Here is a 55,090-nt window from a genome sequence, read left to right on the forward strand (position 1 = left end):
CCGACGACTGCATTCGGCATTGGGCTATACGAGTCCGATGGAATATGAAGAACGCTGGCATGCGAGCCAATATAAGGTCGCTGCCTGAACCCGAGGCTAAGGACTACGAGAAACGGGGGCAATATCACAAATCGATCAGCTACAAGATTCGTCTGTCCCGAGAGTCGCTGCAGGTGCGTAATGACCTCGTAGGGGCCATCGGCTATTGGACGCGTGCAGATTCCGCACTGGCTAGCGGTTTCAATGCGTGATCGCGAAGAAATCCCTACGCCATATCCAGCTGCGACCCAGAGCAACAACATCTCAAAAGAACTGACATGCTGGACATTTGGCCTTTCCGTTGATGACATGGAGGACAGGTACTGGTCCAGCGAAGGAGAATATTCGGCCTTCCATCGAAACACGGAGTGCTCCTTAAGTTCATCTATTCTGATTGACTGCTGCCGGAGCAGTGGGTATCGCAGCGGCGTGGCAAGAGCTGTCGCCTCAAACCAAAGAGAAAGACTCTTCAGCGAAGAATCGCTCACCTGCTTCAGAGAAAGGCCGACGTCGAAGCGCCGTTTGTAGAGGCCTGTAATGAGATCGCTCGTCGTAACCTCATTAAATTCCATAGAAACATCGGGCTCCTCCGCGCGCTGCAGGGCAAGCAATGCAGCTAGGTTCGAAGAGGCCACACCAGGCGCTATGGCGAGCCTGAGCTGTGGGCGTGGGCTGGTGGCGTCGTGCATGAGAGGCCCCAAGAAGCGATAAGACAAGGATGGAAAGTCTTCATGATAGCTAGTTTGAGTTAAACTTAACGTGGTTAAATTGTCGGGGCTGTTCGACGCTTCCAAGGATGGAGAAGCGAACTGTCCGACGAGGCCGTCCCCCAGGCACTACCACTTTCGACGCCGAGCCAGCGTTGGCATTCGGAGCGGCCGTTCGTGTCGCCCGCCTGACGCAAGGTATTGCTCAGGAAGAACTGGCTGCGAAAGCAGGGATCGAGCGATCGCACATGGGCAAAATAGAGCGTGGGGAGCACATGCCCACTCTCGCTCTGATCTTAAGAATCGCCGCCGGACTCAAGCTTAGTGCTGCGGAACTCGTCAGCGCAGCAGAACGCAATCTTCGTGCCGCGGCGCACGATTCAGATAGGCATTGACGCTTTAGTCATCCGGAGGTCCTCGCAGACGTTCGATGAAGCGATCCAGTGAAACCGATGAGTTGCTGCTTTCTGGCCGAAGCAGATAGGTTGTGATTACCGCCGTGTCCTGCGCCAGAGGGCGAATCACCACGTCCGGCCTCTGGCTGATGGGAATCTTGGTCGCTGTCATGAAACCAATCCCATAGCCTGCGCCGACCAGCGTTAGCATCATGTCCAGCGACGACACTTCTTCGACAACGTTGAGCCTGTGTTCCAGAACCTGTAGCAGCCGATTTAGTTCTCGGCAGTAGCCTTCGCAGGCCAGTTTGTCGCACAGAACCAGTGGGTGACCCTGAAGTTCGTTGAGCGGAACTTGCTTGTGCGCAAGAAGCGAGTGCCGCGCTGGCACGGCGATCACAATCGGGTCTCGCCAGATCGGTTCAGCCACGATGCCTTCGCCAACATCCGCCGCGTGTGCAAATCCGATCGTGAAGTCGCCAGACCGTAGGCCCCGTATCTGCTCGGTCAGCGGTACCTCGGAGAGACGTATCTCGACCTCGGGCTCTTCCGCGCGGCAACGAGCTAGGAACGCCGATAGTCGTGGGTCCATCGCACCATCGGAAATTGCAATGCGCAGGCTGCCCCTCAGGCCCGCGGCAATGGCTCTGGCATTCTCACGCGCTTGCTCCAGGACAGTGAAGAGTCGGCGGGTGTCCTGCAAGAATGCCGCCCCCGCCACGGTCAGCCGTGTGCCCCTGCGGTCGCGGTCAAACAGCGTGACCCCAAGCTCATCTTCCAATTCCTTGATCGCGCGAGACAAGGGGGGTTGCTCTATGTGCAGCCTCTCGGCCGCCCGCGTGAAATGCAACTCCTCTGCCAAGACGACAAAGCATCGTAGATGACGCAACTCCATAAATCGGGCTCCTCGCAAGTCCTCATTCGCGCCAGATGTCCCGTGGACGAATCACGGTGGACGGGGAGGCTGGATCCATTTCAGGGAAGTTGATGCGCTTGACATCGCAAAAACTGGCACCTTGAGCGCTCGTGGTTGCTCGTGACGCGTCCCAAGCGCGCGCGCCCAATCGGGGCGCGCGTCTCTGTCACACTGTGCAGAAGCTTTGAAAAGCACCGCACACCCGCGGCGTCATCCGCCGTGCTCTTTTTGTAGCAGCGACCCGAGGCGAGCGACTTCATTGCTGGTGATCGCGATGTTGCGCCCATCCTTCGTCGACACCGAAGCTCCGACATTGAGATAGACGGCGCGCCCGAAGCGGCTTTCCTGTGCCATCTTTCCGTCCTTGAAGATGTACAGCGTTCCCCCGTCAGCCAAGGGAACCATTTCCTTGGCTGCTTGGGCTGCTGCATGACCGGCGAAGGCTGGCACGGAGAGAGCGCTCAACAGGGCGGCAATGACAATTTGCGATTTCATGATCGACTCCTTTGTAAAAACGACGACAACTTGCGCCGCGTCGTTAAATGTAGAAGCAGGCGGTCTACAGAGCGCTTACCCGTGCATTACATTCAATTCATGTGCTGTCATCTGCCGCCCATGAAGGACTAGGTTCCAGTGGGAGACAAGATGCCAAGCCATGCAACGCTCGCCAGAACCAAAACGGCCAAGGTCGCCTCCGTGAACAGACTCTGTCTAAGCTTGATGACTGCCTGTGCGCGATTGCCTGCCTTCAAAGCAGCCTCCAGGCTCGGGCTCAACCGATACCGATTGGCAGCAGCCAACGCCAGCATGCCTGCGAAAAGCAAGAGCTTTACCATCAGCAGCCGGCCATACAGCGTCGAGATGAGCGGATCAAACGATGGTCCGGCGATCAACAGGTAATTGAGAATTCCACTCACGACGAGTGCAGCCACGATCGCTGTACCTATGCGAGCAAAGCCATTCGACGTCCGACTGAGGACCGCTACCGGGTCTTGCGCGACATCCTGCTTGTGGGATGCCAGCATCAAGAACGCCACCAATGCGCCCACCCAAGCGCCCGCTGCCCAGAGGTGCGTGATATCCGACGCAAGATGGATGTAGCCGCGAACGCCGTCGTCCATCGCGCCGTGGCCTGCCCACGCAAGGGTCGCCAGCGCCACGCCGGTGGAGAGCGCCATCACTGCAAATCGCAAGGTAGCGTTCAATTTCAACATTGCGACGAGCACACACACCAACAGCGCGAGGATGCGAATGCACCAGGCGATGCCCATGTGCGTGCCCGTAATGAGCATGTCGAAGACGTGCGTTGACAGCTCCGCGTAGCTCTGGGCACCGGACATGGCCTTGGCCATGACCGTCATGCCCCACATCGACAGGGCAATGCCGATGGCAGCGGATGCGCCAATGAGGACGCGATAGCGGCGCGAGATCGTCGAGGATCGCTCGTCGTTGCCCAAAGCATAGAGACCGAACATGGCGACGCCAAACGCCGCCGCCAGGTCCAGATACAGCGCCAGGCGCAGGACGATGGTCAACCAATCCCCGGCCATGGGCTTACTTCACCTTGAAGGTGACGTTACCCGTGATCGGATGCGTGTCCGAGGAGACGGCACGCCATTCGACGCGATAGTCACCGGGCTGGAGCGCCTGTGCCGGCGTGATGACCATGGTCTTGCCGTCGCCGGCAGCCGCGACGCTGGCGTTGATCTTCATCGGGCCATGGCTCGCCATTCCCGGCATGCCAGTCATGACAAGGCTCGCGGCGGAGAACTGCGGCACCAGCGTCTCGGAGAACTTCAGTTCGATGGTGGCTGGCGCAGAAACCTGCGACTTGTCGGCCGGCGTTGAAGACACCAGCGAAGGATGCGCGAATGCGGCGGTGGCGAACAGACCAGCAGCGATCGGCGCGACGAGCTTGGCGATGAAATGTGAACGGGTCATAGAAGTTTCTACCTGGATGTGTGAGGTGTGGTTTAAGAACGAAATGCCGAGATAAGGCTTGCACCTTTGCAACGGCGTGGAACGAAAGAAACGGTTTGCTGGGCGATAGCAGGCTCCTGTAGTTTCAGAAAGAAAATCCGGTCACAGTCGGCTCGCTCTCAGGCGCAAGGCGTTGCCAACGACCGACGCCGAACTCAGGCTCATCGCCAATGCTGCGATCAGCGGCGACAGCAGCCAGCCCGTGAGGGGATAGAGAACCCCGGCGGCGATGGGGATGCCCAGCGCGTTGTAGAGGAAGGCGAACATGAGGTTCTGCTTCATGTTGCGCACGGTACTCACCGAGAGCGTGCGAGCGACAGCGATGCCACGCAGGTCACCCTTGACCAGCGTGACCTGGGCGCTGTTCATCGCCACGTCGGTTCCCGTTCCCATGGCGATGCCCACGTCTGCCTTCGCCAAGGCCGGCGCGTCGTTGATGCCGTCTCCGGCCATGGCGACGATGCGTCCTTCTTTCTGCAGTCGCTCGATCAACATGAGCTTGTCCGCCGGCTTGACCTCACCATGCACCTCGTCGATGCCTAGGCGTGCACCGACGGCTTTGGCGGTGGTCTGCCCGTCCCCGGTGGCCATGATGACCCGCAGGCCCGCAGCCTTCAACGCGGCCAGGGCCTCGGGGGTGCTGCCCTTGACCGGATCGGACACGGCGAGCAAGCCCGCGAGCTGCCCGTCCACCGCCAGGTACATGACGCTGGCCCCTTCGCCGCGCAGAGCTTCGGCCTGGGGTACGAGCGGTTCCACCGATACGCCAGACTGTTCCATCAGCACTGTGTTGCCCAACGCCAGTTGCCGGTGCTCAACCTTTCCGCGCACGCCGATGCCGGTTCCCGATTCAAAGCTCTGAGGCTTCACGAGTTGGAGGCCCTGGGCACGCGCGGCCTGCACGATGGCGTCGGCCAGGGGGTGTTCACTGCCCTGGTCCAGGCTGGCCGCAAGACGCAGCACCTCATCGTTCGTAAAGCCGGGGGCTGCGACGACCTGATCGAAAGCAGGTCGGCCTTCGGTCAGGGTTCCTGTCTTGTCGATGACGAGGGTATCGACCTTGCGAAGATTCTCGATCGCCGCGGCATCGCGGAACAGCACGCCCTGCGTGGCGCCACGGCCCGTTGCGACCATGATCGACATCGGCGTGGCCAGACCCAGCGCGCACGGGCAGGCGATGATCAGGACGGCCACCGCATTGATCAGTCCATAGACCCAGGTGGGCTGTGGCCCGAAGAATCCCCATACAAGGAGCGTCGTTACCGCAATGGCGACGACGGCCATCACGAAGTAGCCGGCAACGACATCGGCCATGCGTTGCATCGGTGCCTTGGAACGCTGCGCCTGGGCGACCATCTGGACGATCTGCGATAGAACGGTGTCCGAGCCGATCCGCTCCGAACGCATGACCAGCGCGCCGCTGGTGTTGAGTGTGGCCCCGATGACCTTGTCGCCCACGCGCTTGCTGACGGGCAGCGGTTCGCCGGTCAGCATGGATTCGTCAATCGAGCTGCTGCCCTCGTGCACGATGCCATCCACCGGCACCTTCTCGCCGGGTCGGATGCGCAGCAGGTCGCCGACGTGCACATGGCTGAGTGGCACGTCTTCCTCGCTGCCGTCCGCATTGATGCGCCGCGCCGTCTTGGGTGCCAGCCCCAGCAGCGACTTGATGGCTGCCGAAGTCTGGGAGCGGGCCTTGAGTTCCAGCACCTGGCCGAGCAGTGTCAGCGAGATGATGACGGCGGCGGCCTCGAAATACACGCCGACCCGTCCCATGGACATGAAGGAAGCTGGAAACACTTCCGGCGCAACGGTTGCCACAACGCTGTAGATGAATGCCGCACCCGTTCCCAGGCCGATCAGTGTCCACATGTTCGGGCTGCGGTTGACCACGGACAGCCAGCCGCGGGAGAAGAAGGGCCAGCCGGCCCACAGCACGATCGGCAACGACAGCACCAACTCGACCCAGCTCTGTGTAGCCATGTCCATCAGGTGCAGCCGCTCGCCCAGCATCGCCAGCGCCAAGACCACGAGCGTCAGCGGCAAGGTCCACCAGAAGCGACGCGAGAAGTCACGCAACTCCGGGTTGTCGTCATCGAGGTCGGGCAGCAGAGGCTCCAGCGTCATCCCGCACTTGGGGCAGGTTCCCGGATGATCCTGGCGGATCTCCGGGTGCATCGGGCAGGTGTAGATGGTTCCGGGCGCGGTTGGCGATGCCGCCGGGGCCGGTGAAACTGCGGTGCTGGCATGGTGATGCGGTGCATGGCCGCTGCCTGTGCCTATGCCCGCGTCACCGCTGGCATATCGCGCCGGATCGGCGTCGAATTTGGCCTTGCATCCGGTGCTGCAAAACAAGTACGTGTTCCCCAAGTGCGTGGAACGGTGCTCCGACGCCGCCGTGACCGCCATGCCACACACCGGATCTCGCGTCGCGGCATCGGGCTGCGTGTGGCTTGAGGACCCGCCCGCGTCGTCACTTCCAGCATGGCTGGCGTGATGGTGGTGCGTATGCGGGCCGGACGTTGTGGCACCCGCCGCCATGCCTGCGTGCTCATGTCCTGAAGACTTGCTGGGTGAATTCATAGTGACAAGTGCCCTCCGCCGTTAACCTTTGGTGTCTGGTGATCGCAGCAGGCCGCAGGCGCGCAAGGAGACAAGCGCGGCGTCGCGTGCTCGCACGGTGCGAGTGCCTCGACTCATTGCTTCTGCTCCTTGGAGGCTGCGGCACCTTCCTTACCCTGACGCGCGGCATGATCGTGTCCGCCGTGGCCGTGACCACGGTGCATGAACAGGTGCATCAGCGGACAAGCCGCCAGCAGCAGGAAGGGGAGATAGCCGGCAACATGTGCCGTATGCTCCTTGAGCAGGAAATACGCGGCGACAGCGGCGATGATGAGGAACGCCACGCCGTAGCGCGATCGCCAGAACCGGGGGCGATCGCTGGGGGTCTGTGTGTGCTGATGCTGCATGGCATATCTCCACGGAGAAGGGTTGATGGATGGTCAGCGATGCGACTGATAGACCGTGCTGCTACCGTTTTTCCCAATCAGCAGCACGTCGTAGGCGTCCTTGCGTCCACCATAGGCCGGACCATCCATGCCGGGCGAACCGACCGGCATGCCGGGCGCCGCGAGGCCGATGGCCTGCGGGGCTTCGCGCAGCAAGCGTTGAATGTCCGAGGCAGGCACATGACCCTCGATGGCATAGCCGCCGATCTGCGCCGTGTGGCAAGAACCGTACTTCTGCGGGATGCCCAGCCGCGTGCGCGCTGCGGTGTTCCCGGTGTCGAGAACCTGCACATCGAAGCCTGCGCCTTGCAGGTGTGAGACCCAGTCCTTGCAGCATCCGCAGCTCGGGTCCTTCCAGACCTTGGCAATCGGTCGGCTCTGCGCCAGGCTCGGTCCTGCGAGTGCCATCACCAACAAGCCAGCGATCAATGCCTGGCGTCTCGGCACTTTGCCCTGGCTTCTGTCGTAGTGCATGTTCATGGATCGCCTCTCATCAGATGATCAAACCCGCTAGGTTCTAGAACCAGAATCGCACGCCAGCCACCCAGCGCGTCTGCTGCGCACGGCCGCCTTCGGCACGCACATAGTCCGCGGTGCGTCCGAAGCTGCCCGCCCGTTCCACGCCGATATAGGGGGCGAACTGGCGACTGAATTCATAGCGCAGGCGCAAGCCAGCAGACGCTTCGGCCAGGCCCTTGCCGATACCGCGTTCCGGGTCGTCCTTGCCATAAAACTGCAACTCGGCGCGAGGCTCCAGAATCAGTCGCTGGGTCAGCAGCAGCTCGTAGCTGCCTTCGACACGCAGCGCCGTACGTCCACCACTTCCCACGTAGCCCGTCGCCTCCAGCTCGAACCAGTAGGGGGCGAGGCCCTGGATGCCGAAAGCCAACCATTGACGGCTCGGGCCTTCCCCGTTATCCACCCGAACGCCGAGCTGGGTGTCCCAGTACGGTGCGACGGCGTGCCCCCAGAGAAGCTCGGTACGCGATTCTTCGAGCTTTCCTTTGGCGATATCGCCTTCGGCCTTCACGACGGCCTTGTTGTAGGTCGTCCCATACCACGCCTGGAGGTCGTAGGCCGTGGAGTCGTCTCCTTTGCGCGTGAAGCGGCGTTCCAGAGTTTCGCCGCGCAACGAAAAGAACCTGTGTTCGTCGGCCAGCATCAGCCGCGGCACACCGGGTACGGCGTAGTCGCCCGATCCCAATGTCAGGCCATTGGAGTAGCCATGCGGATCGCGGGCGTCAGGAGGCGCCGACCCGCCCTGCATCTGCATGTTGCCGTGATCCATGGCCGGGGCCGCGGTCGAGCCGCTCGCCGACGTCGCGTGACCCGCGTGCGGGTCGGCGGCAGGAGCCACGGTCTGAGTGGATGGCGCGGCCGTTTGAGCGTCGGCCTGGCCGTGCGCTGCATGGTCGTTCTGTGCTTGTGCCTGGGCGGCGACGCTTACCAGGGCCAGAAGCGTCGTGGCCAGTGCGCGAGTGGGGAGTGCTTTGGACATTCTTGGTCTTCCTTGTGCGCTGGGTTCAAGACACCACGACTTCGCGGAACATGCCGGCATCCATGTGGAACATCAGGTGGCAGTGCCACGCCCAGCGGCCGAGCGCGTCGGCTGTCACCAGGAAGCTGATGCGTTGTGCCGGCTGCACCGGCAGGGTGTGGCGGCGCGCAAGGAAGCGACCGTCGGGGCTTTCCAGCTCGCTCCACATGCCGTGCAGGTGCATGGGATGGGTCATCATGGTGTCGTTGTGCAGAATGACCCGCAGCCGCTCGCCGTGTTTGAAGTGCACCGGCGTGGACTTTCCGAACTCCAGCCCGTCCAGGGACCATGCGTAGCGTTCCATGTTGCCCGTGAGGTGCAGTTCGACCTCCCGGCCGGGGCCTCTCTTGTCCAGCGGCCCCGACGGGGTATGCAGATCCGCGAGGGTCAACACGCGCCGACCGTTGTTGCGCAGTCCGATGCCGGGGTCATCGAGGTTGGTGCGCGCCATGTCAACGCGCATGTCCGTGCTGGCACCATACTCGGTGCGAGCGTGGCGAGCAGTAGTGCTGGGCACGGCCAGTCCCCCCGCCGCCGCGGCGTGTTGGCTGTGATCCATCGCCATGCCACCGTGGTTCATGGCGCCGTGATTCATGCCTGCCATCGCCCCATGATCCATCCCGGACATCGAACCCGAGCCCATCCCGGTCATCCCGGTCATGCCCGTCATGCCCGTCATCCCGGTCATCTCCATGGCCTGGCCGGACCCGCCATGGTCCATGCCCCCCATCATGCCGCCCATCATGTCGTTCATGGTCAGCCATTCGACCGGATCGAGGGCAGGCACGGGAGCTTGAAGACCTTCACGCACGGCCAGCGTGGCACGCGCGTAGCCTGTCCGGTCCATCGCCTGGGCGAAGATCGTGTAAGCGTCATCCCGTGGCTGGACGATCACGTCGACGGTTTCGCCAGGACCGAATCGGAACTCATCGACGGTCACCGGCTCCACGTCAACACCATCGACGTGCACCACCGTGAGTTTCAGTCCTGGAATGCGTACGTCGTAGAAGGTGTTGCCCGCACCGTTGACCATGCGCAGCCGCACGCGCTCACCCGGTCGGAACAGCGCCGTCCAATTGCCGGCGGGGGTGACGCCGTTGGCCAGATAGGTCAGCGTGGCGGCAGACAGATCTGCGAGATCCGTCGGATTCATCCGCATCTCGTTCCACATCTTGCGCTTGTCGATCGCAGCGGCCGTGCCTTCGCGCGAGGCGTCCCGGAAGAAGTCGAAGACGGTAGGTTGGTTGTAGTTGTAATAGTCGCTTTGGGACTTGAGCTTGGTGAACACCCGCATCGGGTCTTCGTCGGTCCAATCCGAGAACAGCAGCACGTGGTCACGGTCGGCGTGGATGGTCTCGGCGCCAGCGGGGTCGATGATGATCGCCCCGTACATGCCCGTGAGTTCCTGGAAGCCGGAGTGCGAGTGGTACCAGTAGGAGCCGCTCTGCTGAACCTTGAAGCGGTACGTGAAGGTCTCGCCGGGAGCGATGCCATTGAAGCTGATGCCCGGCACGCCATCCATCTGATACGGCAGGATGATCCCGTGCCAGTGAATGGATGTGGCTTCACGCAGCTTGTTGGTTACACGGATTGTGACGGTGTCACCCTCGCGCCAACGCAATGTCGGTGCCGGCAGCGAGCCGTTGATGGTCGTAGCCACGCCTGGCTTGCCCGTGAAGTTCACGGGCGATTCGGCGATCACCAAGTCGAACTCGGTGCCCTTCAGCACAGGGGCGGCACCGCGCGTCGCGGAGCCTTGCTGGGCAAATGCCTTGAACGCCGGCGTGGACAGCCCAGCGAGAACGCCGCCGGCGGCTAACCCTTGGACGAAACGCCGACGAGAAAGGCCCTGTGTGGGCACGATAAAAAAGGGTGAACGAGGCGGCATGGCCTGAAATCCTCCATAGATGACTCGGAAGTCGTTCTAAACGCCACCCCATCCTGAGCGGCACAGTTCGACGCAATGCAGGTCATGCTATGGGTTGGGCACTTTCCATCGAATGACCCCTGAATTACATTCATGTAATGTTCGTGTCATGTTCGTGGAAGCTGGCAACCAGTAAATTGCTGATTGAAAGTGGATGAATGCGTACATCGTGAGCGGCTATTTTTCCGCGCCGTAGCGATTTCATGGGACATGCGATGAAACTGCTGGTCGTTGAAGACGAGAACAAGACGGCGGATTACGTCCGCCAAGGTCTCATGGAGGCGGGATTCGTCGTGGATCTGGCGCGCAACGGATTGGACGGACACCACCTGGCCATGGGCGAGACATACGATCTGGTGGTCTTGGATGTCATGCTGCCGGATGTCGATGGCTGGCGCATCGTGCGTGCCCTTCGAGATGCCGGTAAACAGGTCCCTGTGCTCTTTCTGACGGCGCGTGGCGGTGTAGACGACCGTGTCAAGGGATTGGAACTGGGAGCGGACGACTACCTCGTCAAGCCATTCGCGTTCTCTGAGTTGCTGGCGCGGGTGCGGACGCTGCTGCGACGCGGAAGCGCTCCGAGCCAGCCTGATCGCATCCAGGTTGCCGATTTGGTGCTGGACTTGGCGCGCCGGCGCGCAACGCGCGCTGGCCAACGCATCAATCTCACCAGCAAGGAGTTCGCGTTGCTTGAGCTCCTGGCCCGTCGCCAGGGGGAGGTCCTTCCACGGTCTCTGATCGCGTCGCAGGTATGGGACATGAATTTCGACAGCGACAGCAACGTCATCGATGTAGCCATCCGCCGTCTACGCGCGAAGATAGACGATGCGTTCAATCCGAAGCTCATCCACACCGTGCGTGGAATGGGATACACGCTCGATGCGCCCGATGATGCCCCTGCGCCATAAGCCGCGGCAAAGCCGTCCAGCGTCGCTTGCATTGAGGGTCACGGCCCTCGTTGGTATCGCCACGACCTTGGTGTTTCTTGTGTTCAATTGGGTCATTCTCCGGTCGTTGGAGCACCACTTTGCTCAACAGGATGCCCACGAACTGGAGGCAGTGACAACCGCTTTGGCTCAGCCCTTGCACCAGCTTGCAAGTGACATCGCAAGCGACGAACTGAAGCAACACTTGGCCAACGCAGTCGCAGGACATCATGGGATGACGTACGGCGTCTACGATGGGGCTGGCAATAGCATCTATGCCACGCCCGGTCCTGACCTGTCTAAACTTGCCAGTAGCAAAAAGTTGGTCAACCGCATCACCGCTGACGATTTGATCGTGTGGCAGGAGGATCAGAGGTCATATCGAGGTGTGGTGCTGCAACTGCCTGCTGACGATTCAGCGGCGCCCGGCTACCGCATCGTCGCTGCCATGGACATCGGCTTTCATCTCGACTTCCTGGCGGAGTTCAAGCGCATGCTCTGGTGGGCAACCGGCTTGGTCATGTGCCTGGCGCTCGGTGTGGCTTGGCTGGCGGTGCAGTGGGGCCACCTGCCGATTCGCAAGGTCAATGAAGAGATTCGGGCGATTCGCTCTTCAAAGCTGGATGTGAGGCTGGATCCTCGGGATGTGCCGATCGAACTGGCGGAACTGGTATTCGCCTTCAACGATATGTTGGCGAGAATCGAGGAAGGCTTCACCCGGCTATCACACTTTTCCGCAGACATCGCGCACGAGTTGCGCACGCCCGTCACCAACCTGGTCACGCAGACTCACGTGGCGCTTGGCCAGCCGCGCAGCAACGAGGAATACAGAGAAATCCTCTATTCAAATTTGGAAGAGTTTGATCGGATGGGACGCATGATTGGTGACATGCTGTTTCTTGCCCAAACGGAAAATGATCCCCGCAACTTGCGTCTGTCTACCATTGATCTGTCCGAATTGGTGCGGAGTCTGTTCGACTATTTCGAGGCGCTGGCAGAAGATAGCGGCATTACGCTTGGTGTTAAAGGGGCGATCGGCAGCATAGCGGCGGATCGGGAAATGCTCACCCGGGCGCTGAACAATCTTCTCTCGAATGCAATTCGACACACGCCTCGCGGCAAGAGCATCACGGTCTTGCTTTCGCAGGACGAGCAGTGGACAACGATCAGTGTGGTCAATCCCGGTGAGAGAATTCCTGAGCGCGATCTACCAAAGCTCTTCAACCGCTTCTACCGAGTTGATCCGGCACGGCAACGAAATACGGCGGGCGCCGGTCTTGGCCTTGCCATCGTGAAATCGATTGCGGAGGCACATGGTGGCTCCGTTGCCGTGACCTCCAGTGAGCTTGTCACCAGGTTTGACTTGGTATTGCCCCATCTGCGGCAGTAGTCCGAGGGCGCTGCGGTCCGTCCAGCCAACTGGCGTATCTCTTTGCCTGATTCTGGGATCTACCCGGCCGGCCACGTTGCTACGCGAGCGGGACATTTTTTCTCCGTGACTGCCACGTGCCCAGTCCTAGCGGCAGGCGCCGACATCATGCGCTTGTGTATCCCATCGCTACGTCCACACCGCGCGCGGGGGCCTTTGCTCGGTCGTGATCCGGTCACCGATCGTCGATAGCCTCAGCGGTCAGTGCCGAACGTCTGCCTGCTCGGCGCCTCGATCGCGCGCAGACCTGGCTGTGTGCGCTGAGCCCCTGAGGTGAGTTGGAAGTTGGTCTGCTGGTTCGTTGCGCGGGTATATGTACCCGTAGCTGGGTACAGAGAGTCTTATTGATCAAGATCAAGGTACTGCTATCAGGCGCCGGCTGCATATGAACGCAGCCAACCGCCAAAACTACCTATGCAGGTGTCCACTAAAACTTGACCACTGCACCCCGCCCGAAGGCTTCTCCGACTCGCCCGCTGACGCGGGCCAGGTCAACCCCACAACGACAGGCGAGAACGCCCCGCCATGCCTTGCAGCGCCGGTCTTGAGGCGTGGCGTGGAAGCTCCATAGCGATGCCGGGCGGGTTGTCCCTGAACCGCGTTGAGGACGGCACGCACCTGCACAACCTGCCGCAGCAAGCGCCAGCGTGTTCGCCAGCGTCCCGTCCATCGCGGCGGGGCGCTGGCCGGGCCGATCCGGCGCAGCCGGTTCGGCGGCATCGAGGGGCGCCAAGCATCGCGCGGCGGGGATAGCCCGCAGGGCTTTCCCCTGGAGGCAAGCGAAGCGCGCAGCGCCGCAGGCGCGAAGGCGTGAGCAACTGTCTTGAAAGTCAAGCCTCGCAAGCGCGCAGGCTCCATTCAATTGAAGCGTTTTGCCAATGATTCAATAAATGTTGTATTATCGAATCATGAACGAGACCCAAGCCATTTCCGCCCTCGGCGCCCTGGCCCATACCCAGCGGCTGCGCGTGTTCCGCGCCCTGGTGGTCGCCGGCCCCGAAGGGCTGACACCCAGCGTCCTCGCCGACCAGCTCGACGTGGCCCGCAACTCCCTGTCCTTCCACCTGAAAGAACTGGCCCATGCCGGCCTGGTCACCATCGAGCAGCAGGGCCGCAACCTGATCTACCGCGCCGACTTCACCCAGATGAATGGGCTGCTCGGCTATCTGACCGAGCACTGCTGCCAGGGCGGCGCGTGCGAGGTCACCGAATCCTCCTCTGCCTGTACTTCCTGCTGAAAGGATCACCCCCATGAAGCGCTTTCACGTCCACCTGCACGTCGATGACCTGAACCGCAGCATCGGCTTCTATTCCCAACTGTTCGCCGCGCAGCCCGCGCGCGTCGAAGGCGACTACGCCAAATGGATGCTCGAAGACCCGCCGGTCAACTTCGCCATCTCCACACGTGGCAACAAGCCGGGCATCGACCACCTGGGTATCCAGACCGACGATGCCGAGGAATTGGCGGTGCTGAAGGCCCGCGCCGAGGCGGCCGACATGACGCTGCTGGACGAGGGCACCACGACCTGCTGCTACGCGCGCAGCGAGAAGCACTGGATCACCGATCCGCAGGGCGTGGCCTGGGAGCACTTCCACACGCTGGGCAACATTCCGGTCTTTAACGAAGCGGCGCCTGCAGCGACTTCCGCCGCAGCGTGCTGTACCCCGGTGCGCGGCAAGCCGGTGGGCGTTGCGGTGAAGCCGGCTTCCTCCTGCTGCTGATGTGAGATACCCATGACCACCGACAAGACCTACAACGCCCTGTTCATCTGCACGGGTAACTCGGCCCGCTCCATCCTGGCCGAAGGCATCCTCAATGAATTGGGCCAGGGGCGCTTTCGCGCCTACTCGGCGGGCAGCCACCCCAAGGGCGAAGTCCACCCACTGGCGCTCGCCACGCTGGAGCGGCTGCACATGCCGACCGCCGGCTACCGCAGCAAGAACTGGGACGAGTTCGCGGCGCCCGGTGCGCCGGAGCTGGATTTCATCTTCACGGTCTGCGACAACGCCGCCGGCGAGGTCTGCCCCGTGTGGCCGGGGCGCCCGATGTCGGCGCATTGGGGTGTGCCTGATCCTGCAGCCGTTGAAGGCACCGACGAGCAGAAGCGCAAGGCGTTCACGGATGCGGCGCTGACGCTGCGCCGACGCATCGAATTGTTCCTGTCGCTGCCGATTCAGCGCCTGGATGCCATGTCGCTGCAGCACGAGCTGCGCAGCATTGGTACGAAGTGAGGTTGGCGCGATGAGTGTTGGAACCCAAACGGCCGGCCGCGTGCCGGCCGCCCCCACCATGAGCGTCTTCGAGCGCTACCTGAGCGTGTGGGTGCTGCTGTGCATCGTCGCCGGTATCGCGCTCGGCCAGTTCGCGCCGGGCGTGTTCCAGGCCATCGGCCGCACGGAAGTGGCTCAGGTCAACCTGCCCGTGGGCCTGCTGATCTGGGTGATGATCATTCCCATGCTGCTCAAGGTGGACTTCGGCGCTCTCGGCCAGGTCAAGCAGCACTGGCGCGGCATCGGCGTGACGCTGTTCATCAACTGGGCCGTCAAACCATTCTCGATGGCGTTGCTGGCGTGGATCTTCATCCGCCAGGTCTTCGCGCAGTGGCTCCCCGCCGACCAGCTCGACAGCTATGTCGCGGGCCTGATCTTGCTGGCCGCCGCACCTTGCACAGCCATGGTGTTCGTCTGGAGCCGGCTGACCGGGGGCGATCCTGTGTTCACGCTGTCGCAGGTCGCGCTGAACGACACCATCATGGTGTTCGCCTTCGCGCCCATCGTCGGCCTGCTGCTGGGCCTATCGTCCATCACGGTGCCGTGGGCCACGCTGCTGGTATCGGTCGGCCTGTACATCGTGATTCCCGTCATCCTGGCCCAGTTCTGGCGCCGCGCCCTGCTGAGCAAGGGCCAAGCCGCCTTCGACCGGGCGCTGGAGCGCATCGGGCCGCTGTCCATCGCGGCGCTGCTGCTCACGCTGGTGCTGCTGTTCGCCTTCCAGGGCGAGGCCATCATCCGCCAGCCACTGGTCATCGCCATGCTGGCCGTTCCGATCCTGATCCAGGTGTTCTTCAACTCCGGCCTGGCCTACTGGCTCAACCGCAAGGCGGGCGAGCAGCACAGCATCGCTTGTCCTTCGGCGCTGATCGGCGCCAGCAACTTCTTCGAGCTTGCCGTAGCCGCCGCCATCAGCCTGTTCGGCTTCCAGTCCGGCGCCGCGCTGGCCACCGTGGTCGGCGTGCTGATCGAGGTGCCAGTCATGCTACTGGTCGTTCGGATCGTCAACCAAAGCAAGGGCTGGTATGAGTGCGGCCCGAACCCTGCCCGCGGATAACCAAGACACGACTCATGAGCAACATCACCATTTACCACAACCCCACCTGCGGCACGTCGCGCAACGTGCTGGCTCTGATCCGCAACAGCGGCGAAGAGCCGAACGTTATCGAATACCTGAAGACACCGCCTGACCGCGAAACGCTGCAACGCCTGATCACGGACATGGGCGCGCCAATGCGCGCCGTGCTGCGTGAGAAGGGTACGCCCTATGCGGAATTGGGCCTCGATGACCCGAAGTGGGGTGACGAGCAGTTGATTGGCTTCATGCTCCAGCACCCCATCCTCATCAACCGGCCCATCGTGGTGACCCCGCTGGGCACGCGCCTGTGCCGGCCCTCAGAGGCCGTGCTGGACATCCTGCCGCAGCCGCAGCGCGGCGCGTTCCGCAAGGAAGACGGCGAAGCCGTGGTGGATGCGGAGGGTCGCAGGGTCTGAGACCTCCCGCACAAGCGGCAGGCAATCTGAAGTGAGGCTGGTATTATCGAATTTCGTTATCGATATTCGATATGAAAGAGAAACCTACTCCACGTGCCATGGAGCACCACGACCTGCTGTCGGGGCTGATCCGCCTGCATGTGCTGCACCACGCAGCCGAGCAGGAGATCTACGGGCAATGGATGATCGACGAGCTGGCCCACCACGGCTACCGCCTCTCCCCCGGAACGCTGTACCCGATGCTGCACAAGATGGAGCGCGACGGCTACCTCGTCTCCCGCCAGGAGCGTGAAGGGCGCACCGTGCGCAAGCTCTACACGATCACGCCCAAGGGCAAGGAAGGCTTGGCGCTGGCCAAGGACCGCATCCGGGAGTTCACCGGGGAGGCGATGCACAAATGACAGATTCCACCAACACCTTGCAGCATGAGGCCGCTGCCGCGCGCGGCTCACCCGTCGAAGTCTTCGGCGCCTTCCTCAAGCTGGGGCTGACCTCCTTCGGCGGGCCGATCGCGCATCTGGGCTATTTCCGCTCGGAGTTCGTCGAGCGTCGCCGCTGGCTGGATGACCGCAGCTACTCCGATCTGGTCGCCCTGTGCCAGTTCCTGCCGGGGCCGGCCAGCAGCCAGGTCGGTATGGCGCTGGGGTTGGGCCGCGCGGGCTGGCTGGGGCTGCTGGCGGCCTGGGCCGGATTCACCTTGCCATCGGCGATTGCGCTGATCCTGTTCGCCTTTGGCATCGCCGAGTACCAGGGGCTGGCCCAGTCCGGCTGGGTGCACGGGCTCAAGGTCGTCGCCGTGGCCATCGTGGCGCAAGCGGTCTGGGGGATGGCCAAGTCGTTGTGCCCGGACCGGCCGCGCGCCGCGCTGGCCATTCTGGCGGCGCTGCTGACCATGGTCCTGCCCTCGGCCGCGGGACAGCTTGCCGCCATCGCGGTGGCAGGGCTGCTGGGCTGGTGGACATTGAAGATCGCGCAACCCGGCGGCGGCCACGCCCACAGCTACCCCGTCTCGCGCAAGCTGGGCATCGTGGCGCTGCTGCTGTTTGCCGCACCGCTCGTCGGGCTGCCCCTGTGGGCGGCAGCCACGGACTCGTCCACGATAGCCCTGCTGGAAGGGGTGTACCGCTCCGGTGCACTGGTCTTCGGCGGTGGACACGTTGTGCTGCCGCTGCTGCAGGCCTCGGTGGTGCCCAGCGGCGTCGTGAGCAATGCCGACTTCCTGGCCGGCTACGGTGCGGCGCAGGCCGTGCCGGGGCCGCTGTTCACTTTCTCGGCCTACCTCGGCGCGGTCGCCCACGGACCGCTGCATGGCTGGATCGGCGGGCTGGCACTCCTGGGCACGATCTTCCTCCCCGCTTTTTTCATGCTGGTCGGTGCACTGCCGTTCTGGGAAGGGCTGCGCCACCGCGCGGGCATCCAGACGGCCATGGCCGGCATCAACGCCGGCGTGGTCGGTATTCTGGTGTCCGCCCTCTATGACCCGGTATGGACGAGTGCCATCCACAGCAAGGCGGATTTTGGGCTGGCGCTGCTCTCGTTCGGACTGCTGACGGTGGGGCGCGTGCCGCCGGCGCTCGTGGTGCTGTTAGCCGGGCTGGTGGGCTGGGTCATGGCGATGGGCGTCTGAATCTCATGTGGCACACCCTGACCATCCAGCTCCGACACGAAACCGCCGACGACATTGCCGCCATCGAAGCGGTCACGACCGCCGCCTTCGCTGATGCACCACACACCAGCCACACCGAGCAATTCATCGTGCGCGCCTTGCGTGCCGCCAACGAACTGACGCTTTCCATCGTGGCCGAAGAACATGGGCGCGTCGTCGGTCACGTCGCGCTGTCGCCAGTAACGATCACCCATGAGCACAGGCGAAAGACCGAGGGCTGGTATGGGTTGGGGCCGATCTCCGTCCTGCCGCCAAGGCAGGGGCGAGGCATCGGTTCGCGCCTGATGGAACAGGCGCTGTCTGAACTGCGGGCTATGCAGGCCGCAGGCTGCGTGCTGCTGGGAGATCCAACGTACTACACGCGCTTTGGCTTCCAGGCCCATGCGGGCTTGCAACTGCCGGGCGTGCCGCCCGGCTATTTCATGGCGCTGGCCCTGCATGGGACAGTGCCGGAAGGCATCGCGCACTACAGCGATGCCTTCAACGCCGCCGCCTGAGCCAGCGCGAAGGCGGCGGCGTTTTAATTCGGCTATTGGCCTTGAACACCGGGCGCGGCCACTGTCGCACCCGGATTTCGCGTCCACCGCGCCCAGGGCGGAACGGCCTGGGCGCGGTGCTGATCGCGGTTATTCCTTCGTCTCGATGCGCCACCACACAAAGCGAAGCGCCCCGGTCGAGGCCGGGGCGCTTGCCTTCGGCGCGGGTCAAGCGGCCAGTGCCTCGGCGGGTTCATCCGCCATTGCCTCGGTATCCTCCGGGGCGTCCTGCTCCGGGCCTTCTTCCTGCGCGGCCTCCTGCGGGCCTTCGGCCTTGAAGATGGCGGGCATCCAGCCGGTGCCATCGGCCAGCCGCTCGGCCTCGCTGGCAATGTCGGCCTTCTTGAGCTTCGCCAGCCGGGTGACGAATTCCGGTGCAAACGCGCCCACGGCATCCAGAATCACGGCCTTGGAAACGTGCTTGAAGTAGCCTTCTGCGGTCGGCTTCCACCATGCGGCCATGTCGAGGCCCACGGCCTGCGCCAGTTCTGCGCCGGGCTGGTGCGGCGTGGCACGGGGCGTCACCACGTCCACCGTGGAAGCCACGCACACGGCCAGCAGCCGCACCAGTTCGTCTTGCGACTTCGCCAGCAGCGCGGCGAACAGTTCGGCGCTGTCCTCCGGCAAGGCTTCCCCGGCTACCTGTTGCAGTTCGCGCAGCGCCACAGCGGCGGGCGACTCCGGCCAGTCCGGGGCCATGCCTTCCAGCCGGTCTTGCACTTTCAGGCTCACGCCCAGCGGCAGGTCGTGGCCGTGGTAGCTGTCCTGCAAAACCTTCTGCACCATGCCATGCACCAGCGCGGCCAGCGCGACGTGCGGATGCCGGGCCACTTCGATTTGCAGCGCCGCCGTGCGGTGGGCGCTCAACCGCTGCGCCAGCTGGTCGGACAGGCTCGCGGCCTTGGGCGGGTCGTCGGCGTCCTCGTGCTCCTCGTTGGCGGCTTCGCCTTCGGTGCTGCCGAAGCCGCGCCGCAGCTTTTCCAGCGTGCGCAGCGCCTTGGCCTCGGCTTCGCGCAGCAGGCCGCGATGAATAACAGCCTCGCCGTTGCGGTCGATGGTGACGATGGCACCGGCCACCTCGCGCACTTCGGGGGCGTAGCCTTGCAAGGCATTCTCCGCGTCTTGCAGTTCTCCGACCACCTGATCGCGCCGCTGTTCCAGCTTCTCGGCCTTGGCCTCGTCCTCGGCGTCGCAGGCTTCTTCCAGTTCGGCGTCGATCTTTTCGAGGCGGTTTCCAGGGAGGCGATGCGGCGGGCCTCGCGGCTGGTCGGCTCGCGGCGGTGGTGCGGGGCGTTCTGGAACGCCTGCCGTTCCTCGTAGGCCAGATGCGGCACGGCCTCCACCCATGCCCAGCCCTCGGCGCGCACGTCCTAGGCCAGCGTTGCAGCTTGTCGCGCACGAGCGTTTCCAGCACTGCGGTATCGGTGAGGTAGGTTCCGGCATCGTCTTCCGCGAACAGGTCACGCCGGATGCCGCCGCCTGCCTGCCGGTAGGTGTCCAGCCCGACGAAGCGCACCAGTGCGTGCGTGGCGTCGATTTCGCGCTCGGTCAGGCGCTCGCGCAGCTTGGACGGGCTGCGCTGCCATTCCGGCGCACCATAGAACGTGGCTTCCTGCGCGGCGTGGTCGTCGGCGAAGGGACACAGCAAGACCGCCCCCTCACGCCACCCACGCACGCCGGTTTTCGGCAAGCGGAGCGCGCAGGCACGGATCAGCGAGCCGGGCCGGAGGCGCCAGCGATGGAAGCCCGACAGGGGCGAGACTCGCGCAGCGAGGCTCAATGCGCAGCACGACAGCGCGACGGCGGCACGCCGGGACGCCCGACTGCTTGGGACAGGACTACTCGTTGTCGGTCTTGCGCGGCTCGATGTGCAACTGTCCTTGACGTGCAGCCGGGCGTAGTTGCGAAGGTACAGCGTGTCGTACTGCTTATCGGGCGATGTCAGGTGCACCACCATCAGGAAGGCGGGGGACTGCTTTTGGACGGTGATGCCCTGGCGCACCACATCGCGGGCAGCCGGGCCTGAGCCTGGGCGACGCGGTTTTGTACCCGCACCGTCGCGTCATCGGCGTTGATGCCAGAACGGAAGGTGACCGTGGTCACCAGCACGCCGTCGGAGCCGGCGACAGACTTGATGTACATCATGCCTTCGACGCCGTTGATCTGCTCCTCCAGGGGTGTCGCCACGGTCTCGGCAATCACCTTGGGGTTGGCGCCCGGATACACGGCGCGCACCACGACCTTGGGATATTCGCTGATCGGCAGCGCCGGGATCGCGAGCAGGCCCGAGACGAAGATGACGATCGACAGCACAGCCGCGAAGATCGGCCTGTCCATGAAGAACTTGGAGAGGTCCATGGGCTAATACCTTGAAAGGAGTCCAGGGGGAAGCGCGCCGCGCCGCTCGTTGTGTGATACGTCCGATCGGTGGCGCGCTCCGGCGTGGTGCTTCATTTGGTGGCGGACGCGGGCGCCGCAGCAGCCACCATGGGCACCGCCGTGGCCTGCACAGGCATGCCCGGCAAGAACACCTTCTGCGCGCCGTTGACGATCACGCGGTCGCCCGCCGCCAGCCCCCCTCGCACGATGCGCAGCCAATGGGAACTGCCACCCAGTTTCACATCACGTCGCTGCGCCAGTCCATCCTTGTCTACGATGTAGACGTAGTTACGGTCGTGGTCGGTCAGCACCGCCTTGTCGTCGATCAACACGGCCGAGAATTCGCCGCTGCCGACCAGTCGCACGCGGGTATAGAGGCCCGGCGTGAAAACGCGATCCTTGTTGTCCAGCACCGCGCGCACGGCGATCGTGCCGCTGCCCCGGTCCACCTGGTTGTCGAGGAAGTCCACCGTGCCGGTGTGAGAGAAGTCCGCCTTGTCCGCCAGGGCGATCTGGACCGGCAGCTGGCCGCCTCGCTCGCTGGGGCGCTCTCCCTTGCGCGCCATGCGCGAGTAGCGCAGGAACGCCTTCTCATCGGCCTCAAAGTAGGTATAGACCCTGTCCTGGAACACGATGGTGGTTAGCACACTGGCTGCATCGCTGGCGGCCACCAGGTTGCCTGCGGTAAAGCGGGCACGGCTGGCGCGCCCGTTGATGGGCGAGCGCACTTGGGTCCTCTCCAGGTTCAACTGCGCCGTCTCCACCGCAGCCTGCGCGGCCTGCACCTCAGCCTGCGCGGACTCGTCAGCGGCGCGGCGCTGCTCCCAGGCCTCGGTGGAGACAGCCTGCTGCTCGACCAGCACCTTGGCACGTTGCGCCTCGCTTCTGCTGCGGCCGGCTTCGCTGCGCGCCCGGGTCAATTGCGCCTGGGCCCGGGCCAGTTCCGCGCGGTAGCTTCGGGCATCGATCATGAAGAGCACATCGCCCTTCTTGACCTCGTCTCCTTCGCGATAGGCGACCCGCTCGACGTAGCCAGACACCCGTGGGCGCAGCTCGACGCTCTCGATGGCTTCGATGCGTCCGTTGTATTCGTCCCATTACGTGATGGGCTTGATCTCGACCTGCGCGACGCTGACTTGCGGCGGCGGTGGATGGCCTCCGGCGCCAGCTCCGGCGTTCTCTTTACAACCTGCGAGCGCCATCGCGCTGAGGGAGATCAGTATCCAAAGCAGGCGCACGCCGCGAGGATCGGAGCTGGAAGTCGTCATCTGAGCAGGTTCCGTGGTCAGGTCGTAAAGCGAATAAAGCGAGCGCGATCGCGCTGCACGCTGTCCCCTGACGCTGCTTTCTTGGCAGCGCAAGACCATGAACGACAGATGCGGCAGAGATCGAATCCCGTTGGTTGTCGGCTTCTCGTCTCGTCGCAGAACGCGCGCGCAAACCGACCTCGGCGGCATTACAAAGCCTCAAAACTTGAGGTCAAGCGATATCGACGTTCTGATTCGCGCCGTTGCGGATTGGTCCGCCGCGTCGCATTTTTGGACGGCTCTTGAGCCGCCGGTTACGCGAGAAGTGACAAGTAAGGATTGTTCGGTGGTGGCTCTGCGAACAGGAGCCGAACATCGTGCAATAGATAGCCATACAGGCGGCGGGACTTCCTGGGGCCTGTGACATCGCACGTCCAGATGTTCAGGCCCCTGGGCTTTTTGCGATGCAGTTGCAGGCGCTCGAAGCGCTTTTGTACCCATTGCCAATCCTGCTGGTTCTCCTGCTTGGCCAGAGTCCCGACCTGGGGGTGTTCTTGTGCGTAGCGTTGGAATACCCCGGGGCTGACCAGGTAGGCCGTGTCGCCCACCGTATGCACGAGCGCCTTCGCGTCGTTGATGACCAGCCGGCGGGTAGCGATACCCTGTTTCAGCCACGCCATGAAGTGCTCGCCCGATGGCTGCGCCGGCGAGGACGTGGGCACCGGCGCTGATGACGGCACGGGCGCCATCGAGGTTGACGGTGGCGTTTGAAAGCCAGCGGCGGGTGCGTCGCCCGAGACGGCTTCCGCGTCCTGTTGGGGAACAAGCAAATCGCCGATTCCTACCATCGCCAGCAGGTCCTCCATGACATCGGGTGCGGCGTGTGCGGCAGGCGGGTGAACCGGAGTTGCGGCGTCGACGCCCTCCCATGGAAGAGACTTTTGATCGTCGGTGGCTGGCTTTGCCGTCATTGCCGGCGAGGGCACCAAGGCATCGGCATTGTTGTCTGCCGGTGTCCCGTCGATTGCCACTGCCCCTGCGAAGGGCGCTGGCCGCTCTCCAGACTCCCAAATCAGCGCGGGAGCGAGACGCAGCAGGGTAAATGAGTGGGACCAGCCGGTCGCACTGGTCACGGTCGCGCGCCAGACCGCCTTCCCGTCCGACGTCGGCTGCAATATGCCGTGGTCCTGAAGCACGTTGAACACCGCAGTGTTGTTCGTAGGGATGCCATCGATGCCCTCTGACAGCAGGTGCGCACGTAGCTTGTCCGAAACCGTCTTGCTCACCAGCCACAAGGCGTCCTCGGTGAGCCAGCCATCGGAGGCTTCGGGCTGGTTCAGCTTCAACTCTTCCTTGAGCAGGTAGCGCAACCCGTCCAGCAGCTTGCGTTGCAGCGCGTGCTTGGGGGCGGCCATAGCGCGCGCGGGATCGCCTCCCAACTCTTGGGCCACGGAAGCGCGGTCGGCCTGTACGACAAGTTCGCCCAGCACGCCGGCGTGCTCGTACTGGCCGGCCAGGACGTAGAGCAGCGGTCCCCACAGGTCGGGATAGCCACTGAGCCAGTCCAGGGCATCACGGTCGAGGAGTTGGCGGTAGAGCAAACCTGTCGCAGCGCTGTGGAGCCGATATTCTCGATCGTCGCGGTAGCGGAAGCGGTATGGCTGGTGCAGCGGGCCGTGCCAGGGGTGCCACAGCGAGCCGTCGGACAGTTCGACGTGCAGATCGACGGCGATCTTGCCGATGTCGTGCAGCAGCGCGGCATAAGCGACTGCGGCAGTCCAGGCTTCAGACTGCGCCGCCTGGTCTTCGGGACTGGCGCCAATGGGCAGCAGATGGGACTGCCGCAGCTTGAGCGCATAGGCGACGATCTCCAACCCGTGATCCAGCATGCCGCCGGGGTAAGCGTGGTGATGCGCCTCGGAAGCCGGGAAAGCCTGGACCAGCTCGGCGTAGCGTTCCAGTGGCGCCCGGTACAAGGTGGCGAACTGCTTACGTGAGAGCGACGTGCGCTGCCAGATGTGCTCCAGCAGTTTCTGCCGGCGCGGGGTGGCCAGCAGCGATGCGGCCGACTCGGGCCGCATCAACCCTTTCGGGAGGTCGGATGCGGGAGGTGGCGTCGGAGCGGTAGCGACCGCGGGCCGTTTTCGCTGGAACAGAGAGAGCATGCGGATGTCCTGTCGCGGGCCGAGCGGGGTGCCTTTTTGCCTTTTCGAGGTAGGGCCATTCCCCTTGCAACCCATTCCCTCGCCATTTCGACCCTTTACAGCCTTTGGGTATAGGGCGACGGGTGCTGACCGTCCACCGCCAATGCGGGTTGCGGAAGGGCCGTATTGATACAGGAAGGCTGGCTGTTCACGCCCTACGATGGGCCGATTCTTGGACTCGGGAGAACGCTGTGAGGCCTCAGATTGACAAAGTAAGGAAATTTCCTTACCATGCAGGTATCGCAATCAGGAGAGTCGCCATGCCTGCCATCCACGAAGTCGCCACGCTGACCTCTAAAGGCCAGATCACGCTGCCCAAGCCCATCCGGCAGGCGCTCGGCGTCGATGCCGGCGGCAAGCTCGCGTTCGATCTGCGGGGCAGCGAAGTCGTCGTCACCCGTGTTGATGCCGAGCACGAGGACCCCGCCATTGGCGCGTTTCTGAGCCTGCTGGCCCGCGACATCGAAGCTGGCCGGAACGTCCGGGGCCTGCCCGAGGATCTGGCGCGCGCCATGCTGGAGCATGCTGGCCACGGTGTGAACCTGGACGAGGAGATCGACGGGAAAGTGGAACTCTGATGCAACGGCATGGCTGGACGCTGCTCTTCCACGACTGCGTGATCGAGCAGTTGCAGAAACTGCATGCGGCCGCGAGGCGCGCGCAGGAGAATGACCCGGCGGGCTTCGAGTCCAATGCCAACGTCAAGCTCTTCCGGGCCCTGAGCCAGTTGATGTTGGATGTGGTGCCAGGCGATCCGGCACGCGACGAGTACCGCCAGGGCAACACCTTGGGACCTGCCCACCGCCACTGGCGAAGGGCCAAGATCGGACGGCGGTTCCGGCTGTTCTTCCGGTACGACTCGAAGGCGAAGGTCATTGTGTACGCCTGGGTCAACGATGAACAGACCCTGCGGTCTTCGGGTAGCAAATCGGACCCGTATGTCGTGTTCGAGAAGATGCTCGGACGCGGGAACCCACCAGACGACTGGCACGCGCTGATACAGGCAAGCAAGCAGGATTGGAGCAAACTGGAATAGGCATCCCTCAGTAGCAGGAGACGACCATGAACACCACGACACGCATCAGCACCGCAGAACGCCTCGGCCGCACCTTGGGTCGCGGATGGCGTGCCTACGTGCGCGGCGAACGCCGGGCATCGAGTTGGTTGGTGTCCAAGGGGATGCCGGCGGCCGGTGCCACCGCGTTCGTGTGGGTGGTCAAGCTGGTTGCGCTCGGGGTGCTGCTGTACACCACCTTCTGGCTGGCGGTGTTGCTACTGCTGGGCGTTGCGGCGGCATGGTTGGCTGGCAATTCGGCTAGGGATGATGACCGCTGGGCGCAACAGGATGAACTGCGCAATGGCGAGGCGGGCTTTGGCCTGTATTCTTCCAATGGCCAGCGGCTCGACCCTCACGACCCGAACGATCCGTTCGATGACTGAGGTTTGGACTGTCCGTCACAGAACCTTGCCGGCTACCTTGTTTACACCTGACCCGGCGCTATCACGCGCTTCCTTGGAGCCGACAGCAAGGTTCTGAGCAATCACCCCAGCCTTAACTCCGACCCACCCCAAGGCAGCGACCCAAAACGTCGGCAGGACCAGAAACATCGTGCCCGTGACGAACATTAGGAGCATGTCACCGAAGGCGTTGTTCAGTCCTACCAACGGGTCGAAATTGGTGTGCGGCCGGTTCCAGCCGAACCCCCAGCCATAGAGCGCGTCGAGGATGGTGCTGTCAATCCAGCGTGCAAGCTGAAACCAGAAGTCCGTGAAGAACAGCGCGAACTGCACGACGCTGACCGTGACCACCGTCTTCAGGTCATAGGTGCCCACGACCAGCACGAGCGGGATGCAGATAACCAGTGCCATCTTGAGCAATGCAAGCACCATGGGCAGGGCCTGCCTCGCGACGTCCATGGCTGGAAACGCGGCAATCGCGCCGACTGCCATCCCAACATCGCCCGTGGCCCGCGTCACAATGTTCGGCAGGGTCTTGTCGATCTGGCCGCCGTAGTCGGTATAGACGCTGCCCTGGTTCAATTTCTGCTGCCGCGGTGACGCGATCGTGCGGATTACCGAGTCGTCCACCTCGGCTCGGCTCAGGAACCCGGCCCAGCCCGCCAGGCGATTGAGCAGGCTCGGGTCCACCTGTCCCAGCAAGCGTGCCCGCAGGCCATTACCGCCATCGGCCCACCATTGCCTGCAGGTCGGGTAGCCACCGCCACTGGATACCTGAGCCAGCCCGGCGTCGCGGTTGCTGTCATAGGGCCAGTCATCGCGCGGCGTGCTGGAACGGTACGTGTCGTAGTAGCCGTTCGTGTCGGTGAAGAACCGCGATCCGATCCAGGTCACGTCGTGCATCTGCTGCTCATCGAGCTGAGGGCGCTGCATGAACAATTTGGCCCGTGCAGGCCCATAGCAATCCCGCGAGAAATCCGCTACTTCCTGAGCCAGCACCGGGTCATCGATGCGCGTGGCGTCGATCTCCATGCGCATCTGCCGCAGGTCCGTGCCACACGGGATCGCCGCCACCGAGGCGCTCGTGACGGCGCGCGAGAGTGCATGCATGAACGCCCACCAGACGGGCACCTTCGCCGACTGGTTGTTGATGGTGCTGAAGGACTGCGACCAGCCGGTATCCGTGGGCTGCGGCACGCTGACCTGGCACTGGGCCGAGCGCGAGCTGTCGTACTGGATGGTGTTCAGGTCCACGTCGATGAACGGAATGCCGGCGAACATCACCACCACGATGGCGACGAAGACCCGGTTCTCGATGCGGGCGGCGCTCAGCACGCCTTTATTGCCCTCGTCGGCACCTTCCGCACGGGCCTTCAACCACTCCTGCACGATGATGGCGACGAAAGGCAGCGCGAATACCCCGCTGGATACCAGCACCGCCCAGATGCCGTTGTTGACGATCCAGGACACCAGCGTCAGGTAGTACTCCAGGTAGTCGGTCGTGAAAAGCGTCATCGCGCCATCTCCCCTCAACCGGCCTGCATCAGCAGGCTGGCTTCCAGCGCCACGATGGCGACGACGCCCGCGACCTCGGTGCGCACCAGGCGGCGCCGCGCCTGGGCGTCGTCCTCACGTACCAGCAGCCGGCGCCGCATCCAGACCCAGCCATAGGCCGTCGCCCCGTACAGGCACAACCGCCACACGAAGAAGTAGCCCGATGCGGCCGCGAGCCACCGCTCCCAGCCGGCCACGCTCCCGACCAGGTAGATGCCGGCGACGTTGGCCCCCACCGCAGCGGCGACGATCACCACCGCCCACAGCAGTGCTTTCGCCGCGCGCCGGCTGAACAGCCAGCGCAAGGGGCGCCAGGTCATGCGCATTGCGCTCATGGCCGGACTCCCGGATTGCCCTTCTGCAACTGGTCGAGGCGGTCGGGCACCGGATCGCCCTCGTAGATGCCGCGCGAGCCGGCCGCGCGCGTACCATGGCGCTGGATGATCGCCATCGGCGAGTTGTTCGCCAGCTCGCGGCGCAGCTCCAGCTCCGTTTTCAGGTTGCGGATCTCCCGGTCGAGCGTGTCGCTCTCGTGGTTCACAGCCTCGACCGCCAACTCGTTGGCCGCCACGTTGGGCTCCTTCTTTCCCGTGAGCAGCGTGCGCTGGAGCAACAAGGCCTTCTCCAGCACCGACGACAGCGCCACCTCGGACGCAAGGCGCCGCGCCAGCAGGTCCTGGTCCGGCTCGTCGCGCAGCGCCTCGATGACGCCGCGCGTGATCGGCAGCGACGTGCTGCCGGCCTCGCGCAAGTTCTCGAAGGTGGTGTTGCGCACGCCGGAAACCAGTTCCTGCAAGACTTCCAGTTTGGCTTCGTACTCCTCCTGGATCAGCGGCGTCAGCCCCACGCCGGGCACCGTCTCGGTCTTGGTGCAGGAATCGCACGTGCGCTGCACCTGTTCCCCGAGGACCCGGGTGGCCCATTCGGTCGCCTGCTGCGGCGACGTCCAGGTCTGGCAGGACAGGCTCGCGCAACTGGCGGGCGCGATGGAGGATGTGTCCGTCACGCCGCGCCCGTTGACCAGGTTGTAGCCCGCGCGGGTGACGTCGCCGACCACCCGAATGGCGGACTGGCCTGCGCCACCGGCATTGCTGCCGCCCACCCAGGGAACGCCGTCGTTGCCGCGGCGCGTCTCAGCCTGCTCGACGGCCGAAACGGCATCGTTGCTGCCAACCGCGTCACGCAGGGCCATGCCTTCGGCCATCTGGCTCCAGCCAAGCTGGCCGCCCGCCGTCTCGGCCATCTTCTCGGCCATCGCGCGGCACGTCAGCTTGGAGCGGTCGAAGTCCAGCCGCGCCTGCAGCACGCCGTTGGTCAGCAGGTTGTACAGGCCGGGATCGGCGCGCTGAATGATCAGCGCCGGCAGGGACGCCACCGCGCTGGTGGCGCTCTGGATCACGTTGCTCATGATCTGCTGGAAGCCGTTCGTGATGCCGTTGAGCTGGTTGCGCAGCGTGGTCTGGATGCTCATGTCGCCGCAGATCAGGTTGCTGTTCCACCCCAAGCCGACCCCGATGGAGCGCATGCCAGCCGCGCGGCCCATGGACACCGCGCTGCCGCCTCCGATCGAGTACATGACGTCATCGCCAATGACGGGGCCGCTGTTCTGGTATCCGACCTGCGCCCACGCCAGGCCGCAGACCAGAGCGAGCGTGCCGGCCAGCGCCGTCGGGCGCAGCAAGTAGCACGCCTTGGCGGAAAGGTTCATCGGTTCAGGACGCTTCATCGTGGCACCTCAGAGGAAATCGACGCTGCCCAGGAACACCTGCCCGCGGCGTTCGCAGCAGGCATACGGCCGCCACAGCGCCCAGGCGTAGTCGCCTTGCTGGGCCTGGGTCAGCGTGCCGCTGTGGGGGAAGACCACGCAGGTGTTCGACAGACGAGGGGTCAGCTCCTGCCACTTCCCGGTGGAGGTATCGCCTTCGACCAGCGCCCCGGCCGGCCAGTAGCCGTCACGGGCGTTGGCGAGCAGTGGCTGGTACACGTGCAACTGCCCGCGGCGCGTGACGACATCGCCCGCGCGCTGGGCCACCACCGCCCCGGATTTGTGGTCGTCGGTCTGGTGCAGGAAGCCACCGCGTGGATAGACATTGCCCCAGAGGTTCATCGTGGTGCGCGCACCGACCTCACGCATGCCCGGAATCAACGCCTCCGGGTAGGCCATCTCGGGCACGTTGTAGCGCCAGGCCAGCGTGTCCAGGGTGCTGAGCAGATACGGCATGAAGGCCGTGCCCGCGCCTTGGCAGAAGTAGCCGGAGGACGAGGCGAACTGGTTGAACACCTCGCCGCCGGGATGGCCGATAACATCGCTGTTCTTGAATTTGGCGAGGTTGTTTTCGTGGTCTTCGTTCGTGGTCCCATCCCCACCTGCCTGTGCGGATGGGTTGGGCGTGCTCATCGCCTGCACCTCGACCCAGGGGTTCTCTCCGGTGTTGCTGTAGCTGGAGACGACCGCATCGGGCACGTAGTGCCGGACCTTGGTGGATGTGCGCACCGTGCAGCCCGTCCAGGTGCAGTAGAGCCAGTAGCAGATGCCCACCACCCGGTACTCCAGGCAGTCCGGCGACATGACGGAGGACACGATGGTGGCGGTGTTCAAGGCGTAGCTGCCCGTGGCGCTGATCAGCAGCAGCGAGGCCACGGCGACGCGCAGGCGGCGCAGCAGGTCGAATGGGCGATGGGTCACGGCTGCGTCCTCCGGTGTTGCTCGATGCGCGCGACGGCCCGGGCCACGTCCGGCTCGCCATAGACCACAAAGCGTTGATCCACCACGACGGCCGGGATGGTCGTGACACCCAAACTCCATGCGTCGGTGACGCCCTGGTAGGCGGTGCCGATGCGGCGCTGAAGATCGGTGCCGCCTTGCTTCAGGCGTTGCCGGACGATGGCTGCTGCCCGCTCAGGGTCGGCTGGAAGATTCGCGGAAAGCTCGGCCTCGATCCGGGGCGTTTCGCCCAACTCGATCAGTCGCTCGCCGCCCATGGTCTTGACCGGGTGGCGGCTGTCGGTGACGACCACCACGTCGGCGGCGAAGGTGGCCGGGCTGAACACCGCCAGAGACGTCGGCAGCGCCACGGCCAGGCCAAGGGTTCGCCAGCCTGGTGCGAACCGGGTAAAAGCTGCTGGCATGTCATGTGCCCCGGAAGTTGATCAGGGCCATAGTCAAACGCCGAACCCCAGGCGGCCCCAACAAACAATGCGCATCGCGGCCACCCCGCATACCTGCTTGCGTCGCCGCAAAGAAAAAAGCGGAGGCCGAAGCCTCCGCGCTGATCAACGAAGCAGTGCAACCCTTACAGCAGGCCGGACTCCGCAAAGGAGAACGGGGCACCCTGGCCGACGATGATGTGGTCCAGTACCCGCACATCGATGAGCGCCAGCGCGGCCTGCAGTTGCTGGGTCAGCATGCGATCCGCGCTCGACGGCTCGGAAATGCCCGAGGGGTGCTGGTGCGCGAAGACCACCGCGGCGGCCTTCAACTCCAGCACACGCTGCACGACGACACGCGGATAGACCGAAGTCGAGTTGATCGTGCCCCTGAACAACGGCTCGTAGGCCAGCACCTGGTGCATGCTGTCCAGGAACACCGCGGCGAATATCTCATTGGGCTCGGCGACCAGCTTCACGCGCAGGTAGTCGCGCACGGCCGTGGGGTCGAGGAGTTTCGCACCCGCTTTGAAAACCCGCTTCTCCAGCAGTGCAATGGCTTGCTGGATGATCCAGTCCTCGTGTTGGGCAGCGATGGCGGAAAGCGACTCCAGGCAGGAGTCATTGACGACGAAAGACATGGCGAACCTCCAGACGGTGAGATCGGAGGGCGCGCGCCCTGGGAGGGCAAGCCCTCCTGGGGAACGAACAAGGTGCATCCATCACCGCGGCAGCGGTGATCGTTCGCGGCCAGGATGCGAGGCGAACGGGTTTCGGTCAGCGCAGTGGACTGCGCCGTAGCCTTGAAGACCGGGGCTACCTGGGCATGTCGCCGACGACGTCGGCAGGCATTTCCGATGTAGTAGGTGTGGCGGCGGGATCGCCGGCCGCGAGCATGTCCATGGCCGACAGCAAGGCATCGCCCTCGATCGGACCCTGCAGTAGGATCGCCTTGCCGGTTTCGCGATCGTGCAGCCGCAGCGACGGCGTGGCGGTCACGCCGCTGCTCGTGGCTTCCGCCGTCTGGGTGCGGATCGGCGCCTCGGGCCGTTCGCTCGCCAGACACTGCTCGATGGCTGGCGTAAGGTCGGGGTACCGCAGGTCCTCGGGCAAGCCCTGGCCGTCGCTGCGCGTGTGGGCATAGACCCACTCGACAGCCTGCCAGAAGGCGGCATGGCCGCCAGATTCGCCGGCGCACTCCGCCAGGCTCGCTTCGGCAGACGCGGCCGGCTCATGCGCGGCCAACGGGAGGTGGTGCCATTGCAAGGCCACGTCCGCGTTGCCGGCCACCCAACGCTTGAGCACTGGGAAATAGGATCGGCAGAACGGGCATTCGAGGTCCGCGTAGAGCGTCAGCGTGAAACGCCCTTCCGGATTTCCCATCTGCCACGGAGGCCCGGCCACCTGCGTCACGCTGACCGGCGTTGAAGTCTGGGGAGTGGACTTGCCAGAATAGCGGGACACGAGCCAGATCAGCAGCAGCGCTACCAGCACGGCGGCCAACACCCAGGGCCAGCTGAGCCTCCAGCGCCGACGGCGGAACGCCTGTACCTGCATCGGAATGGATGGGCGTTTCTGTTCCATGGCGTTCTCCGGTGTACGGCAGATTCAGGGCAGGTCCAGGGTCGGCGACTCGATGCCACGTGCCCGGTCGATCTTCTCAGCCACCTTGAAGGCGGCATCCAGCTCGCTGACGCCGTGCTGCTGCATGAGCTGGTAGCGTTCTGCCTTCTCCTCGGGCTCGGTTTGCGCGAGCGCGAGGTAGAGACTTGGCGGCACGGCGCGGAACAGCACTTCCATGCTCTTGGAGAGGATGACGCCCTCGGTGAACTTGCCCGCTTCCTTGCGTGCGGAGAGCATCAGCGCCTTCTGCGCCGGCGAGAGTTCGCGGAACCTGGCGATCTTCTCCACTTCGTCCGGCGGCATCGACAGGCACACCCACCACTCGATCATGTTGAGCATGGGCTCTGCGGCGCGCGGCAGATCGTCGATGTTTTGCGTCGCCAGCCAGAACCAGGCGCCCAACTTGCGCCACATTTTTGTAATTTTCACGACATAGGGCGCGAGCAGCGGGTTCTTGGTGATGATGTGACCTTCGTCGGTCACGTTGACGATCGGCCGGCCCAGGTACTGGTCGCGCTCGGCGATGTTGTTCACCGTGCTGATCAGGCTGATGTAGGCGATGGAGAGCTGCGCGTTGTAGCCCTCGCGGGCATAGGTCGCCAGATCGACCAGCGTGATGTCGGCCTCGGGCCACGGCGTGCCGTCACGGTCGAACATCTCGCCGTCCGTGCCTTGGCAGAACATGTCCATCGCGTCCGCCATCTCCAGCAGCCGCACGCGCCGCATCTCGGGCAGCGTCGGGTCCTGGCCACGGGCGCGCAGCGCGTTGCGCACGTCGCGCGTGAGCACGGTGCGCTTTTCGGCCACGCAATGTTCGGCGGCGTCGAGGATGCACTGGCGGATCAGCGAGCGGTCGGCCCGCGTCATCCGCGCTTCTTCCTTGTCTTCGCCGCCCGTGATCATCAGCCGCGCTGTGATCTCCAGTTCGCCCAGCACGTCGCGCTGCTCGTCCGCTTCCATGGCCGAGGCATCGGGGGGCAGGTCTTCGTCCAGCGCGTCGGCATCGAGCGTCTGTACGTCGCTGGGCGTTTCGATCAGCCGGCGTGCGTCGGCGAACGGCGCCAGGCTGATGCCCGATCCGGGGGCCAGCTTGACCCGGTTCACGGTCAGGCCCAGGCGCCTGGCGAAGTCGCTGAACAGGCCGAAGCTGTTGCCGGCTTCCACGATGAAAAGCCGCGGCCGGTAGATGGCCGTCACCTGGTTCAGCAGGTTGTTGAGCGTGGCGGACTTCCCCGAGCCGGTGGGGCCAAATAGAAACAGATGGGCATTCATCTGCCGATCCAACCTGTTCAAGGGGTCGAACGTAATCGGGCCGCCGCCGCGATTGAACATCGTGATGCCGGGATGCCCCGTGCCCTGGGCGCGGCCCCATACTGGCGACAGGTTCGCCGCGTGCTGGGCGAACATCAGTTGCGTGTACCACCGGCGCCGGTCCTTGCCGGGGTTGTAGCAGCACGGCAGCCAGCGCAGGTAGCTGTTGAGCGGCGCCACCTCGTCGTCCTCGCGCACCGGCTGCAGGCCGGCGTTGAGCATCACGTTCGCGAGGTCCAGGCCGCGCCGATCCAGTTCCGCCTCGTCGCGCCCGCGTAGGTAGAACGCCAGAGTGCCCCGGTAGAGCTTGTGCGCGCTGCCGATCAGGGAGCGGGCTTCATGCACGTCCTTGAGCGTCTGCTCCGACGCCAGCGTCTAGCCCACAGCTTTCTTCGCCAGATGGTTGAGGTCCGATTCGAGGACGTCCTGCGGCGTGGCCACCATGGTGAGACACATCAAGGTGTCCTCGGGCATCTGGTCGAACAGCGTGTTGATCGCGTCCCCCTTGCGGGTCTCGCCGGTCAGGTGCCCGGTGCCGGGCGGCATGCGCAGCCGGTCGGTGATCAGCACGCGGTGCGGCATGCCGTCGAAGTACCAGGCCCCTTGCGCCACGTCCGAGCGCGGCTGCCCAAAGAACAGCCGCTGGCTGAAATCCCGCCCGCTCGCCAGCTCGATCTCGCCGGCCTCGCTTTCCTCGGTACTGTCCGGATAGCGCGCCAACGCGTAGAAGCGCTCCCGGTCCTCCACCCCAGGCCCGAGCAGCGTGGGGCGCGGGTTGAACCACCGCAGCAGCCAGTCGTGGACGTCGGCCGCGACCATGCGCCGGGCCTGGATGCCGGCGTTCGCCAGGCCGCCGCACAGGCGGTCGCAGACGATGCCCAGCATCTGCTCGGGTGTCTGGCCGCGGCGGTTTGCCTGTCCCTGTCCGCTCGCGCGGCGGTACACCACCATGCGCACGCGCCGCGTCTGGCCGCGCCAGCGCAGCCGCGTGACCACCGTGTCCTCGAACAGGCCGCCGGGCTTGGCCACAGCGCGCAGGTGGTGGCCGAAGAAGCGCAGGTAGAACTCGGTGAACGCCGAGCCGCGCGCACGTGGCTGCACGTAATCGCGCAAGGTCTGCATGTACTGGTCGAAGCTCGGTTCGTCCTGGGCATAGAGCTGGAGCACCCACGGGTTCTCGTCCAGTTCATCGAAGCTGTCCTGAAGCGCGTTTTCCAGGGCGTCGCGGGCATGCGCGAGCCAGCCGGGTTCCCGGCCTTCGGTGCCCAGCGGCACCAGCTCGTAGAAGGCGGCCACCGATTGGCCGTCCTCCAGGAGCATCGATTTCGACTCGGGCAAGAACTCCACCCAGGGCAGCAGTTCCACGAAGGACGGTGCGACGTCGTACAGCGCCTGCTCGTCGGCCACGGTCGCCGGCTTGCGGCCCTGGACCGCGGCGCCGGGTTCGGGGATGCCGGCTTGCTGCAAGGCCTCGACGTGGCGCTGCCAGCCGTCCGGCTGCTCGTCGGCGGCGGTGTCTTCGGCGCTGACGGCAGCCAGCTTCGGCCATGGAAGTTTCCACCGCATCAGTAGTCCTCCGTCCTCTCGCCAGGCATCGCGTACTGCACGCGCTGGTACAAGGGGAAAACCGTCGTGTAGCCCGGCACGGGAACGGGGTCGGTGCCGGCCAGGTGCGGGTACACGTACATCACGAGATCGGGATTGGGCAGACGCTGGAACTGGCGGTGAACCTCATTGCGCGCGGTGCGCGTGTAGCGCATCTGCTCGACAGGTGCGGCCTGCACGTCGGCGTCGGTCAGGGGCCGACGCAGGCTCTGGCGCGCATCGAGCAACTGGCGGCCGGCGTTCCGTCCGGCTGCGCCACCGCCGTCGCCGGCCTCCTGCTGCCAGATGTCCATCATCGTGCGGTCACCGTGGGTCAACAGCTTTTCCTTGCTGGTGGCGCAGCCGGCGAGCACCGCGACGGCGAGGGCCAGTGCTAGGCCACGGGCCAGGTTAGTCAAGTTCAAGGGCATGGCTTTCTCCTGCGCGGTGATCGACCTTGCGGCCTTCGGGATCGAAGTCGATGGCGAGCGGCTTTTCGAGGTGGACGGCAACCTTGGCGCCGGGTTGGACATAGACGGCGGCGAAGGCTTGGCCGTAGAGCTTGTTGACCCAGGCCGACATGTCCCGGACACCGCCCGCGAGAATCTGGCCGACCGCTTCTTGGCCGGTGATGCCCACGGTGCCGATGGAGCCGTCCGAGCCGACATAGGACATGCGGCCGCTGCCACTCTCGATGAGCGAGGCCACACCGGCACCGGCCGCGGTGATCAGGGCCTGCGAGCCGAGGTATTGCTGGGCGTTGCTGCGCCGCTCGCCGCTGACGCAAGGAATGCCGTGGGGATCGCTGATCCAGCCCAAGCCGTCGCGCTGTTGGTTGTTCTGCTGGTTGCCCTCGCGGTCTTCGGGGATCGTGCGAATCGTGCCGTCGTTGAAGACGAACGTGATGCTGCGCACCTGACCTCGCACGCACGAGAGCGTCCAGTCGCCCGAGGCGGTGCCGCTGAACACGGCGCCGGCCACGTCGGGAATGTCGATGCCATTGGCGGTCAGGTTGTCCGGCCCGACCAGAACTTTGAACGGATAGGGATCGTTGACCGTGCCGTCGATCGGCACGCGGCCGATCAGGGCCGTCATCGCCACCGATCCCATTAGCGTCGAGTTGGTCGGCACGGTATAGACCGGCTTGGCATTCTTGACCCCGGCGGCGCGGGCGCCCGCGTTGGCCACGGTTTCAGCGGTGGTTTCGAGCGTGCTCTGCGCCGGGCCGAAGCTCGTGGGGAAGCTCATGCCGCCGCTCGCGCCACGCCCCCCGTTGCGCCCCTCGGCGGGCTTTGCGTCGTCCGGCTCGACCCACCGCACGCCGCCCTCCATGCCGGCCTCGTCGCCGCCCTGCAGCCCCAGGCCCACGGGCAGGTCCGCATGGCCGCCGCCGCGCCCGCCGATGCTGTCCAGGCGCCGCTGCAGGTCGGCGAGCAGCCCTTCGGTCTGCTGGCGCGCGCTGGCCGCCTGCTCTTGGTCGCGGCGCAGGTTGGACCGCTCGGATTCGAGCGCCGAGTTGATGCGCTGGTCGATGGAGTTCTCGCGCTGGCGCAGCCGCTGGTTCTCTTCACGCTGCGACTTGTTGTCCGAGAGCGCGGTCTGAAGCTCGGTGCGCAACTGCTTCACTTGGGCAACGAGCGTCGCCACGGTGTCGCGCGGGGTGTCGCCTTCGATGCCCAGCGCCTTCATTTCCTCGGGCGTGAGCTGGGCGCCGTTGTCCGCCGCGGGTGGCGCCGTGCCGCCTCCACCCGAGAACAGCCGGATACCGGCGAACAGCACCAGGATGGCGACAGGGATCATCAGCCACTTGAGCAGGCCGTTACTGCGCATGGCGGGCCTCCTTGGCGTTCTCGTCGCCGTCCGGCTGCGGCAGATGCACGGCAGGGTCGAAGCGGTGAATCGCCGGCAGCAGCGACTGCGCGAGGCCGCGGCCGCGCGTGACCAGGTACAGCACGGTCGTGTCCTCGGTCGTGCCGCGCGGGCCCAGCGCCTCGTGCTGGAAGGTGGCGGTGAGGAAATCGCCTTGCAGCACGCGCGGGTCGAGCGCGACCCAGTCGGCGCCGGTGTTGGTGAGGCGCACGGCAGTCACCCATTGGTCTTCCAGGCGCCACGACGCGAGCACGGCCGCGCGCACCGGCAGCGTTGGCATCAGTGTGTCCAGGTCGAGGTCGCGGGGAAGGTTGACCCGCATGACGCCCGGAAGCGGCTCGACGGTGCGCAGCGGTGCGTAGAGGTTCTGCGCGGCGAAGCGCGTCAGCACGACAGGGACCGGAGTTTCGCGCCGCGCGGTCCGCGCACCTGCCTGGCCCTGGGCGCGTGCCGGGGCCTCGGCACTGTCGGCCTGCTCGCCATAGCGTCCCGGTGCGCTGTCACCCTCGACGATGCGCACCGGCTCCAGCTCGGCTTCCCCGTCCTTGGGCGGTTCGGCTGCGATGTCCAGCAGGATCAGCGCGCCCGTGTCGGCGTCCTGCAGTTGCAACCGCGTGGGCTCGATCGGCTCGCTGGCACGCAGGTACACCGCGCCGCCCGCACTCTGCACGCGCAGGCGTTTGCCCACGCCTGCGGGCACGCCCACGCGCACGTTCCGGTCGATGAATACGATGCGTTCCTGACCGACCTTCAGCGGCACTGCCAGTGGCATGCGTTCCCAACGCAGGATCTCCACCGCCTGGGCGACGGGTGCCGCGGCCACGGCCAGTAGCCCCAGCAGCGCGAGTACAGGATGCTTCATGGGGTGTTTCCTCCTTGAGGCGCTTGCGGATTCAGGTCACTCGGCGCCGGGCGCGCCGGCTCCGGTGCACTGATGCGCTGGGGCGCGCCTTCGTAGCAGTCCAGCGCCAGGCCGAACGGGTTGCGGGCGGGATCGACGTCCACCCGCGTGACCTTGATCGGATAGCGCACCAGGGCGCGTTTGACCTGCTCGGCGCCGTAGTACTCGTCCGCCGTGATGTCCAGCGTCACCACCCAGTCGCGATCGGATACGGTGCGCACGCGCGCCGTGGGGTCGTCGCCATAGCCGCGGCCGGGAATCTCGTAGATGCCGCGCACGCGCTGACGCAGCTCGCCCGTGGAGCGGCGGTAGTCATAGTCCGCCCGCAGGAAGGCCTGGCAGGACGGGGTGAGGTACGGCGAGAGCGTATGGAGGTTGCGCGAGTAGTCTTCTTCGCCATTGGTCGGCCAGCGGTTCAGCGTCTGGAACACGTAGAACGTGAACGCATAGACCGATTCGGGCGGCACTTCCCACCACTTGCGGGTACTGCCAGAGCGCAGGTCGGGCGGGACGTGGATGGTCAGGTCGCGCGGCGCGCTCCACCAGCCGCCGCCCATGACCAGGGCGACAATGACCAGCGCGCCCGCGCCCAGGCGCAAGGTCTTGATGTGCGCCTGCAGGTGGGCGATCTCGTTCTTGAAGCGGCTCATCGCATGCTCCTGCGGGTGGACCAGAAGCCCGAGCGCGAGATCAGCACGTGGCCGCCCACCCAGCCGGCCATCAGCGGATGGCGCGTTGCGATGCGCCACTGCAACTGTCGATACAGCCAGGTGTCGGGGCGCCCACGCTTGAGGCGGCGCAGGATGCCGCCGCCGATGAACACGCCCAAGGCCACGCCCAGGACAACGAACGTCGGTGCGATGGCGATCGTGCGGAACACCCACGAAAGCGGCGCGCCGACCAGCAGGCCGGCCGCGCCGGACAGGCCGCAGCAGATCCACAGCTCGTCGGCGGTGAGGCCGCGCACGACCACGGGATGGCGGTTGAGCCGGTGCGGAAGGAACGTGACCGTCCCGTCCGCACGGACGTGCTGCTGCTCGGACATACCGGCCTCGCTTACAGGATGCCGGTGGCTTCGGTGAGCAGCCAGATGCCGATCACGAGCAGCACGGCGCCGATGGCGACCGTGAGGCCGAATTGGCCCCACGTCTTGCGGCCGGTGTGGATCTCCGCGTAGGTGCCGTAGGCGTGGTAGCAGACGCCGATGAACATCGACGCCACCACCAGCAGGGCCACGAGCATGATGATGTCGTAGCCGTAGTTGCGGATGGTCTCCATGATGCCGTTGCCGGTGCCGCGCGTCGGGTTCTCCAACTGCGGCAGACCTTGCGCGAACGACAGTGCGGGCAGCGCGGCGGCGCCCAGGGCCACGGCGGCGCGCTGGGCAAAACGGGAAGTGAGGTTGCGGTTGTGCATGGTCGGGCCTTTCATGTCAGGACAGGAGGAAGAAACTCAGGACGAGGTACATCGCGACGAAGCGGATGCAGACGCCGAGGAACTGGCGCTGGTTGAGGCGGCTCTCGGACCACCCCACATAGGCCGTTCGGATGGCCCAGACGCCCCACACGAGCAGGACCGCGAACACGACGCCGACCAGGACGGTCGCCATCGCGGAAGGCGCGATACCGCTGTTGGCTTGAAATGCCGAGACCTGGGCGCCGTTCATTGCTCGCCCTCCGCAGTCGTCTTCGGCGATGGCGAAGCGGCCCGCTCGGTGCGGTAGTCGCCGGCCAGTTCGGAGGGGTCGCGCGGCTGAGCGCGTGATGGCGTCAGGTGGAACTGGATGCCGGCGCGCACGCGCGCCAGGTCAGCCAGCAGCCGTGGGTAATCGAAGTGGTAGCGCTCGCCCGGCTGGATGGGGGCATGCGCGGCGCTGTCCGCGACGGTGCGTTCCAGCGCGTCGAGCTGGCGCAGCGCGGCGACCAACTCCTGGCGCTGCGCCGGGGACTCGGCCAATGCCATCGGGGACTGGCCCAGCACGAGGGCCGTCACGAAAAAAGTGGGCACGCCGCGATGCGCGGCGCGCAGCCAGATCGAAGCCACCATCGCGCCATTCCTGTGTGATCAGCAATGGGTTGATCGTGGAGATCAGGGCTGTTTCAGGCCGCAAACAATAGGAACTGGCGGACGACCGGATTGGGCATGCTGCGAGCGAACCTACAAAAGCACGGGTCGCGCTTCGATTATTGCGTTTTCCGAGTATTTCGAATATGATCGGCTCTGCAACCGTTTTCGCTTAGGAGCTACCCATGACCACCGCCACTGCCCAATCCAAGATGACCCTTCCCGCCGCGGGAGAGGTGAAGGCAGCCGTCCAGGGTCAACGTGCCTTGGCGGCTTACCTCGCAACCCAGTTCGAGACGCAGCACATCCAGATCTTTGATGACCACAAACAGGCTCATCAGGTGGAACTGCCTACCTCGGCTTTACGCCTGCTGGTCGACATCCTGGCCGAGTTGGCCGATGGCAATGCAGTAAAGGTGGTGCCCGTCCATGCAGAGCTGACGACCCAAGAGGCGGCGGACTTGCTCAACGTGTCCCGTCCCCATTTCGTCAAGCTGCTCGAAGATGGGGTGTTGGCATTTCATCGCACCGGCAAGCACCGCAGGGTGAGGTTCGCCGATCTGATGCAGTACAAGGAAGCGCGCGAGCGCGCCAGTGAGCAGGCGATGGCCGAACTCGCTCAGCAGTCGCAAGAGTTGGGAATGGGATACGAATGAGGCATTCCCCATTCACCGCCGTCTACGACGCGTGCGTTCTATATCCCGCGCCACTGCGGGATTTCCTGATGTGGCTCGGCCTGTCTGGCCGCTTCCGGGCGCGGTGGAGCCAAGCCATTCATGAGGAGTGGAAACGCAACCTGTTGATCAACCGCCCCGATCTCACCCGGGTTCAGGTCGACAGGACGTCGGATCTCATGGACCGGGCAATTCCGGACGGCTTGGTGGAGGGCTACGAAGCGCTCGTGGCAGGCCTGACATTGCCCGATCCGGACGACCGGCACGTCCTGGCTGCGGCGATTCGCTGCGGTGCGAGCGTGATTGTGACGTTCAACGAACGGGATTTCCCGAACGATCTGCTGGCTCCGTACGGCATCGAATCGCAGCACCCCGATGAGTTTGTGGACAACCTACTGGATCTGGACGCGGCCGCCGTGGTGTCGGCTGCGCAGCGCCAGCGTGCCCAACTCAAGCATCCGCCGATCGAGGTGGACCGCTATCTCGAAATCCTGCTGCGCCAGGGCCTTGTGCAAACGACCAAGGTGCTGGCGACCTATCGCACCATTCTCTGACCCGCCGAGAGCCACGGATGACCAAGAATCCTTCATCAGACGCCACTTTGCCGAAAGGCATCCATCGAAGCTGGAAGCTGCCGGACACGTCGCTGGGCGCCCTGTGGGATTCCATCGTCATGGACGAAGCTCTCAAGAAGCAGTTGCTGTCACAGGCGATCGTCAACTTCACGGTGCGCCCCAAGGTGGAGCGCACGGTACTCCCCCTGCACGGCGTGATCTTGTTGGTCGGCCCGCCGGGGACTGGGAAGACCTCCTTGGCACGGGGCTTGGCGCATCGTGTGGCCGAATCTTTTTCTTCTGCGAAGTTTCGATTGCTGGAAGTAGAGCCTCACACGCTGACGAGCTCTGCAATGGGAAAGACTCAACGCGCCGTGGCAGACCTGTTCTCGCAATCGATCGCAGAATCCGCAGCGGCGGGCCCGACGATCGTCCTTCTGGACGAGGTCGAAACGCTTGCGGCTGATCGAGCCAAGCTCAGCCTGGAAGCCAACCCGGTTGATGTGCACCGGGCCACCGACGCGGTGTTGGTGCAGTTGGACATGTTGGCCGAACGCAACCCGCATCTGCTGTTCGTGGCCACCAGCAACTTCCCACAGGCCGTCGACAGTGCCTTCCTATCTCGTTGCGACATGGTGATGGAGGTGCCACTGCCCGGCAAGGATGCCTGCAAGCAGATCCTGGTGGACTGCCTGAATGGCCTGGCAAAGACATTTCCGGGGATTGGCAAGCTTTCCTCGGCTCACCAGTTCGACGCGTGCGCTGGCGAGTGCGTCGGATTGGATGGTCGGGCCATTCGCAAGGTCGTAGCCAACGCCCTCGCGGCCGACCCGCAAGTGGCTATCGATCCGAACAAGCTTTCCGTAGAGCACCTGCGCAGTGCGATACGACAGGCAACGCAAATGCGCCTTCAAGGAGGGAAGCAAAAATGACCACCGTTGTCAGCCGGACGTTTCGCAGCTCGCCGCACCGCGATGCGTTGCAGACGTGGGATGCCATTGTCGAACTGCTCACTCAGGGCAAGGACGGCACGGCTCGCTCTGAACTCAGGGCCGTGGCGGGCGTGGCCGCCAGCTTGATCGCCGACCAGGCACCCAAGAGCGCGCCCATCGTTGCGACATGCGATGGACCACGGACCAGGATCTACTGCCTCTTCGACGAAGACGCGATCGATGGTGATGATGCCAACGAAGAAGTCTTGGGGTTCGAGCCGTTGAAGGGAGACTGGGGAGTCTCGCTGCCGTGTCCGAAGGAGCAGCTCGGCTGGGTGCAAACCGCGCTCAAAAAGCACAGTTCTCGCATCATTGCACGGGACTTGAGCCAAGGAATTGCCACGCAGGCGCAGGCCGATGCTGGACAAGCGCTGTCGCTCGACCTCGGAGGTTTCCTCAAGTCATGAGCACCGTCGCCACCTACTCGTACACGCACTCGGTTACCTATGTGACCGACAACATCCTCAAGAGCTTGAAAGACATCATCCTGCTCAGTGGGCTGGACCCCGAGCACTTCGCGGATCGCTGGGAGAGCAATACCCGAGCCATCAAGACGTGGCTCGGGACCGGTGATCTGCGCAAGGTGATTCTGGAGATCTACAACCCGGCAACCGACAAACTCGTGACCCGATGGGATATCGACATCGTGTATGGGTGGTCCGATGGCGACGGCAGCTTCTGGACAGATACCGAGCAGTTGAAGTACGCGATCAAGAAAGCTGGGCTGCTGCCATCGCAGGCCAAGTACAAGTTAATGCTCGATACAAAGCCAGGGCGGCCTGATGTGGAGGGGTGGAGCAAAGGAAGTTATCGCTCGACGGATGGAATGGTCAGGCAGAGCCTAGGCTCGACTGTCGAACACAGCGGCCTGGCGGGTCAGGCCGGATATTGGAGGCAACGCTGATGCTGTCGATCGATGAAGCTTTTCGCAAGTTCAAGTCGCGTCTGGAACTCAACGAACGCGAACAGAAGAATGCCTCGCAACGCCAGAACGAAGTGCGGGACTACCTGCAGACCAAGTTCGGCATTGCGCGCAGCTTCCTGACCGGGTCCTATGCTCGATACACGAAGACGAAGCCGCTCAAGGATATCGACATCTTCTTCGTGCTGAAGGACTCGGAGAAGCATTACCACGGCAAGGCCGCATCGGTAGTGCTGGATGATTTCCACTCTGCATTGGTGGAGAAATACGGTTCGGCGGCCGTGCGCAAACAGGCGCGCTCGATCAACGTGGATTTCGGTGTTCACATCGACGCGGAGGACAACACGGACTACCGGGTGGTCAGCGTGGATGCGGTGCCCGCATTCGACACCGGCGACCAGTATGAGATCCCCGATACGGCGTCCGGAAAGTGGATCAAGACGGACCCGGAGATCCATAAGGACAAGGCGACCGCAGCGCACCAAGCCTATGGCAATGAGTGGAAAGGTCTCGTGCGCATGGTGAAGTACTGGAACAACAATCCCAAGCACGGCGATCAGAAGCCGGTGAAGCCCTCGTTCCTGATCGAGGTAATGGCCCTTGAGTGTCTTTACGGCGGCTGGGGAGGATCGTTCGATCGCGAGATCCAGTCGTTCTTTGCCACGCTTGCCGATCGTGTTCATGACGAGTGGCCGGATCCCGCCGGACTTGGCCCGGCGATCAGCAACGATATGGATGCCGCGCGCAAGCAGCGCGCGCAGCAGCTGCTGTTCCAGGCGAGCCAGGACGCAAGCATCGCCATCGACCACGCGCGTCGTGGTCGCAATATCGAAGCGCTTCGCGCCTGGCGCGCACTGTTTGGCCCCAAGTTCCCACTGTCCTGATTCCATCGGCTTCCATACACGTCCCATCGAGGTACAGCATGTCCCAGTGGTCGCTTTCCCAGCTCCTGTCGTCCCTGCATGAAGACATCCAGCAGCGCTTGTCCGTAGTACGCAAGACCTTCGGTCACCCGGGTACGAAGGGGGATGCGAGCGAGAACGTCTGGATCGACATGCTGGATACCTATCTGCCCAAACGGTACCAGGCGGCGAAGGCGCATGTGGTGGACAGCCTGGGGAACTTCAGCCAGCAGATCGATGTGGTGGTGTTTGATCGGCAATATTCGCCTTTTATCTTCACCTACGAGAACGAGACGATCATTCCAGCCGAAAGCGTGTACGCCGTGTTCGAGGCCAAGCAGACGGCTGACGCGGGGCTTGTGGCCTATGCCCAGGAGAAGGTCGCCAGTGTGCGCAGGCTGCACCGCACGAGCCTGCCGATCCCGCACGCTGGCGGGACCTACCCAGCGAAGCCGTTGATTCCGATTCTGGGTGGCTTGCTCACCTTCGAGAGCGAATGGAGTCCTGCATTGGGCCCATCCATGGACAAGGCGCTGAACGCAAACCTCACCGAGGGGCGTCTGGACATCGGATGCGTTGCCGCCCACGGGCACTTTTTCTATGACCAAGCCAGCGGCGCGTACAGCTACACCAACGAAAACAAGCCGGCGACCGCGTTTCTTTTCAAGCTGATCGCGCAGCTTCAGTTCAGTGGAACGGTCCCCATGATCGATGTGGAGGCTTACGGTCAGTGGTTGACCAAGTGAGGGGTCGCTGTGGCAAGCATACGTTCGGAGTACCACCGGTTCCTGGCGCACTTGACGCAGCGGCACGTGCACGACGACGTGCGCCGGCTGGCGCACCTGGTGCTCGATCACCTGCAGCCACTGGCCGAGGTCGGTGCTGCACGCCGGGGGCGCTCCACGCGCTTGGCGCCGCTGGCCATCGCGCATCTGGCGCAGATGCCTGTCGCCTACGACGGGGACGCGCGCGGCCCCGAAAACGGGCCGGCGCTCGGGCGACTGCACCAGCTCGAAGTCGGGCCGTTTCGAGGATTCATGCGGCAGGAGACGTTCGACCTCAGCCATGACATCACCTTGGTCTACGGTGCCAACGGCACCGGCAAGAGCAGCTTCTGCGAAGCCTTGGAAGTGGCGATGCTCGGTTCGATCAGCGAAGCGCAGGCCAAGCGGGTCGACCAGCGGACGTACTGCAACAACGCTCGCCTGCGCCGCCACATCGCGCCAGTCCTGTCGTCTACGGCGGCGGGCGAGGCGCAGGCCGTCCAGCCCGACGAAGCTGAGTATCGCTTCTGCTTCATCGAGAAGAACCGCCTCGACGATTTCGCCCGAATCGCCGCGCGGACCCCGAGCGATCAGCGCCAGCTCATCGCCACCCTGTTCGGCGTGGACCAGTTCAGCGAGTTCGTGCGCGGCTTCAACCCCTCGCTCGATCAGGACCTGATGCTTGCCGGCGTGCAGGCGGCGCAGCTGGCGCAGCGTCGCCTGCAGTTGGCGAACTCCGAACAGACCATCGCCGCCTACCCGCAGAAGATCGCAGCGGTCGAGGGCCTGGAACAAGCTTTGGCGCAGCGCATGTCACCTGGCGCGACCTATCAAACCTGCGTGGACTGGCTGCTGGGTACGCCGCAGCAGCAAGGACGGCTACCGTATGTCCAGGCTCAGCTGGACGCCAACCCGCCTGCCATTCACGAGGTGACCCAGGCCCGCCTGCAAGCGTTGCTGGCAGAGGCCTACCGCGTCCAGGGACTGTGGCAAGCGTCTTCCGCGCAACTCGCGGCCCGCGCCGGCGAGGTGTCGTACGCGAAGCTCTACGAGGCCGTGCAAGCGTTGGCGGACGGGGCGACCGCGTGTCCGGCATGTGGAACCGAACTGGCCGCCGTGGCGCAGGACCCGTTCGCCAGGGCGCGAATGGGCCTGGAGCAGCTCGCGCAACTGGCCGTCCTGCAGCAGCAGGAGGCCGGGCATCGGACGCAGTTGAGCGAGGCGGTCCGAGCGCTGTGTGACGAAATGCGCCGCGTGGTGGCGGCGGCTGGGGTCGCTTGTCCTGCCGAATCGCAGGCCGCGGGCCTGCCACTGCTGCCTCCCACGTCGGCGGGCAATTGGCTCGGCGGCGGGGTGAATGGGGACCAGCGCGCCTGGCAAGCCCTCTTACGGATCGCACAGATCATCGAAGGCTTCGACGCGCAGGCGCGCGACGTGAATGCCCAGCGCGGCGCGATGGCCCAGGAGCGGGACCGCCTGCAACAGCATCAGCTGGAGATCGAACGGCTGCGGACCATGCGCACGACTGCGGATCAGGAGCTGGCGGCCGCCCGCCAAACCGTGGCCCAATTCGACGACGCGAACCGCGGCCTGATCCAGGCGGCCACGGACGAAATGCCGGTGGTGGTGCACCATCAGCGGGTCAAGGCCGCCTACGACGGCTTCCTGCCCGAGATTCAGGCATACCTGACCGCTCTGCCGGGGGTTCTGCTACAGGGGCTGGGAGACCAAGCCCGCCATCTCTACAACGCATTCAACCGGGCCGATCCGCCCGGCGATCTGCTGCACGCGCTGTGGTTGCCCGTGGCCGAGAACGGCAAGATCGAGGTGGAGTTCGCCGGCGAGCCGGGCGCGCGCTACGACGCGTTGATCGTCTTCAGCGAAGGGCACATCAAATGCCTGGGCCTGGCGATTCTGCTTGCCAAGAACCTCGCGCAGGGCTGCCCCGTGGTCATATTCGATGACGTCGTCAACGCGATCGACGACGACCATCGCGATGGCATCTGGCGTACCTTCTTCGAGGACGGTTTGCTCCACGGCAAGCAGGTTATCCTCACCTCGCACGCAGAGGAGTTCCTGCACCGCATCCAGCAGGAGTTGGGCGTGCGCCGCGCCGCGGCCATTAAGCGCTACAAGTTTCTCCCGCATCAGGGAGAGCACGAACTGCGGGTCGACAGCGACCCGCCAGCGAAGAACTATGTTCTTCTGGCCCAGCAGGCGTTGGCGGCTGACGAGAAACGCGAGGCACTGCGTCAGGCCCGGCCGGCGCTGGAGAGTCTGACGGACCGCCTGTGGACGTGGCTGGGTCGGCGGGCGGACGGCCGGATCGACATCAAGCTGAGCGGGCCCCGCGCGCCTTGGGAGCTGAACAATAAATGCACCAAGTTGCGGTCGGCCGTCGAGCGTATCGCGGCGCAACATGCGGGTGCGCCGGATGCCGTAGGGGCGTTGGTCCGGCTGCTCAATGTCAGCGGTACGAGTATTGAATGGGGTTACCTCAATAGCGGTGTGCACGACGCTCAGCGCGATCATGAGTTTGATCGGGCGACGGTAAGAACGGTCGTCGAGGCGGTTACGGCGTTGGATGCTGCTCTTGATACCCTGCAGAACCGATGAACGGCACACGGCTTTGCAGAGCCGTGCCGCCCGTGTCACCTCATAAGTACTTCTTGAAGCTGCCTGCGGTCAGGCTGACTGCCATCCCCAGCAACGCCGCGCTGGGCAGCAGGATGACCAGAGGATGCACCGATATGGGCAGAGCGAGATAGGTGACCCAAGGCAGCACGGCCAACGGCATCAGGCTGGCCTTCGCGCGGTGGTAGATGAAGCCGGATTCGCGGCCCGCGCCGAACCGGCGCACATCCCGTCGCACCAGGCCGTCAATCAGGCCGACGAATGCCGCCGTGAGGATCAGCGGCAGCGTGAGCACCAGGACCAGCAGGCGCACCAGGAAGGTGAGCGTCGTGAAGGCCGCAGCGATCAGGTAGCTTTCGGCCCAGACATAGACTTGGCTGATGTAGTAGCGGAAGTTGCGGCTCTGCCCGTGGCTGGGCGCGCGGACGCGCTCGGCGGTCTGGCTCATGCGCTCCAGCAACCCCGAGCGCACGAACACCCACTCGTACCCGGTATCCACCAACTCGTGCGCCGTGCGCCCGGGCTCCTGTACCACCACGCTGCGCGTGAAGTGGTTGGACAGGTGCCCGAGTTCGTACCGCAGCATCTGCTGGGAGTGGCGCCAGCCCTGGTCCTTCCAGAACAGGTGCATGCCGGCGCACTCCACCACGATCGAGAACAGCAGCGAGCCAATGAGCACCCCGAGCAGCCGGAACGGTAAGGTGATGGTGCCGACGATCAAGCCTTGGCGATGGTTCTGCTCCCGCTGCGCGGTCGAGGCGGCATCCTTCATGGCACGGCCTCGTTGCCCGCGCCATCGTCGGCGCCGGTGGCCACCGCGCCGGGCTCGGCCGCAGCGGCATCGTCCAGCAGGTCGTCGGGCAAGGCCGCATCCTGCAAGGCCGACGAGCTGGTGAACTCCCACCACTGCGTGGCCTCGCTGTAGCTCTGGCGCATGTACCCGGCCAGTTGCTGCAGGTCCGCCGGCATCACTTCATCCGGGTCCGGCGCCGGCAGCGGCATACGCACCTTCCAGAGCTGGCCGCCCTGCAGCAGCGCGAAGCACTGGCCCTTGGGCAGGCCGACGACGTGTGACGGCTCGATCATCGGCACGCTGGCCATGCTGATGCGGTCCTGGGTGTTCGACGTGAAATCCGTCGCGCCGCGGATGTCTGAGCTGTCCGTCGCGCCCGAGACGATGGTGGTTGTATAGACCTCGACCTTCGGCAACTGCCTCGTCAGCAGTTCCGCGGTGGCCGTCTCGCGCACGCGCAACATGAATAAATTGTTGAAATTCCCGATCACTTGGCCGGCCTTCGCGCGATTTCCGATGCGGGCCTCGATGTCCGAGAGCGTCTGCGTGTACGCCGTGACTTGCAGGCCGGCACCGCCGCCCTTGTTGATGAGCGGGATGAATTCATCGCCCATCAGTTCATTGAATTCGTCCGCGTGCACGTTGATCGGCACGCGAGCGCCAGCCACTGCGCCGGGCAGGCCATCGTCGATTCCGTGCTTGTAGATGTGTCCGGCCACCGAAACCAGGTCAGAGAACATCGAATTGCCGACCGCTGCGGCGACCTCGGCGTCAGACAACGCATCCAGACCCACATAGACGATGGCCCGCTTTCGGATGACCTGCATCCAGTCGAAGATCGGGCGCGGGTCGGCCAGGTCGGAGTAGTTCGGCGCCAGGAGCTGGGCGATCTTGCCGCTCGTGAGCTTTTCCAGCAGCGGCAGCAGCGATGCAACGATCTTGTCGAAGTAGGTCTTGTCGTAGCGCACCGCCGAGCGCAGGCCATCGAGCACAGGGTCGTAGTTGCGCGCCTGGGAGAGGTATTGCTCCAGCGCCACCACACGCTTCTCGCGCCCGATCATGTTCCTTGGGATGTTCTTCTCGTTGAGCTTGGCCTCGATCTGGACGATCACCTCCCAGGCCTTGGGCTCCGTCTTGGCAAAGTAGTGCTGGGCGTACTCAATGAACAGCGCGTCGATGTTGATGACGTGGCGCTGGATCAGCATGTAGTCCGGGCGCTGCCCCAGTTCCACCAGGGCGCGGGCGATGATGTTCACGAAGCGCCATGCGAACTCGCGGAACGCCGCGCTGTTGCCTTCGCCGGAGAGCTGCCCCGCGATGCGTGTCGCCACTTCCGAGATCCGACCGAAGCGGCCCACGGCGTTGTAGCGGGCGCTGATTTCCGGCCAGCCCAAGTGGAAGATGTAGAACTCGCCTTCGCGGCCAGCGCGCTGGGCTTCGACGTACATCCGTTTCAAGAGATCGGCATCCCCCTTGGGGTCGATGACGATGACGACCTCATGCTCGCCGGCAGCATTCCTGCGGCGGATGTCCTGCGTGACGAACAACTCGGCCAGGCGCGTCTTGCCCACCCGCGTGGTGCCCAGCACCAGCGAGTGCCCGACGCGCTCGCCCAGCGGCAGGCTGACGTCCACTTCGTCGGGCTCGATGCCGTGCAGCCTTGGCAGGCCGCCGACAGGCGGCAACGGGCGCACGGGGTTGAAAGGCGCGTCCCAGCCGGTGAGCTTCGGCAGGCGCGAGAGCGGCAATGGCGCGAACTCCAGCCGTTCCTCCAGGCGCCTGGTCAGCCGGTAGGCCGGCGTCGGCTCGACGTAGCGGCGGAACTCGGGCCGGTACGTCTGCATCAGCCGATGCGTGTGCTTCTGCTCCCAGAGAAAGCCGCGCCCCACGAATAGGCGCTGCTGGCTGACCGGCACGTCCTTGCTGGTCATCACGTAACGCGGCAGACGGCGGATGTTGCGCCGGTAGCGCAGGATGATGCGGGCATCGCGGTAGCGGATCGCGCCGTAGGCGCCGAACGCCAAGGCGCTGCCGATGCCCATGGCCGGGCTCAGCGCGAGCGACCATGGGGCCACCAGGCACAGAAACGCGGCGCCTGCACACGCCGCGACGGTGTATAGCTCCACCGCTGGGCGTAGCAGAACCTCGACCGGCTGTTTGCCCGACATGGCTTCATTGCTCGATGCCGGTGGCCGTGATCAGCGCCGGGTAGTGCCGCAGGCCCAGGCGATCGGCCAGGTCGTCGCCGGCCACGGGCGCGAGCGGCACGCCCGGCACCAGGGCGCGCAGCCGCGCCAGGCCCTGCGCGGTCTCGACGTTGACGACCAGGCCGACCGCGCCACGTTCGCGCAAAGCGGCGGCGCGGCGCTGCAACCAGGCCCGGGAAGCCTCGTCGTCGCCGATGACCACGAACGGCCGCAGGCCGGGCGCTTCGATCACCCGTCGCGCGACGGTGCCGGGCGTGAGCTTGGCGCTGCGCACCGGCAGCATCGCGGCTTCGTCCGCCCGTGTGGCAGGAACCTGGGGCGTCGGGATGGACGGCCGCGCCGGTGCGTTGGCGCGCGGCTGGAGATTCAGGGCTTCGTAGTACGGCAATGCCGACGTGCCGCCACGGTCCTCGACAACGATCAGTGGCTCGCCGGCACGCGAGGCCAGCGGCAGGCCTGACAGCAGCATGAGTAGGCCCGTGAACGCGAGATGGGCGGGATGGGGTTTCGTCATGGGGAGGTCTCCTGGCGCGCCGCGAGGACCGCGGCGGCTGGTCGCGTGCCCTGCACGCGGGCAAGGTGGCGCGACACGCTGCGCCGATAGCGGGCGGCGGGCTCGCCGCCTGCGGGGCGGTGGTAGCGGCCGATCGCCAGCAGCCAGTCCTCGCCGGGGGTGTGCTGCTCCTTCAGGATCTCGGCGGCAACGGCCAGGTTGCGATACGGATCCAGCAGGTCGCACGCGCCGGTAAAGCGGTGCTTGTGGTAGCCGAGGTTGATCTGGCCCAGGCCCGCATCAATGCGCGTGTGCGGCGTGGCGCGCATCGCCTGCTGCAGGCCAGCGCAGGCGTCGGCGCGCGTGGCGAAGCGGCGCGACTGGCCGGCGACGTTGAGGGACCACGGCCACGGCACCAGGCGCCCGTTGCGCCGGATGCCGCTCTCCTGCAAGGCCACGGCGTAGAGCACGGTCGAGGGGATGCCTGCGCGCTGGGCGGCAAGCTGGTAAGCCGGTGGCGGAACCTCCTGGGCCAGGGCGGCAACGGCATACAGGCCGGCAGTGAGCACCAGTGCGCGCAGGGGCATGGCTACGGCTGGCGCTGCCATTGGCCGTTCACTTCGCGCACGGCGGCGGGCAGATCGCCGGGCAGGCCCAGTGACAGCCAGCGGCCGCCGTCGTGGTTGAGCGTGATGCTGCCGGCGCGCACGCGCGCCGGGTCGATCTGCGCGCGCTTGGCCCAGTCGCGGATGCGCGCGTCATCCTGGCGGCTGCCCACCATGTACAGGTCGAACTCCGCGCCCGAGGATTGCAGGCGCTGCACGAGCTGTCCGCAGGCTGCGCAGCCGTCCTTGACGAACACCGCCATGCGGCCGCTGCCGCGCAAGGGACTGCTGGATGGGCCGGCGCCCGGCTTGTCGTCGGGCAGGTTCACGCGCTGCATCCCCGGATTCAGGCGCTGCCAGGCCTCGTCGTAGGCGCGCTGGTAGGCGAGCAGCTTCTCGACGCGGCGCGCTTCCACCTGCACCTGCAGTTCCGCATAGCGGCGCCGTTCTTCGTCCGTGCGAGCTTCGATGCCCAGGGCGGACAGCGGGTCCAGGTTGGGCGAGTAGATACCCAGCGGCCCATCCATCAGCTCGCGGTAGCGTGCCCATTCTTGTGGCTGCAAGCCCCATTCGGTTGCCACCCGGTCGTCCAGCACGCGGGCGGCCAGCGGGCGCTCCTGGCTCTGTGCGTTGCGCGCCGAGGTCGTTGCGGGCTGCTGCGCCCAGGCGGGCCATTGCGACGACGCCACCAGGACCGCGAAAAGGAGGATCGACGGCTTCATGGGGTGCTCCGGTCAGGGAATCGCCACGCGGCGGGTCTGGTTGCCGGCCTGGAACACTGCGGTGTTGCCCTCGATCGCCTGCAGGCGCCACGGGCCGACCGCATCCCCGGGCAGCAGCACCTGAAGTTGGGCGGGCGTGAAGTCCCCGATGCTCGGCGCGACGGACACGCTGCGCTGGCCGGCGCGCAGTTCGGCGCCGACGACGCGGAATGGCAGCGGCGGCAGCTCGGTCTTGGAGGCGGCGGACGTGCGCGATGCGCGCCGCTGGGCGGGTGCGGTGGCACGCGCGGCGGCTTGGCGCGCCTTGATCTGCTCGACCTCCGCGCGCAGCGCCTGGAGGTCGTCGGCCGCTGCGTAGCCACTGAGAGATTTCTCGACCTGGGCCGCGCGTGCTTCCAGAATCTGGCGGGTGTCTTTGAGGTCAGCGTCCGTCGCGACGGCCGGGCGCTGCTGGATGGCCTCGATCGTCTCGGCCAAGCCAGTTGCCTGCGCTTCCAGGCGTTGCAGGCGGGAATCCAGCCGCTCCTGGTCGGCCTGGTCGCTGAGGGCCTGGTAGCCCAGGGCCGCCAAGACGCTGAGGAAGATCAACCAGAGCCACATCAGGCTCTGCACCACCACGGCGGCGGTCGATCGCTGGGCAGGTTGCGGGGCGTTCATGGCTGGCCTCCCGAAACCATGGGTGCCAGCGGGAACGTCTGCACCGCCTCGGTGGCGGGTGGCTCGGATGGGGACTCGGCGACCGCGCGATCGCCGGGCCGCTCGAAGCAGATTTGCCGTGCGCGGTCATCCGCGTGCAGTTCCCAGGCCGGGCCAGCCAGCGTGAGCAGCGCATCGCGCAAGGTCATGGGGCCGAGGTGCAGGTGTACCGCCGGCAACGGCAGCGCGTACAGCTCGATCACGGCATGCGCGGTCTGGCACAGGCCATAGCCGCTGCGTTTGAGCACGTGCCGAAGCCCATCCCCGACCGTGGCGCGGGCATCCTCGGGCATGGACACGTCGATGGTCTGCAACAACAGGTCGCGCTGCGCCGCCATGGGTGCCAGTTCGACCAGTGTGTAGCGGGCGTAGCGCACGACCGGGATGTACTCGGAAGCCTCGGGTTCAGGCGCGGCCAAGACTTCCGCGATGGTGTCGGGCGCGACCGGCGCAGTCGTCGTCGCGCAGCCACCGGCCAGCACCGACCACAGCAGGCCGAGAAATCCCGCCAGAAGGCGGCGTTCGGGATAGTGAAACCACGGTGGAGAGGGGCACATAGCTCGGCGTCCTGAAACATCCAGCCCTCACCATCGCCGCTCAGGCCGCGAGCGGCAGCAAACAATGCGAACCAGGCAGCGTCCGATTTACCGGGAGCGGCAAAAAAAACGGCCCCGAAGGGCCGTAAGTGGAACGTGTCATGCGGCGACAAGCTGCCGGGCCAGTGCGACCTCGACGGAATCACCGTCCTGGTTCAGGACATCGAGCCCGGATTCGGGCACGTCGCCCGAGGTGGACTGCGAGACCATGATCTTCTTGGCCATCAGCTCCAGGCAGGTCATCTGCGAGGAACCGGCGTAGCCGAGGTAGATCACACGCACGGGCTGCTTCTGCCCGATGCGCCAGGAGCGGCGTGCCGCCTGCTGGAGCGAGTACACGTTGTAGCCCGACTGCATGAACACGATCGTCGGGAACTCCAACAGGTCCAGCCCCGTCTTGACCAACTCGGGGTTGGTGATGAGCACGTCGATGCCACGGTCCAGTTGCTCGGCGATCCAGTCTTCGCGGCGGCTGGCATCCACGCTCGCGCGCAGCACCGCCACCTTGAAGCCTTCCTGCTCCAGCAACACCTTCAGGCGCGACGTGGTGTCGCGCGTGCCGGTATAGACCGTGTAGGCCAGGACCTTGCGGCCCTGCGCCTTCTCCTCTTTGCAGATGTCGATCAGCTCACGCTCCTTGGGGCTGATCTCGAACTCGTTGAACTGAGCCGGGACAAACGCCAAGGTGTTGCGCGTGCGCGGATGCACCACGGTCTCCGACCGGAAGCAGCAATCCGGCCAGGCCAGCAGCACGTTGAGGACCACACCCAGCAAGGTCGTATCGCGTCGCGCCAGAGCCTGTTTCAGCTCGGCGGTCAGCCGACCCGCCAGATCGCGGTAGGCCGCGGCTTGCGCCGTGTCCATCGCGACTTCACGGAACTCCTCGTCATACGGCGGCAGGACGTTGCCGCCGATGTCCTTGAGCTTGAGGAAGATCGTGAATGGCAGGATGCAGCGCAAGACGCCCTTGGGGCCGAAGCCCGGGGCCTTGACCGTGCGCACCGATACCTTGGTGCCCTTGGCCGTCTTGTGCGCCGTGCCGGTGCTCTCGGAGTAGATGTCCTTCAACACCCCGTGATCGCGCATGAACGCCATCGCAGCCGAGGTCATGCTGCCGCTCGTGGTCGGGCGGTAGCCGTCTTCGATCATCCGCCCCGGAAGGGCTCGGAACAGCAGGTGAAAAAGATCATCACCGTAGCCGCCCATCAGCGTGCCAGTCAGCAGCAAGGTCTTGCGAGCCTTCGCCGCCAGCACGCCCATGGCCTGGCCCTGGGCACTGCCCCCGTTCTTGTACTCATGCGCTTCATCAGCGATGAGCAGGTCGAACGTACCTTGCGGCAAGTACCTCTTGATGAACTCCGAGG

At 64.8% G+C, this 55,090-nt stretch carries 56 protein-coding genes and 4 pseudogenes (1 of these 60 cut by a window edge); 22 read left to right on the forward strand and 38 right to left on the reverse strand.

All coding sequences use genetic code 11. The annotated features are described in order from the left end of the window. A partial coding sequence (locus CSC67_RS13605; protein ID WP_425337656.1) for a LysR substrate-binding domain-containing protein occupies positions 1-728 on the reverse strand: 728 nt, incomplete at its 3' end. Between the two features lie 107 nt (positions 729-835). On the opposite strand from CSC67_RS13605, the gene CSC67_RS13610 reads away from it, so the two are divergent. Beyond that, positions 836-1,141, forward strand: coding sequence for a helix-turn-helix domain-containing protein (locus CSC67_RS13610; protein WP_071659031.1), 306 nt, complete (start codon positions 836-838; stop codon positions 1,139-1,141). Between the two features lie 4 nt (positions 1,142-1,145). Here the strand turns inward: CSC67_RS13610 and CSC67_RS13615 are convergent, their stop codons facing one another. From CSC67_RS13615 to CSC67_RS13655, 9 genes are all read right to left on the reverse strand, one after another. Next, the gene (locus CSC67_RS13615; RefSeq protein WP_003097524.1) at positions 1,146-2,036 is read right to left on the reverse strand and encodes a LysR family transcriptional regulator; all 891 of its coding nucleotides are present in this window, start codon (positions 2,034-2,036) and stop codon (positions 1,146-1,148) included. A gap of 231 nt (positions 2,037-2,267) precedes the next feature. Continuing rightward, positions 2,268-2,552 (reverse strand): CopK family periplasmic copper-binding protein, encoded by a 285-nt coding sequence (locus tag CSC67_RS13620; protein WP_003090336.1) that lies wholly within the window; start codon positions 2,550-2,552, stop codon positions 2,268-2,270. Positions 2,553-2,680: 128 nt separating this feature from the next. Beyond that, entirely contained in the window at positions 2,681-3,607 is a 927-nt protein-coding gene (gene copD / locus CSC67_RS13625) for a copper homeostasis membrane protein CopD (RefSeq protein WP_003097522.1), read from the reverse strand. 4 nt (positions 3,608-3,611) lie between these two features. Next, positions 3,612-3,998, reverse strand: a complete 387-nt coding sequence (gene copC, locus CSC67_RS13630; RefSeq protein ID WP_003090319.1) for a copper homeostasis periplasmic binding protein CopC — start codon at positions 3,996-3,998, stop codon at positions 3,612-3,614. Between the two features lie 141 nt (positions 3,999-4,139). Beyond that, the gene (locus tag CSC67_RS13635) at positions 4,140-6,578 is read right to left on the reverse strand and encodes a heavy metal translocating P-type ATPase (RefSeq protein ID WP_197286470.1); all 2,439 of its coding nucleotides are present in this window, start codon (positions 6,576-6,578) and stop codon (positions 4,140-4,142) included. 155 nt (positions 6,579-6,733) lie between these two features. Continuing rightward, on the reverse strand, positions 6,734-7,006 hold the full coding sequence (locus CSC67_RS13640) for a DUF2933 domain-containing protein (RefSeq protein WP_003097518.1): 273 nt from the start codon (positions 7,004-7,006) through the stop codon (positions 6,734-6,736). Between the two features lie 33 nt (positions 7,007-7,039). Further along, positions 7,040-7,525 (reverse strand): DUF411 domain-containing protein, encoded by a 486-nt coding sequence (locus tag CSC67_RS13645; protein ID WP_003090303.1) that lies wholly within the window; start codon positions 7,523-7,525, stop codon positions 7,040-7,042. A gap of 37 nt (positions 7,526-7,562) precedes the next feature. After that, positions 7,563-8,543, reverse strand: coding sequence for a copper resistance protein B (locus CSC67_RS13650; RefSeq protein WP_005408883.1), 981 nt, complete (start codon positions 8,541-8,543; stop codon positions 7,563-7,565). Positions 8,544-8,568: 25 nt separating this feature from the next. Continuing rightward, positions 8,569-10,470 carry a copper resistance system multicopper oxidase gene (locus CSC67_RS13655; protein WP_003097515.1) on the reverse strand — a complete coding sequence of 634 codons (1,902 nt, stop codon included), beginning with the start codon at positions 10,468-10,470 and terminating at the stop codon, positions 8,569-8,571. Between the two features lie 254 nt (positions 10,471-10,724). On the opposite strand from CSC67_RS13655, the gene CSC67_RS13660 reads away from it, so the two are divergent. The 10 genes from CSC67_RS13660 (at position 10,725) to CSC67_RS13710 (ending at position 18,792) form a co-directional block, all read left to right on the forward strand. Continuing rightward, complete coding sequence (locus CSC67_RS13660; RefSeq protein ID WP_003097513.1) at positions 10,725-11,417, forward strand: heavy metal response regulator transcription factor; 693 nt, start codon at positions 10,725-10,727, stop codon at positions 11,415-11,417. Then, on the forward strand, positions 11,401-12,825 hold the full coding sequence (locus CSC67_RS13665) for a Cu(+)/Ag(+) sensor histidine kinase (RefSeq protein WP_003121551.1): 1,425 nt from the start codon (positions 11,401-11,403) through the stop codon (positions 12,823-12,825). The genes CSC67_RS13660 and CSC67_RS13665 overlap by 17 nt, the downstream gene beginning before the upstream one ends. 947 nt (positions 12,826-13,772) lie before the next feature. Then, positions 13,773-14,102 (forward strand): ArsR/SmtB family transcription factor, encoded by a 330-nt coding sequence (locus CSC67_RS13675; protein ID WP_003116799.1) that lies wholly within the window; start codon positions 13,773-13,775, stop codon positions 14,100-14,102. Between the two features lie 13 nt (positions 14,103-14,115). Further along, complete coding sequence (locus CSC67_RS13680) at positions 14,116-14,586, forward strand: ArsI/CadI family heavy metal resistance metalloenzyme (RefSeq protein WP_003107243.1); 471 nt, start codon at positions 14,116-14,118, stop codon at positions 14,584-14,586. Between the two features lie 12 nt (positions 14,587-14,598). Then, positions 14,599-15,096, forward strand: a complete 498-nt coding sequence (locus CSC67_RS13685; protein WP_003107241.1) for an arsenate reductase ArsC — start codon at positions 14,599-14,601, stop codon at positions 15,094-15,096. A 10-nt stretch (positions 15,097-15,106) separates the two neighbouring features. Then, positions 15,107-16,192, forward strand: coding sequence for an ACR3 family arsenite efflux transporter (arsB, locus tag CSC67_RS13690; RefSeq protein WP_003109696.1), 1,086 nt, complete (start codon positions 15,107-15,109; stop codon positions 16,190-16,192). 14 nt (positions 16,193-16,206) lie between these two features. Next, the gene (gene arsC / locus CSC67_RS13695; RefSeq protein ID WP_003107236.1) at positions 16,207-16,629 is read left to right on the forward strand and encodes an arsenate reductase (glutaredoxin); all 423 of its coding nucleotides are present in this window, start codon (positions 16,207-16,209) and stop codon (positions 16,627-16,629) included. A 71-nt stretch (positions 16,630-16,700) separates the two neighbouring features. Then, positions 16,701-17,030, forward strand: a complete 330-nt coding sequence (locus CSC67_RS13700) for a PadR family transcriptional regulator (RefSeq protein ID WP_015014846.1) — start codon at positions 16,701-16,703, stop codon at positions 17,028-17,030. Beyond that, on the forward strand, positions 17,027-18,256 hold the full coding sequence (chrA, locus tag CSC67_RS13705; RefSeq protein WP_003107233.1) for a chromate efflux transporter: 1,230 nt from the start codon (positions 17,027-17,029) through the stop codon (positions 18,254-18,256). Before CSC67_RS13700 ends, chrA begins: the two co-directional genes overlap by 4 nt. A 17-nt stretch (positions 18,257-18,273) precedes the next feature. Continuing rightward, positions 18,274-18,792: a GNAT family N-acetyltransferase gene (locus CSC67_RS13710; protein WP_023980163.1), complete on the forward strand. Its 519-nt coding sequence runs from the start codon at positions 18,274-18,276 to the stop codon at positions 18,790-18,792. A gap of 207 nt (positions 18,793-18,999) precedes the next feature. On the opposite strand, the pseudogene CSC67_RS13715 reads toward CSC67_RS13710, so the two are convergent. From CSC67_RS13715 to mobH, 4 genes and pseudogenes are all read right to left on the reverse strand, one after another. Then, a pseudogene (locus CSC67_RS13715) lies at positions 19,000-20,464 on the reverse strand (chromosome partitioning protein ParB); the annotation flags it as partial. A 243-nt stretch (positions 20,465-20,707) separates the two neighbouring features. Continuing rightward, positions 20,708-21,189, reverse strand: a pseudogene (locus CSC67_RS13720) (efflux RND transporter permease subunit); the annotation flags it as partial. 92 nt (positions 21,190-21,281) lie between these two features. Beyond that, positions 21,282-22,478, reverse strand: a pseudogene (locus CSC67_RS13725) (efflux RND transporter periplasmic adaptor subunit). A gap of 293 nt (positions 22,479-22,771) precedes the next feature. Beyond that, positions 22,772-24,622, reverse strand: coding sequence for a MobH family relaxase (gene mobH, locus CSC67_RS13730; RefSeq protein ID WP_023657325.1), 1,851 nt, complete (start codon positions 24,620-24,622; stop codon positions 22,772-22,774). 299 nt (positions 24,623-24,921) lie between these two features. Between mobH and CSC67_RS13735 the strand changes: the two genes are divergently transcribed. From CSC67_RS13735 to CSC67_RS13745, 3 genes are read left to right on the forward strand one after another with little or no spacing between them, the layout of a single operon-like run. Continuing rightward, positions 24,922-25,239, forward strand: coding sequence for a type II toxin-antitoxin system PrlF family antitoxin (locus CSC67_RS13735; protein ID WP_023098543.1), 318 nt, complete (start codon positions 24,922-24,924; stop codon positions 25,237-25,239). Further along, positions 25,239-25,697 carry a type II toxin-antitoxin system YhaV family toxin gene (locus tag CSC67_RS13740; RefSeq protein WP_009518525.1) on the forward strand — a complete coding sequence of 153 codons (459 nt, stop codon included), beginning with the start codon at positions 25,239-25,241 and terminating at the stop codon, positions 25,695-25,697. Before CSC67_RS13735 ends, CSC67_RS13740 begins: the two co-directional genes overlap by 1 nt. 26 nt (positions 25,698-25,723) lie before the next feature. After that, positions 25,724-26,101 (forward strand): DUF3742 family protein, encoded by a 378-nt coding sequence (locus CSC67_RS13745; RefSeq protein WP_009518524.1) that lies wholly within the window; start codon positions 25,724-25,726, stop codon positions 26,099-26,101. 15 nt (positions 26,102-26,116) lie between these two features. Here CSC67_RS13745 and CSC67_RS13750 read toward each other — a convergent pair whose 3' ends face one another. The 16 genes and pseudogenes from CSC67_RS13750 to CSC67_RS13825 form a co-directional block, all read right to left on the reverse strand. Continuing rightward, complete coding sequence (locus tag CSC67_RS13750) at positions 26,117-27,634, reverse strand: conjugal transfer protein TraG N-terminal domain-containing protein (protein ID WP_009518523.1); 1,518 nt, start codon at positions 27,632-27,634, stop codon at positions 26,117-26,119. 14 nt (positions 27,635-27,648) lie between these two features. Then, complete coding sequence (locus CSC67_RS13755; protein ID WP_009518522.1) at positions 27,649-28,008, reverse strand: hypothetical protein; 360 nt, start codon at positions 28,006-28,008, stop codon at positions 27,649-27,651. Next, a complete protein-coding gene (locus CSC67_RS13760) occupies positions 28,005-29,399 on the reverse strand; it encodes an integrating conjugative element protein (RefSeq protein WP_009518521.1) in 1,395 nt (464 codons plus the stop codon). The genes CSC67_RS13755 and CSC67_RS13760 overlap by 4 nt, the downstream gene beginning before the upstream one ends. A 9-nt stretch (positions 29,400-29,408) precedes the next feature. Next, complete coding sequence (locus CSC67_RS13765) at positions 29,409-30,272, reverse strand: TIGR03756 family integrating conjugative element protein (RefSeq protein WP_425337662.1); 864 nt, start codon at positions 30,270-30,272, stop codon at positions 29,409-29,411. 83 nt (positions 30,273-30,355) lie between these two features. Next, positions 30,356-30,802 (reverse strand): TIGR03757 family integrating conjugative element protein, encoded by a 447-nt coding sequence (locus tag CSC67_RS13770; RefSeq protein WP_003109772.1) that lies wholly within the window; start codon positions 30,800-30,802, stop codon positions 30,356-30,358. 164 nt (positions 30,803-30,966) lie between these two features. Then, complete coding sequence (locus tag CSC67_RS13775; RefSeq protein WP_003090203.1) at positions 30,967-31,461, reverse strand: JAB domain-containing protein; 495 nt, start codon at positions 31,459-31,461, stop codon at positions 30,967-30,969. Between the two features lie 175 nt (positions 31,462-31,636). Continuing rightward, positions 31,637-32,404: a DsbA family protein gene (locus CSC67_RS13780; RefSeq protein WP_003090202.1), complete on the reverse strand. Its 768-nt coding sequence runs from the start codon at positions 32,402-32,404 to the stop codon at positions 31,637-31,639. A 24-nt stretch (positions 32,405-32,428) separates the two neighbouring features. After that, positions 32,429-35,320, reverse strand: a pseudogene (locus CSC67_RS13785) (conjugative transfer ATPase). Further along, on the reverse strand, positions 35,320-35,769 hold the full coding sequence (locus tag CSC67_RS13790; RefSeq protein ID WP_003109775.1) for a TIGR03751 family conjugal transfer lipoprotein: 450 nt from the start codon (positions 35,767-35,769) through the stop codon (positions 35,320-35,322). Before CSC67_RS13790 ends, CSC67_RS13785 begins: the two are co-directional and overlap by 1 nt. Next, the gene (locus CSC67_RS13795) at positions 35,750-37,168 is read right to left on the reverse strand and encodes a TIGR03752 family integrating conjugative element protein (protein WP_003109776.1); all 1,419 of its coding nucleotides are present in this window, start codon (positions 37,166-37,168) and stop codon (positions 35,750-35,752) included. The genes CSC67_RS13790 and CSC67_RS13795 overlap by 20 nt, the downstream gene beginning before the upstream one ends. Beyond that, complete coding sequence (locus tag CSC67_RS13800) at positions 37,158-38,069, reverse strand: TIGR03749 family integrating conjugative element protein (protein WP_003105643.1); 912 nt, start codon at positions 38,067-38,069, stop codon at positions 37,158-37,160. The genes CSC67_RS13795 and CSC67_RS13800 overlap by 11 nt, the downstream gene beginning before the upstream one ends. Next, positions 38,066-38,758 carry a PFL_4703 family integrating conjugative element protein gene (locus tag CSC67_RS13805; protein ID WP_003105641.1) on the reverse strand — a complete coding sequence of 231 codons (693 nt, stop codon included), beginning with the start codon at positions 38,756-38,758 and terminating at the stop codon, positions 38,066-38,068. The genes CSC67_RS13800 and CSC67_RS13805 overlap by 4 nt, the downstream gene beginning before the upstream one ends. Continuing rightward, a complete protein-coding gene (locus tag CSC67_RS13810; protein ID WP_003105639.1) occupies positions 38,755-39,153 on the reverse strand; it encodes a TIGR03750 family conjugal transfer protein in 399 nt (132 codons plus the stop codon). The genes CSC67_RS13805 and CSC67_RS13810 overlap by 4 nt, the downstream gene beginning before the upstream one ends. 11 nt (positions 39,154-39,164) lie before the next feature. Continuing rightward, positions 39,165-39,524, reverse strand: coding sequence for a TIGR03745 family integrating conjugative element membrane protein (locus CSC67_RS13815; protein ID WP_003090173.1), 360 nt, complete (start codon positions 39,522-39,524; stop codon positions 39,165-39,167). 16 nt (positions 39,525-39,540) lie between these two features. After that, positions 39,541-39,774 carry a TIGR03758 family integrating conjugative element protein gene (locus CSC67_RS13820; RefSeq protein WP_003050225.1) on the reverse strand — a complete coding sequence of 78 codons (234 nt, stop codon included), beginning with the start codon at positions 39,772-39,774 and terminating at the stop codon, positions 39,541-39,543. Then, the gene (locus CSC67_RS13825; RefSeq protein WP_003120001.1) at positions 39,771-40,154 is read right to left on the reverse strand and encodes an integrative conjugative element protein, RAQPRD family; all 384 of its coding nucleotides are present in this window, start codon (positions 40,152-40,154) and stop codon (positions 39,771-39,773) included. Before CSC67_RS13825 ends, CSC67_RS13820 begins: the two co-directional genes overlap by 4 nt. 203 nt (positions 40,155-40,357) lie before the next feature. On the opposite strand from CSC67_RS13825, the gene CSC67_RS13830 reads away from it, so the two are divergent. The 8 genes from CSC67_RS13830 to CSC67_RS13865 are packed head-to-tail and all read left to right on the forward strand — an operon-like array spanning position 40,358 to position 47,596. Next, the gene (locus tag CSC67_RS13830; RefSeq protein WP_003050245.1) at positions 40,358-40,828 is read left to right on the forward strand and encodes a helix-turn-helix domain-containing protein; all 471 of its coding nucleotides are present in this window, start codon (positions 40,358-40,360) and stop codon (positions 40,826-40,828) included. After that, positions 40,825-41,400: a PIN domain-containing protein gene (locus tag CSC67_RS13835; RefSeq protein WP_003109777.1), complete on the forward strand. Its 576-nt coding sequence runs from the start codon at positions 40,825-40,827 to the stop codon at positions 41,398-41,400. Before CSC67_RS13830 ends, CSC67_RS13835 begins: the two co-directional genes overlap by 4 nt. A 17-nt stretch (positions 41,401-41,417) precedes the next feature. Next, positions 41,418-42,332: a CBASS system CD-NTase-associated protein Cap6 gene (gene cap6, locus CSC67_RS13840; RefSeq protein WP_003105629.1), complete on the forward strand. Its 915-nt coding sequence runs from the start codon at positions 41,418-41,420 to the stop codon at positions 42,330-42,332. Beyond that, the gene (cap8, locus tag CSC67_RS13845; protein ID WP_003105626.1) at positions 42,329-42,799 is read left to right on the forward strand and encodes a type III CBASS phage resistance system CD-NTase-associated protein Cap8; all 471 of its coding nucleotides are present in this window, start codon (positions 42,329-42,331) and stop codon (positions 42,797-42,799) included. Before cap6 ends, cap8 begins: the two co-directional genes overlap by 4 nt. Further along, the gene (cap7, locus tag CSC67_RS13850) at positions 42,796-43,296 is read left to right on the forward strand and encodes a type III CBASS phage resistance system CD-NTase-associated protein Cap7 (protein ID WP_118995078.1); all 501 of its coding nucleotides are present in this window, start codon (positions 42,796-42,798) and stop codon (positions 43,294-43,296) included. The genes cap8 and cap7 overlap by 4 nt, the downstream gene beginning before the upstream one ends. Next, positions 43,296-44,198, forward strand: coding sequence for a CBASS oligonucleotide cyclase (locus CSC67_RS13855; RefSeq protein ID WP_003105624.1), 903 nt, complete (start codon positions 43,296-43,298; stop codon positions 44,196-44,198). The genes cap7 and CSC67_RS13855 overlap by 1 nt, the downstream gene beginning before the upstream one ends. 38 nt (positions 44,199-44,236) lie before the next feature. Then, complete coding sequence (nucC, locus tag CSC67_RS13860; protein WP_003050273.1) at positions 44,237-44,962, forward strand: CBASS effector endonuclease NucC; 726 nt, start codon at positions 44,237-44,239, stop codon at positions 44,960-44,962. 9 nt (positions 44,963-44,971) lie between these two features. Beyond that, complete coding sequence (locus CSC67_RS13865) at positions 44,972-47,596, forward strand: AAA family ATPase (protein ID WP_003116812.1); 2,625 nt, start codon at positions 44,972-44,974, stop codon at positions 47,594-47,596. A 40-nt stretch (positions 47,597-47,636) separates the two neighbouring features. Here CSC67_RS13865 and CSC67_RS13870 read toward each other — a convergent pair whose 3' ends face one another. From CSC67_RS13870 to CSC67_RS13905, 8 genes are all read right to left on the reverse strand, one after another. Next, positions 47,637-48,386, reverse strand: coding sequence for a TIGR03747 family integrating conjugative element membrane protein (locus CSC67_RS13870; protein WP_003109778.1), 750 nt, complete (start codon positions 48,384-48,386; stop codon positions 47,637-47,639). Further along, on the reverse strand, positions 48,383-50,575 hold the full coding sequence (traD, locus tag CSC67_RS13875; protein ID WP_003116813.1) for a type IV conjugative transfer system coupling protein TraD: 2,193 nt from the start codon (positions 50,573-50,575) through the stop codon (positions 48,383-48,385). The genes CSC67_RS13870 and traD overlap by 4 nt, the downstream gene beginning before the upstream one ends. Positions 50,576-50,579: 4 nt before the next feature. Continuing rightward, the gene (locus CSC67_RS13880) at positions 50,580-51,128 is read right to left on the reverse strand and encodes an integrating conjugative element protein (RefSeq protein ID WP_003109779.1); all 549 of its coding nucleotides are present in this window, start codon (positions 51,126-51,128) and stop codon (positions 50,580-50,582) included. Next, complete coding sequence (locus CSC67_RS13885; RefSeq protein WP_003109780.1) at positions 51,125-51,715, reverse strand: transglycosylase SLT domain-containing protein; 591 nt, start codon at positions 51,713-51,715, stop codon at positions 51,125-51,127. Before CSC67_RS13885 ends, CSC67_RS13880 begins: the two co-directional genes overlap by 4 nt. Further along, entirely contained in the window at positions 51,697-52,434 is a 738-nt protein-coding gene (locus tag CSC67_RS13890; protein ID WP_003098886.1) for a TIGR03759 family integrating conjugative element protein, read from the reverse strand. The genes CSC67_RS13885 and CSC67_RS13890 overlap by 19 nt, the downstream gene beginning before the upstream one ends. Positions 52,435-52,446: 12 nt before the next feature. Beyond that, positions 52,447-53,091 (reverse strand): hypothetical protein, encoded by a 645-nt coding sequence (locus CSC67_RS13895; protein WP_003098888.1) that lies wholly within the window; start codon positions 53,089-53,091, stop codon positions 52,447-52,449. Beyond that, positions 53,088-53,687 (reverse strand): PFGI-1 class ICE element type IV pilus protein PilL2, encoded by a 600-nt coding sequence (pilL2, locus tag CSC67_RS13900; protein WP_003098890.1) that lies wholly within the window; start codon positions 53,685-53,687, stop codon positions 53,088-53,090. The genes CSC67_RS13895 and pilL2 overlap by 4 nt, the downstream gene beginning before the upstream one ends. A 138-nt stretch (positions 53,688-53,825) precedes the next feature. Beyond that, positions 53,826-55,090 carry the 3' portion of a helicase-related protein gene (locus tag CSC67_RS13905; protein WP_003098893.1) on the reverse strand. Its footprint extends 1,015 nt past the window's final position, so only the last 1,265 of its 2,280 coding nucleotides appear in the window; its start codon lies off the right edge, out of view — the gene reads right to left on this strand; the stop codon is at positions 53,826-53,828.

Origin of the sequence: Pusillimonas caeni (assembly GCF_003545815.1) — a bacterium.
GTDB lineage: Bacteria > Pseudomonadota > Gammaproteobacteria > Burkholderiales > Burkholderiaceae_B > Pusillimonas > Pusillimonas caeni.

What these genes read in the sequence shown, in the direction of transcription:
- CSC67_RS13610 (WP_071659031.1), top strand. Translation starts at nt 836, where the DNA reads ATGGAGAAGCGAACTGTCCGACGAGGCCGTCCCCCAGGCACTACCACT.
- CSC67_RS13615 (WP_003097524.1), bottom strand. Translation starts at nt 2,036, where the DNA reads ATGGAGTTGCGTCATCTACGATGCTTTGTCGTCTTGGCAGAGGAGTTG.
- CSC67_RS13620 (WP_003090336.1), bottom strand. Translation starts at nt 2,552, where the DNA reads ATGAAATCGCAAATTGTCATTGCCGCCCTGTTGAGCGCTCTCTCCGTG.
- copD (WP_003097522.1), bottom strand. Translation starts at nt 3,607, where the DNA reads ATGGCCGGGGATTGGTTGACCATCGTCCTGCGCCTGGCGCTGTATCTG.
- copC (WP_003090319.1), bottom strand. Translation starts at nt 3,998, where the DNA reads ATGACCCGTTCACATTTCATCGCCAAGCTCGTCGCGCCGATCGCTGCT.
- CSC67_RS13635 (WP_197286470.1), bottom strand. Translation starts at nt 6,578, where the DNA reads ATGGCGGCGGGTGCCACAACGTCCGGCCCGCATACGCACCACCATCAC.
- CSC67_RS13640 (WP_003097518.1), bottom strand. Translation starts at nt 7,006, where the DNA reads ATGCAGCATCAGCACACACAGACCCCCAGCGATCGCCCCCGGTTCTGG.
- CSC67_RS13645 (WP_003090303.1), bottom strand. Translation starts at nt 7,525, where the DNA reads ATGAACATGCACTACGACAGAAGCCAGGGCAAAGTGCCGAGACGCCAG.
- CSC67_RS13650 (WP_005408883.1), bottom strand. Translation starts at nt 8,543, where the DNA reads ATGTCCAAAGCACTCCCCACTCGCGCACTGGCCACGACGCTTCTGGCC.
- CSC67_RS13655 (WP_003097515.1), bottom strand. Translation starts at nt 10,470, where the DNA reads ATGCCGCCTCGTTCACCCTTTTTTATCGTGCCCACACAGGGCCTTTCT.
- CSC67_RS13660 (WP_003097513.1), top strand. Translation starts at nt 10,725, where the DNA reads ATGAAACTGCTGGTCGTTGAAGACGAGAACAAGACGGCGGATTACGTC.
- CSC67_RS13665 (WP_003121551.1), top strand. Translation starts at nt 11,401, where the DNA reads ATGCCCCTGCGCCATAAGCCGCGGCAAAGCCGTCCAGCGTCGCTTGCA.
- CSC67_RS13675 (WP_003116799.1), top strand. Translation starts at nt 13,773, where the DNA reads ATGAACGAGACCCAAGCCATTTCCGCCCTCGGCGCCCTGGCCCATACC.
- CSC67_RS13680 (WP_003107243.1), top strand. Translation starts at nt 14,116, where the DNA reads ATGAAGCGCTTTCACGTCCACCTGCACGTCGATGACCTGAACCGCAGC.
- CSC67_RS13685 (WP_003107241.1), top strand. Translation starts at nt 14,599, where the DNA reads ATGACCACCGACAAGACCTACAACGCCCTGTTCATCTGCACGGGTAAC.
- arsB (WP_003109696.1), top strand. Translation starts at nt 15,107, where the DNA reads ATGAGTGTTGGAACCCAAACGGCCGGCCGCGTGCCGGCCGCCCCCACC.
- arsC (WP_003107236.1), top strand. Translation starts at nt 16,207, where the DNA reads ATGAGCAACATCACCATTTACCACAACCCCACCTGCGGCACGTCGCGC.
- CSC67_RS13700 (WP_015014846.1), top strand. Translation starts at nt 16,701, where the DNA reads ATGAAAGAGAAACCTACTCCACGTGCCATGGAGCACCACGACCTGCTG.
- chrA (WP_003107233.1), top strand. Translation starts at nt 17,027, where the DNA reads ATGACAGATTCCACCAACACCTTGCAGCATGAGGCCGCTGCCGCGCGC.
- mobH (WP_023657325.1), bottom strand. Translation starts at nt 24,622, where the DNA reads ATGCTCTCTCTGTTCCAGCGAAAACGGCCCGCGGTCGCTACCGCTCCG.
- CSC67_RS13735 (WP_023098543.1), top strand. Translation starts at nt 24,922, where the DNA reads ATGCCTGCCATCCACGAAGTCGCCACGCTGACCTCTAAAGGCCAGATC.
- CSC67_RS13740 (WP_009518525.1), top strand. Translation starts at nt 25,239, where the DNA reads ATGCAACGGCATGGCTGGACGCTGCTCTTCCACGACTGCGTGATCGAG.
- CSC67_RS13745 (WP_009518524.1), top strand. Translation starts at nt 25,724, where the DNA reads ATGAACACCACGACACGCATCAGCACCGCAGAACGCCTCGGCCGCACC.
- CSC67_RS13750 (WP_009518523.1), bottom strand. Translation starts at nt 27,634, where the DNA reads ATGACGCTTTTCACGACCGACTACCTGGAGTACTACCTGACGCTGGTG.
- CSC67_RS13755 (WP_009518522.1), bottom strand. Translation starts at nt 28,008, where the DNA reads ATGAGCGCAATGCGCATGACCTGGCGCCCCTTGCGCTGGCTGTTCAGC.
- CSC67_RS13760 (WP_009518521.1), bottom strand. Translation starts at nt 29,399, where the DNA reads ATGAAGCGTCCTGAACCGATGAACCTTTCCGCCAAGGCGTGCTACTTG.
- CSC67_RS13770 (WP_003109772.1), bottom strand. Translation starts at nt 30,802, where the DNA reads ATGCCAGCAGCTTTTACCCGGTTCGCACCAGGCTGGCGAACCCTTGGC.
- CSC67_RS13775 (WP_003090203.1), bottom strand. Translation starts at nt 31,461, where the DNA reads ATGTCTTTCGTCGTCAATGACTCCTGCCTGGAGTCGCTTTCCGCCATC.
- CSC67_RS13780 (WP_003090202.1), bottom strand. Translation starts at nt 32,404, where the DNA reads ATGGAACAGAAACGCCCATCCATTCCGATGCAGGTACAGGCGTTCCGC.
- CSC67_RS13790 (WP_003109775.1), bottom strand. Translation starts at nt 35,769, where the DNA reads ATGCCCTTGAACTTGACTAACCTGGCCCGTGGCCTAGCACTGGCCCTC.
- CSC67_RS13795 (WP_003109776.1), bottom strand. Translation starts at nt 37,168, where the DNA reads ATGCGCAGTAACGGCCTGCTCAAGTGGCTGATGATCCCTGTCGCCATC.
- CSC67_RS13800 (WP_003105643.1), bottom strand. Translation starts at nt 38,069, where the DNA reads ATGAAGCATCCTGTACTCGCGCTGCTGGGGCTACTGGCCGTGGCCGCG.
- CSC67_RS13805 (WP_003105641.1), bottom strand. Translation starts at nt 38,758, where the DNA reads ATGAGCCGCTTCAAGAACGAGATCGCCCACCTGCAGGCGCACATCAAG.
- CSC67_RS13810 (WP_003105639.1), bottom strand. Translation starts at nt 39,153, where the DNA reads ATGTCCGAGCAGCAGCACGTCCGTGCGGACGGGACGGTCACGTTCCTT.
- CSC67_RS13815 (WP_003090173.1), bottom strand. Translation starts at nt 39,524, where the DNA reads ATGCACAACCGCAACCTCACTTCCCGTTTTGCCCAGCGCGCCGCCGTG.
- CSC67_RS13820 (WP_003050225.1), bottom strand. Translation starts at nt 39,774, where the DNA reads ATGAACGGCGCCCAGGTCTCGGCATTTCAAGCCAACAGCGGTATCGCG.
- CSC67_RS13825 (WP_003120001.1), bottom strand. Translation starts at nt 40,154, where the DNA reads ATGGTGGCTTCGATCTGGCTGCGCGCCGCGCATCGCGGCGTGCCCACT.
- CSC67_RS13830 (WP_003050245.1), top strand. Translation starts at nt 40,358, where the DNA reads ATGACCACCGCCACTGCCCAATCCAAGATGACCCTTCCCGCCGCGGGA.
- CSC67_RS13835 (WP_003109777.1), top strand. Translation starts at nt 40,825, where the DNA reads ATGAGGCATTCCCCATTCACCGCCGTCTACGACGCGTGCGTTCTATAT.
- cap6 (WP_003105629.1), top strand. Translation starts at nt 41,418, where the DNA reads ATGACCAAGAATCCTTCATCAGACGCCACTTTGCCGAAAGGCATCCAT.
- cap8 (WP_003105626.1), top strand. Translation starts at nt 42,329, where the DNA reads ATGACCACCGTTGTCAGCCGGACGTTTCGCAGCTCGCCGCACCGCGAT.
- cap7 (WP_118995078.1), top strand. Translation starts at nt 42,796, where the DNA reads ATGAGCACCGTCGCCACCTACTCGTACACGCACTCGGTTACCTATGTG.
- CSC67_RS13855 (WP_003105624.1), top strand. Translation starts at nt 43,296, where the DNA reads ATGCTGTCGATCGATGAAGCTTTTCGCAAGTTCAAGTCGCGTCTGGAA.
- nucC (WP_003050273.1), top strand. Translation starts at nt 44,237, where the DNA reads ATGTCCCAGTGGTCGCTTTCCCAGCTCCTGTCGTCCCTGCATGAAGAC.
- CSC67_RS13870 (WP_003109778.1), bottom strand. Translation starts at nt 48,386, where the DNA reads ATGAAGGATGCCGCCTCGACCGCGCAGCGGGAGCAGAACCATCGCCAA.
- traD (WP_003116813.1), bottom strand. Translation starts at nt 50,575, where the DNA reads ATGTCGGGCAAACAGCCGGTCGAGGTTCTGCTACGCCCAGCGGTGGAG.
- CSC67_RS13880 (WP_003109779.1), bottom strand. Translation starts at nt 51,128, where the DNA reads ATGACGAAACCCCATCCCGCCCATCTCGCGTTCACGGGCCTACTCATG.
- CSC67_RS13885 (WP_003109780.1), bottom strand. Translation starts at nt 51,715, where the DNA reads ATGGCAGCGCCAGCCGTAGCCATGCCCCTGCGCGCACTGGTGCTCACT.
- CSC67_RS13890 (WP_003098886.1), bottom strand. Translation starts at nt 52,434, where the DNA reads ATGAAGCCGTCGATCCTCCTTTTCGCGGTCCTGGTGGCGTCGTCGCAA.
- CSC67_RS13895 (WP_003098888.1), bottom strand. Translation starts at nt 53,091, where the DNA reads ATGAACGCCCCGCAACCTGCCCAGCGATCGACCGCCGCCGTGGTGGTG.
- pilL2 (WP_003098890.1), bottom strand. Translation starts at nt 53,687, where the DNA reads ATGTGCCCCTCTCCACCGTGGTTTCACTATCCCGAACGCCGCCTTCTG.